Here is a 49,649-nt window from a genome sequence, read left to right as displayed (position 1 = left end):
GCGTTTCCGACTCTATCAGATCTTTCCGATCCGATTTCCTCGGTGCTTTCCAGGTTCCCGCTCTCGCGTTTCCCTTTCCGGCGACTCCGACTTTATCAGAAGTTTTGGGCCGGACTGACCGGCGGCCATTTCTGAATCATCGGGGGTGGCTTCTTCGAAATCGATGTCTCGAGAAGCAAGCAGAGACTAACTGCTGCCACCGGCACATGTCCAGTTCTAGGCAACTGTTCGAATCTACCTCCCCGCTGGTTCCGTGTCAACGGCTCCTGTGGGGCGAAGAGGAGACTAGCAGGTCAGCGGGGGTGTCCGCACATCAGGCGGCCGTCGGTAGCGTCGCGCTGCGCTCGGACTCGTCGACGTCGCCCGTGTCGCCGGCGCGTGCCGCGCGTCCGCCCAGGACATAGACGTACGCGAGGAACGCCAGTTCAGCGGCGATTCCGATGCCTATTCGGGCCCAGGTGGGAAGGCCGGACGGCGTGACGAAGCCTTCGATGGCTCCCGACACGAACAGGATCAACGCCAGGCCTATCGCCATCCCCACGGCGGCTCGCCCCTCCTCGGCGAGCGCTGTTCGGCGCGTCCGGGGGCCGGGATCGATCACGGTCCAGCCGAGCCGCAGCCCGGTGCCCGCGGCGACGAAGACGGCGGTCAGTTCGAGAAGGCCGTGCGGGAGGACGAGTCCAAGGAACGTGTCGAGGCGGCCGGCGGAGGACATGAGGCCGATGCCGACGCCGAGGTTGAGCATGTTCTGGAAGAGGATCCAGAGCACCGGTAGGCCCAGGAAGACGCCCAGGACCAGGCACATCGCGGCGGCCTGGGCGTTGTTCGTCCACACCTGGGCCGCGAAGGAGGCGGCGGGGTGGCTGGAGTAGTACGTCTCGTACTGGCCGCCGGGGCGGGTGAGGTCGCGCAGTTCGCTCGGCGCCGCGATGGACGACTGGACCTCGGGGTGCGCGCCGATCCACCACCCCAGGAGCGCCGCGACCAGGATGGACACGAGAGCCGTGGGGACCCACCAGTGACGCGAGCGGTAGACCGCCGCCGGGAAACCGTGCGTCAGGAAGCGGGTGACGTCGCGCCAGGATGCCCGGCGGGTGCCCGTCACCGCGCTGCGCGCGCGTGCCACCAGTTGGCTGAGGCGGCCGGTGAGCTGTGGGTCCGGGGCGCTGGACTGGATCAGGGAGAGGTGCGTGGCGGTGCGCTGGTACAGGGCGACGAGTTCGTCGGCCTCTGCTCCGTTCAGGCGGCGCTGGCGGCGCAGCAGGGCATCCAGCCTGTCCCACTCGGCGCGGTGGGCGGACACGAAGACGTCGAGGTCCATCGGGTTGGCTGCTCCTCGGCTGCTCGTCGTGGGGGTCAGCTGGTGGTACTGCGGCGCGATGTGACCTCAGCTTGGCAGACTGGCCGTTCTCGGGGCAGGCCAGGGGAAGGACAGCGGGCGTGAGTGAGCTAGTGACGGGTGAGGCGGTCGCGCTGGAGTTGCGTCCCGCCAAACTGCCGAGCCGGGCGCTGGCCGTGTTGCTCGACCTGGCGGTGGCTGTCGCCGTCTACGTCGTCGTGACGATCGGTCTGATCGCGTCGACGGCCACGCTGGACGACGCGGCGCAGGTCGCGGTCTCGATCGCCGCCTTCGTGCTGGTGCTGGTGGGCGGGCCGATCGCGGTGGAGACGCTGAGCCACGGCCGTTCGCTGGGGAAGCTGGCGTGCGGTTTGCGGGTGGTGCGTGACGACGGGGGCCCGATCCGGTTCCGGCACGCGCTGGTGCGCGGGGCTGTGGGGGTGGTCGAGATCCTGATGACGTTCGGGATCGTCGCGTGCATCGCCTCGCTGGTGTCGGCGCGGGGGCGTCGGCTGGGTGACGTGTTCGCGGGGACCCTTGTGGTCCGGGAGCGGATCCCGGTGGGGCACATGCCGTACGTGCCTCCTCCGCCGCCGTGGCTCGCGGGACGGTTCGCCGAGCTCGACCTGTCCGCCGTTCCGGACGGGTTGTGGCTGGCCGTCCGCCAGTACCTGACACGGATGCAGCAGCTGGATCCGCAGGTCGGCTGGGCCATGGCGGAGCGGCTGGCTTCCGATGTCGCCGCGCGTACGGGGACTCCGGCGCCGCAGGGCGTGCCGCCGGCCGCGTATCTGGCGGCGGTGGTGCAGGAGCGGCAGGCGCGGGAGGTCCGGCGGACATTCGGTGGTGGGGCGGCCGGTTTCGCGCAGCGGGGTGCCGGCACATACCCGACCGGTGCGCCGGGAGTGCCCGGACCCGCGATGCGAGCACCAGGCGCCGGGCCTCACGGAGCTCCCCCGCCCTACGCCGGGCCTCACGCTGCTCCCCCGCCCTACGCCGCTCCTCAGTCCTACGCCCCTCCCCAGCCGTACGCGCCGGCGGCTGCCGGGGGTCGGGACGTGTCTCCGCAGCAGACGCCGAGGCCGACGCAACCGGCCGCCGTTCCTGAGGCCCACCGGCCCGACCGGCCCGACCTCCGGGACGGGCACGATCGGAACGAGGAGGCAGGTCCTCCCGCGACGGGATTCGTGCCGCCCGCTTAGCGGCCGCGGGGCGGCGCGACGCGTCGGTCGTCGTGCGAACCGGCGGCCGCCTGGTGGACCGCCGCGTCGGGTGGACCCGGCGTCGTCAGGTGAACACCGACGGCGGGGTTTCGAGGTGCTCCAGCTCGATGCCGGGCGCCGCGAGGACCACGTCCCCCGCGATGTGCACGGCGTGCTGTTCCCCCGTGTCCAGGGCTGTGACCTGGTATTCGTCCACGATCAGAGGGCCGCTGTCAGTGGCGTGTGCTTCGCTTGCGATCAAGGCCCAGGACTGGTCGAGGGTGCGCGGGGCGAGGACGGGGTCGGTGAAGGCGACGAGGCGTACGCGGGTCGCCGAGGCGGAGGGGGTGAGGCGAAGGAGACGGGCGGTGGCGACGAGGAAGGCGGGAGACGTACCGGTGAATGCGTGTGCGGGCACGTTGCCTTCGGTGGCCTCCGCGCCGGTGGGGTCGGTGCGGACCCAGGTCACGCCGTCGAGGGCGGCGCCCCGGACCTGCCAGCCGGCGGCGTGGAGTTCGAGACGGATGGGCCGGCCGAGTTCGTCGAGGGCGAGGTCGACGGAACCGGTGACCTCGCTGTGGTGGGGGCCGGGCGCGTTGCCGCTGTCGGAGGGGGTGGTGCGTTGAGCGACGTAGCGCCAGCCGGAGGGGCCGGGCGCGCAGTGGAAGTGTTCTTCGGCGAGGGGGGTGTGGTCGTGCGGATCATGGAGCGAATATCGGCCGCGGGGCATGGGCGTTCAGGTCCTCATCGGGGACAGGCCCCCGCCGTGACGGCGAGGGCCTGCTGACATCCGTACGCCGAGCGGTGGTACCGCTGCTCGGCGGGGGTGCTCAGTAGCGGTAGTGGTCCGACTTGTACGGGCCCTCGACCTCGACACCGATGTACGAGGCCTGCTCGGGGCGCAGCGTCGTCAGCTTCACGCCGAGCGCGTCGAGGTGGAGGCGGGCGACCTTCTCGTCCAGGTGCTTGGGCAGCGTGTAGACGTCGGTCGGGTACGACTCCGGCTTGGTGAACAGCTCGATCTGGGCCAGGGTCTGGTCGGCGAACGAGTTGGACATCACGAAGGACGGGTGTCCGGTCGCGTTGCCCAGGTTCAGCAGGCGGCCCTCGGACAGCACGATGATGACCTTGCCGTCGGGGAACTTCCAGGTGTGGACCTGGGGCTTGACCTCGTCCTTGACGATGCCGTCGATCTTCGCGAGGCCGGCCATGTCGATCTCGTTGTCGAAGTGACCGATGTTGCCGACGATCGCCTGGTGCTTCATCTTGGCCATGTCCGCGGCCATGATGATGTCCTTGTTGCCCGTCGTGGTGACGAAGATGTCGGCCTTGTCGATGACCTCGTCGAGGGTCGTGACCTGGTAGCCGTCCATCGCCGCCTGCAGGGCGCAGATCGGGTCGATCTCGGTGATGATCACGCGGGCGCCCTGGCCGCGCAGGGACTCCGCGCAGCCCTTGCCCACGTCGCCGTAGCCGCAGACGACGGCGGTCTTGCCGCCGATCAGGGTGTCGGTGGCGCGGTTGATGCCGTCGATCAGGGAGTGGCGGCAGCCGTACTTGTTGTCGAACTTCGACTTGGTGACGGCGTCGTTCACGTTGATCGCCGGGAACAGCAGGGTGCCGTCGCGGTGCATCTCGTACAGGCGGTGGACGCCGGTCGTGGTCTCCTCGGTCACGCCGCGGATCTCCGAGGCGAGCTGGGTCCACTTCTGCGAGCCGTCGGTGATGGTGCGGTGCAGGAGTTCGAGGATGACGCGGTGCTCGTCGGACTCGGCGGTGTCGACCGAGGGGACCTTGCCGTCCTTCTCGTACTCGACGCCCTTGTGGACGAGGAGGGTGGCGTCACCACCGTCGTCGAGGATCATGTTCGGGCCGCCGGTGGGGCTGTTCGGCCAGCTCAGGGCCTGCTCGGTGCACCACCAGTACTCCTCCAGGGTCTCGCCCTTCCAGGCGAAGACCGGGACGCCCTGCGGGTTGTCGGGCGTGCCGTTCGGGCCGACGGCGATGGCCGCGGCGGCGTGGTCCTGGGTGGAGAAGATGTTGCAGGAGGCCCAGCGGACCTCGGCGCCGAGGGCGACCAGGGTCTCGATGAGGACGGCGGTCTGCACGGTCATGTGCAGGGAGCCGGTGACGCGGGCGCCGGCGAGGGGCTGCGCCTCGGCGTACTCCCGGCGGATCGACATCAGGCCGGGCATCTCGTGCTCGGCGAGGGTGATCTCCTTGCGGCCGAAGTCGGCCAGGGAGAGGTCGGCGACCTTGAAGTCCTGTCGGTTGTCGACAGTCGTCATTGCGAGCTGCTCCTCGGTGTCGGGGCGAGGTGGATAGGGCTGGTCTGCGCGCCGACGGGCACAGGGATGCCCGGCTGGACACGGGTGTGCCCGATGCGCGCAGCGCAGTCCGTCGGAGGCCCTCTCTCCCTCGGCCGGTCCGCGGTGGGACCGCCCGACCGCCATCAGCAGCGACGTCTGGCTCAGCCACAAAGCTACACCGGTGGGCGGGGCTCGCCCCAGTCCGCCTCCGGACGGACGGGGGCCTCGCGGGTACGGGTCCGGCCGGTGAGGGGAGGTGGACGAGGGACGTCCGCCCAGGGTGCGGGGGCGGTCGGTGGCTGCTCGTGGCGCCGCGACGGCTAGCCTCTGCGCGCGCGGAAATTCCGTGCGGGGTGGGGCTGGAGGGTGTCGCGGTGCGCAAGGGGCGAGGGCTGACGATCACGGCGTGGGTGTTGGGGCCATTGGGGCTGGTGTTGGTGCTCGGGTCGATTCTGGCCGCGCGTACGGCGTTCACGACGACTCAGGTGCGCAGCGACAGCATGGCGCCCACCTACACCGTGGGCGAGCGGCTCGTGTTCGAGCGGATCGACGGGAGCGAGGTGCGGCGTGGTGACGTGGTGCTGTTCCGGTCGCCGGAGCGCTACTCCTTCTCGGGCAACGTCCTGCAGCGCGTCATCGGGGTCGGCGGCGACCGGGTGGTGTGCTGTGACGGCGAGGGTGCGGACGAGCGGATCACGGTGAACGGGAAGCCGCTCGACGAGCCGTACGTCAAGGACGGGGTCGCGGACGGGACGCACCAGCGGTACGACGTGAAGGTGCCCGAAGGCCGGCTGTTCCTGCTCGGTGATCACCGCGTGAACTCGCGGGACTCGCGGTTCTTCCCGGACGACCACGGCGGGACGGTGCCGGTCGGTGCCGTCCAGGCCCGGGTGACCGAGGACCGGGCGTTGCCCCTGGCGCTCGCGGGGGCCGGGGTGCTCGGGGTGCCCGTCGCGCTGGCGGGCGTGGGCATCGGGATCGCGGCGTTCGTCGTACGGCGGCGGGCCCGGGCGGTGCCGCCCATGCCGCCGTGGGCCGTGTACGGCGGCCCGGGCGGCACGAGTGGTCCCGGCGGCATGAGTGGCCCGGGCGGCATGAGTGGCCCAGGCGGCATGAGCTGATCGGCCGGGGGACATCGCGAACAGAGATGTCGAAGAGACGCGGAGCCGGGAAGAGCCGGACGCGAACGGCCGCGGGGCCCGCCTGGAATCGCAGGCGGGCCCCGCGGCGTGCGAGCGTCCGGTGGCGCCGGCGCCGGGCGGGCCCGGCGCCGTGGGCGCGAAGGTCAGTGCTCGACCGGGTGGGCCGGGCCACCGGGCGTCGCCTCGGGGTCGGCGCCCTTCGCGGCCTCGGCCTCGCTGTAGATGTCCGGCTCCAGGTAGATCACCCGGGCGATCGGGACGGCGGTGCGGATACGGGCCTCGGCGGCGTCGATCGCGGAGGCGACCTGGGCCGCGGTGTCGTCGTGCTCGACGGCGATCTTCGCGGCGACCAGCAGCTCCTCGGGGCCGAGGTGGAGCGTGCGCATGTGGATGACGCCGGTGACCGTGCGGCCGTCGACGATCGCGGTCTCGATCTTCTTGACGTCCTCGACGCCCGCGGCCTCGCCGAGCAGGAGGGACTTGGTCTCGGCCGCGAGGACCAGGGCGATCAGGATGAGCAGGACACCGATGCAGACCGTGCCGATGCCGTCCCAGATGCCGTCGCCGGTGAGCAGGGCCAGGCCGACACCGCCGAGGGCGAGGACGAGACCGATGAGCGCGCCGAAGTCCTCAAGGAGGACCACCGGCAGCTCGGGAGCCTTGGCGCGGCGGACGAACTGCGCCCAGGACAGCCCGCCGCGCAGTTCGTTGGACTCCTTGATGGCCGTACGGAAGGAGAAGCCCTCCGCGATGATGGCGAACACCAGGACGCCCACCGGCCAGTACCAGTGCTCCAGCTCGTGCGGGTGCTTGATCTTCTCGTAGCCCTCGTAGACGGCGAACATGCCGCCGACCGAGAAGAGGACGATCGAGACGAGGAAGGCGTAGATGTAGCGCTCGCGGCCGTAGCCGAAGGGGTGCTGCGGGGTCGCCTCGCGCTGCGCCTTCTTGCCGCCTATGAGCAGAAGGGCCTGGTTGCCGGAGTCGGCGAGCGAGTGGACGCCCTCGGCGAGCATCGAGGACGAGCCGCTGAAGGCGAACGCCACGAACTTCGATGCCGCGATCGCGAGGTTGGCGCCGAGTGCCGCCACGATCGCTTTGGTGCCGCCTGAAGCGCTCATGTGCTCCTGCTGTCCCTTCGTACGCCGTCCGGGTCCCGGTCCGTACCCTCGTACCCCGGTCCGGGCTTTGCCCGCCCTTTGCGGTGGGCCATTGTTGCAGCCCGGTGCCACAGGGGTGCGGCTGGCCACCGTGACGAGGGGTCCAGGACACCGAGGATGCCCTGTCAGGCCACCACTGTCGCGCGGAAGACCGTGCCGTTCCCTGACACTTCGGCCTTTTCGCCGGCCGGGACGAAGACCGACTGTCCGGGGGCCAGCGCGATGTGGCCCGCGAGCGCGGTGCCCGCCGTGCAGAGGAGGATCTGCGGTGTGTCACGGGTGAGGTCGTGCGGGACGGCACCTTCCGCCAGGACGTACCGGGAGAGCCGGAACTCGTCGATGGGGGTCGCGTAGACCTCCTCGCCGTCCGGGGACGCCTCCGGGCGCAGGACGCCCGGGTCGGTCGCCTCGAAGCGGACGATGCGCAGGAGTTCGGGGACGTCGACGTGCTTGGGGGTGAGACCGCAGCGCAGGACGTTGTCGGAGTTGGCCATGATCTCGACGCCGAGGCCGTTCAGGTAGGCGTGCGGGACTCCCGCGCCGAGGAACAGGGCCTCACCCGGCTGCAGTTGCACGTAGTTGAGCAGCATGGCGGCGATGACGCCGGGGTCGCCCGGGTAGTGGTGGGCGAGGTCGGCGTACGGGGCGTAGGCGCCGCCGAGGCGGTCGCAGGCGGCAGCGGTCTCGGTGACGGTGTGGGCCATCTCGTCGGGGTCGGCGCTCAGCACCGCCGTCAGGACCTCGCGCAGCGCGGCGTCCTCCGGGTGCGCGTGCAGCAGGTCGACGTACGGCTTGAGGGAGTCGACGTCGAGTCCCGCGAGCAGGTCGGCGGCCTCGCCCGGGGCCCGGAAGCCGCACAGGCCGTCGAACTCGGTGAGGGCGCAGATCAGTTCGGGCTTGTGGTTGGCGTCCTTGTAGTTGCGGTGCGGTGCGTCGATCGGGACACCGCGGCTCTCCTCGTCCTCGAAGCCCTCCCTGGCCTGCTCCAGGTCGGGGTGCACCTGGAGGGAGAGGGGGGCGCCGGCGGCGAGGATCTTCAGCAGGAACGGCAGGCGGGGACCGAACTTGGCGACCGCGGCACGGCCGAGTTCCCGCTCGGGGTCCTCGCCGACGACCTCGTTGAGCGGGCCGCGCCCGGTGCGCGAGGGAGCACCGGGGTGGGCGCCCATCCACATCTCCGCCTGCGGTTCACCGGTCGGCTCCGCACCGAGCAGCCGCGCGATGGCGGTCGTCGAACCCCAGGCGTAGGGGCGGATGGTGTTGTCGAGGCGGTCCATACGAGTCTCCGCGGTTCCTTCCGGGTACGACGCGGATCCTGCCTCCGCGCACGGGGGTCGACGCCCGTCTCCGCGTACCGGGAGACACGAAGGGGCACGGCACCGGCTCCGCGTGGGCGGTGCCGGTGCCGGTCTCAGCGTACGAAGGTCTGTCCGCGTACGAGGATCAGGGCGTCGGAGACAAGATCATGCCCCCGAAGCGAGCGCCAGGTAAACGGCGGCGAAATCGGTGACGGCGATCAGTTCGGCGAGGGTCTCCAGTTCGTCGCCCTCCTCGGGTTCCAGTTCGCTGATCGCGGTGTCGTGGCTGAGGGCGAGCTCGCGGGCGGCGGGCGCCGCGCTGATGCCGCCGATCGGGCGGTCCCGGAGCAGCACCACGCGCGCGTGCAGGGCCTGGGCCTCCTCGACGCGGTCGCGGAAGAAGTCGTCCGGGTCGGCGCCGGCGGCGAGGGCTCCCGCGAGCAGCACGCTGTGCGAGGCGAGCGCCTCCGGGAGTTCGGCGGTGAGCGCGGGGCGGCCGGCCAGCTCGGCGAGGGCGGCGGTGAAGCGGCGTCCGGCCGGGCCCGCGGAGGCGCCCTCGGTCCAGATCACCGGGAGGGCCTCGGCCAGCTCGGCCGCGAGGGTCTTCGCGGGGTTGCTGTACGCGGCGATGGCCGGTCCGCAGCGCTCGGCGACGTGGTCGAGGCGGTCGGCGACCTTCTGCAGGGACTCCGGCGGGGCGGAGACCAGACCCGTGCGGTCGAGGAGCGAGAGCAGCGGGGTGAGCAGCGCCCACAGGACTCCGGGGGCGGAGGCCGCGAGGGGCTCGTCGTGTTCGTACGGGGCGGACGCCATCGGGACGAAGAGGCCGTGCGCGCCCGCGACCGCCTCGGTCAGCGGGGAGCCGGCGGGCGCCACCGCGGCCACGGTGCAGCCCCGCCGGTACGCCTGGTCGATCAGGAGTTCGAGACCTGGCTCGGTGCCGTCGGGTGTGGCGACGAGCAGGAGGTCGACCGGGCCCGCCCAGCCGGGCAGTTCCCAGCGCAGCGCGCCCGCGGCGGGGGCGACGCCGCTCGGGGTCAGCCGGGTGACGGGGCAGCTCGGGCCGCCGAGTGTGCCGAGCAGTTCGGCGACGCCGGTGGCGGCCAGGCCCGGACCGGCGATCAGGACGGCGCGCGGGCGGCCGTCCGGTTTGAGATCGGGGATCCCGGCCTCCGCGGCGTGCCGGACGGCGGTGCGCACCCGGGCACCGGCCTCGGCGGCGCCGCGCAGCAGCGCACGCCGGTCGGCGCGGGCGAGCGCTTCGGGGTCGTCGAGCAGCGATTCGTCGAGCATGGGGTCGGCAGCCTCCGATCACCGGGGGGTCGCTTGCGCGAGTGTCGCCGGATGGTCGCTTTCACGGGCGCGGTGTGGGCCGCGTGCCCGTACCCGTCAGGTGTCTTCTACCCGGACCGCGCCGGGTTGTCGCCTGTGTGTGCCTCGCGGGTGGCACCGCGGGCGCGGGCGCGGACGCCGCGCCTCCGGGCTCCCGCGAGGCGGCCGTGCTCGTGCCGGGCGGTCGCTCCGCTCACGCGGGGCGGCGGGCCTCGTCGACGAGGAGTACGGGGATGCCGTCCCGGACGGGGTAGGCCAGGCCGCAGTCCGCGCCCGTGCAGACCAGCTCGCTCTCCTGCTCCTTGAGCGGGGCGTGGCAGGCCGGGCAGGCGAGGATCTCCAGGAGGCCGGCTTCGAGCGGCATGGGGTGTCCTTCCGAACAGGTGGATGCGGCCTGGTCAGAGTACCGCTGCGCGGAGCCGTGCGCCGGGGCGCGGCACAGGCTCGCCGGGGTGTCCCGTCCGATGCCCCTCGCCTCCGGCCCCGGGTCCCCGGCCTCGCCCAGGTGCTCCCCCGGCCCCGCCCGGTCCTGCGGCCCCGCCCGGCTCCCCGGCGAGGTGCGGGCGAGGCACCGGGCCGACGAGGAGGCCGGGCCCGCGGGACGACGCGACAGGCCGGGGCCGACGGACCGACGCGCTGGGCCGGGCCGGGGCCGACGGACCGACGCGCTGGGCCGGGCCGGGGCCGACGGACCGACGCCGGCCCGGCGGGCCGAACGGGTCAGCCCCTGATGATCCCCAGGACCTCGTCGCGCACCTTCGTCATCGTCGCCTCGTCGCGCGCCTCCGCGTTCAGGCGCAGCAGCGGCTCGGTGTTGGAGGGGCGGACGTTGAACCACCAGTCGTCGGCGCTGACGGTCAGGCCGTCGAGTTCGTCCAGCCGGATGCCCTCGCCGCCCGCGTAGGCGGCCTTGACCGCGGCGAGGCGGGCGGCCTGGTCCTCGACCGTGGAGTTGATCTCTCCGGAGCCGACGTACCGGTCGTACTCCGCGACGAGCCGGGAGAGCGGGCCGTCCTGGCCGCCGAGCGCGGCGAGGACGTGCAGGGCGGCGAGCATGCCCGTGTCGGCGTTCCAGAAGTCGCGGAAGTAGTAGTGCGCGGAGTGCTCGCCGCCGAAGATCGCGCCGCTGCGGGCCATCTCGGCCTTGATGAAGGAGTGGCCGACGCGGGTGCGGACGGGGGTGCCGCCCTGCTCCCGCACGACCTCCGGCACCGACCAGGACGTGATGAGGTTGTGGATCACCGTGCCGCCGCCGTGCTTGGCGAGTTCGCGGGAGGCGACCAGGGCGGTGATGGCGGACGGGGACACCGGGTCGCCCTGCTCGTCGACCACGAAGCAGCGGTCCGCGTCGCCGTCGAAGGCGATGCCGAGGTCGGCGCCCTCCGCCCGGACGCGTGCCTGGAGGTCCACGATGTTCGCCGGGTCGAGCGGGTTCGCCTCGTGGTTGGGGAACGTGCCGTCCAGCTCGAAGTACATGGGGACCACGTCCAGGGGCAGGCCGGCGAAGACGGTCGGGACGGTGTGTCCGCCCATGCCGTTGCCCGCGTCGACGACGACCTTCAGGGGGCGGATGGAGGTCAGGTCGACGAGGGACCGCAGGTACGCCGCGTAGTCCTCCAACGTGTCGCGCCGCGTGATCGTGCCCGGCGTCGCGTCCCGGGCGGGGGCGCCCGAGTCGAGCCAGGACTCGACGAGTTGGCGGATCTCGGCCAGGCCGGTGTCCTGACCGACCGGCGCGGCGCCCGCACGGCACATCTTGATGCCGTTGTACTGGGCGGGGTTGTGGGAGGCGGTGAACATGGCTCCCGGCAGGCCGAACGCGCCGGAGGCGTAGTACAGCTGGTCGGTCGAGCACAGGCCGATCTCGGTCACGTCGGCGCCGCACGACGCGGCACCGCGCGCGAAGGCACCCGACAGACCGGGCGACGAGGGCCGCATGTCGTGCCCGATGACGACGGCGTCCGCTCCGGTCACCTGGACGAAGGCGGCTCCGAACAGCTCGGCCAGCGACTCGTCCCACTGGTCCGGGACCACCCCGCGTACGTCGTACGCCTTCACGAGCTGCGACAGATCAGCAGTCACGGCCAACCCTCCAGAAGTCCACTTCGGTCGCCCCAAACTACCCGTCCGGACCGGCCGTCCGCTGTGCGGTCGGTGAGCGGACGCGCATCGGTGACCTGCGGACCTGTGCCCGTCACCCGGGGGAAACCCGCTCGTTTCAAGAGGCCGGTTCCCGGCGCTCCCGAGGTGACGTCCCGCGACCGGAGCCGGTTCGCCGGGCGCGCGTCCGGGCGCGTCCCGGGGCGGGCGGCGGGATGACGCACGAGCGGAGGCGTCACGGCCCGGGGCGGGCGGCCGGACGGCGCACGAGGGACGGTGTCCCGGCCCGGGGCCGACACCCCGGGCCGGGACGCCGTCCGGCCGGGCTCAGGGGAGCATCCACTCCAGGACCGGTGAGCTCTGCCCGACCACGATGAGGCACATCACCAGCAGCAGCCCCACGCTCCACGGCAGCACCTTGCGCAGCAGGTCGCCCTCGCGGCCCGCGAGACCGACCGCCGCGCACGCGATGGTCAGGTTCTGCGGCGAGATCATCTTGCCGAGCACGCCGCCCGAACTGTTGGCGGCCGCGAGCAGTTCGGGCGACAGGCCGGACTCCCTGGCCGCGCTCACCTGAAGGGCGCCGAACAGGGCGTTCGCCGAGGTGTCCGAGCCGGACACGGCCACACCGAACCATCCCAGCACGGGTGACAGGAAGGCGAGGCCCGCACCGGCCGCGGCGACGAAGTGCCCGATGGTGGCGGCCTGTCCGGAGAGGTTCATGACGTAGGCGAGGGCGAGGACGGACGTCACGGTGAGGATCGCGAACCTCAACTCGTGGACCGTGGCCGCCCATTCCCTGACCGCCACGCGCGCGTGAACCCGCAGGACGAGTGCCGTGCACAGTCCGGCGAGGAGCACGAGCGTGCCGCCGGTCGACACGATCGGCCAGGTGAAGACGTTCCCGCCGACCGGATTGCCCTCCGGGTCGACGACGTTCAGGAAGGGCCAGTCGTACATCTGGGTCGCCCCCGCCAGCCAGTCCTTGACGGCGGGGATCTGCGCGACCGAGAAGACGGCCACGATCAGCGCGTACGGGGCGTAGGCGCGCACCACTTCGGGGCGCGGGTCGTGTTCGTCGAGGTCGGCGCTGCGTACGCCGGTCAGCACCGCGGCCCGGACGGGCTCGGCCGCGGGCCTGCGCGCCTGCGGCACCGCGACCAGGGCCGCCGCGCCCGCCAAGGAGGCACCGATGTCGGCGAGTTGCGCGGAGAGGTAGTTGGAGGCGGCGAACTGCGCGACGGCGAAGGCGACTCCGCACGCCAGGGCGGGCACCCAGGTCTCCCGGAGCCCCCGGCGTCCGTCGACCAGGCCGACGAGCACGAGGGGCACGACCAGGGCCAGCAGCGGGGTCTGACGGCCCACCACGGAGGCGACGGAGTCCAGCGGCAGGCCGGTGACCTGGGCGAGCGTGACGACCGGGGTCGCCATCGCGCCGAAGGCGACGGGGGCGGTGTTGGCGACGAGCGAGACGACCGCCGCGCGCACCGGGTCGAAGCCGAGGGCGACCAGCATCACCGAGCAGATCGCGACGGGGGCGCCGAAGCCCGCGAGCGCTTCGAGGAGTGCTCCGAAGCAGAAGGCGACGACGAGGGCCTGGATGCGCGGGTCGTCGGAGAGCCGCCCGAAGGAGCGGCGCAGGATGTCGAAGTGCCGGGTGCGGACGGTCATCCGGTACACCCAAAGGGCGTTGACGACGATCCACAGGATGGGGAAGAGGCCGAAGACGGCGCCCTGGGCGGCGCTGGAGAGCGTCTGGCCGACGGGCATGCCGTAGGCGAGCCAGGCGACGAGGAACGCCGCCAGGAGGCCGGTGAGGCCGGCCCAGTGCGCCTTGGTGCGGACACCGCCGAGCAGGACGAGCACGATGACGAGGGGCAGAGCGGCGACGAGGGCGGACAGGCCGAGCGAGTCGGCGACGGGCTCCAGTTGCTGGACGTACACGGGCACCTCCCCGAGTTCCGTGATGCGGAAAGCGATTTCTCACGGCAAACGGAATGGTCGTGTCCGCGACAACTTCACGTCAATGGGCGTGCACGGCTCAAAGTGATCGGTGCGCGGGAGGGTGCGGGGCGCTCAGTTGTCGGGCGAGCGCAGGATCCGCAGGTGGCCGCGGCGGGCGACCTCCATCGGGTCCGCGGAGCGGGCACTGCCGCCGGCCTCCGCGGCGCGCTGCTGCGGGCGGGCGGCCTCGCGCACGGCGTTGGCGAGCGCTTCCAGGTCGTCGCCGCTCGGACGGGCCGGACCGGAGGCGTCGGCCAGCCGGACGACCTCCCAGCCGCGCGGCGCTGTGAGGCGCTCGGAGTGCTCGGCGCACAGGTCGTAGCAGTGGGGCTCGGCGTAGGTGGCGAGCGGGCCGAGGACCGCGGTCGAGTCGGCGTAGACGTACGTCAGCGTCGCTACGGCGGGACGGCCGCAAGCGGTGCGCGAACAGCGACGTACAAGGCTCACGACGTTGGACGGTACCGCACTCTTGAGCGGGCCGCGACGACTCTCCCCCAGGTCACCCCACCGTGTCGTGCTGTGACACCGCCCACACGACCGTTCCGGTGCCCGACCCTGACCTGGGCGGACAGTCTGTTCCGAGAGGCCGAACAGACCTGAAACCGGTCACCACTTGACGCAAACCATGTCAATTGTCATGTGAGTGACGGTCCGGGAAGGATACGGAATCGAGCCCAAGCTTGGCTGGAATGGTCATCGAGCGACATCCGGAACGAACGCCGGACCTCGCGCCACCGGCTCTCCCGCCGAACGGCGGGCAGCCGCGTGGGGGCCGGGCGCGCGGGCCGCGCGGGGATTACTCTTCGTCAGTGATGGACAACCCCGTATCGCCCCGCGCCGCAGCACCCGGGCCCCGCCGTCGTGATCGCCACGGCAGGGGCATGCGCGGCCCGGTGGCGCCACCGCAGGTGCCACTCGCGGCGAGCCGCGCCGAGGTGTTCGCGGACCTGGTGCAGGACTCCGTGGAGCGGCTGGAGCGGCGCTGGCCGCAGCTCGCCGACATCGACTTCCTGGTCCTGGAGGTGCCCCGGCTGGAGGCGCCGGGCGAAGCCTGGAGCGACGAGGCGGTGCCGCTGGGCGGCACGATCCCGGCGCGTGAGGGCCGCCCCGCGCGCGTGGTCGTCTACCGCCGTCCGGTCGAGATCCGCACCAAGGGGCGCGACGAGCGCGCCGCCCTGGTGCACGAGGTCGTCGTGGAACAGGTCGCCGAACTGCTGGGGCTGACACCGGAGACGGTGGACCCGCGGTACGGCGAGGACTGATCACCCCCGCCGGATCCGCGAAGGGGACCCGGCGGGCAGGGCGCCGCCGCCTGATCGCCATGCCCCGGCGGGCAGGAAGCCGCCACCGGATTCCCAGAGCCTGGCGGACAGGTCACCGCCACCTGACCGCGGGCCCCGGGCCCGGGCGGGCAGGACGCCACCGCCCGATCCCCATGACCCGGCGGGCAGCACGCCGACGCCGGATTCCCAGGGATCCGGCGGGCCGGCGTACCGGTCGAGTCCCTTGAGGGACCCGGCCGGTCACTGCTTCAGCAGCGCGGAGAGGTCCTGCTCCGCCTCCGGCACCGACACCGTCCCGCGGTCGTCCGGGAGGGTCTGGACCGTGAAGCCGGGGACGCCGTCCTGGGTGGAGGCGAGCATCCGGGAGGCGTAGACGGGACCTCCGGAGATCCGCTCGACCGTGAGGGCGTACGTGCCCTTGAGGCCGCTCGGGACCGGCGCCGCCACGTTCTGTGTCGTGCCGCCCTTGATCGTGAACGTCTTGGACACGGCCGTGCCGCCCTCGCTGCCCGCGGACGCGGTGACCTTGACCTGGGCCTGACCGCCCGGGGCGGCCAGGGCGAGCGTGGTGCCCTTGGCGCTGTTGTCGGCGACGCTCGCGCGCGCGGAGACCGGGCCGGTGGCGGGGATGAACGCGGTCTCCTGCTGGTCGCCCTTGCCGCGCACGACCCGGAGGGCGGCGACGACCGGCACGGGCCGGTCGGTGGGCGTGAGCACCAGCGAACCCGCCTCGCCGCGGGTGACGTCGCCGAGGTCGACCGCCGCGGTCATGCCGGCCTTCACATGCACCGTCTCGTTGCCCGCGGGGGTGATCGCGCCCGAGGGGGAGGCGAGGCGCACCTTCAGGTCGGCGTCGGTGTCGCCCGGCACGAAGGCGACGAGCCGCACCGACGTGGCGTCCTTCGGGATGCCCGGCATGACCAGGCTGCCCGCGGGGTCGGTGGACGCCGCCAGCCAGTCGCCGCCGAGCTTGTCGTCCAGGGCCTGCACGGCGGCTCCGACACGGCCGCTGCGGACCTTCACGTGCACGGTGAGGTTGGTCTGCGGGGCGTCGGTCAGTGTGTTCAGCAGGATCGGCTCGCTGGAGTGCGGCTGGACCGTGATGCCGTCGCCCACCGTGGACTTGAGGGTGCCGTCCTTGCCGTACAGCTCGATGTCGACGACCGCGGCGGAGTCGTCGGGGTTGGTCAGGTGCACGTAGTCGGAGCGGTCCTCGGCGGTGCTGGCACCCGGGAACCAGAACTCGGTGTCCGGGGCCGTGCAGTTGGTGCCGAGCAGGCCGCGGCCGGTGCCCGCGGCGACCTCCGTGGTCTCCTGGACGGTCCAGCCCGGCGCGAACCTGCCCTCGGCCGTGCCGACCAGGGCGGGCGCGTCGGCACCCGAACTGTCGCCGGTGGACGGCTTGCCGGGATCCTTGGGCTGCACGACGGGCTTGCCGGCCTTCTTGCCGTCCTTCTTGCCGCCGCTCGCGTCCGCCGACTGCTCGCTCGCGACCTGGAGTTCGGCCTTGCCGCCGGCGCTCGTGCCCTTCGAGACCGGCGTGAAAGACGTGTACGCCGTGTCCGCGATGTCCGAGGTGCTCGGCTGCGGGCAGAGCAGGCTGGTGCGCTGCACGGGCAGCCGTGCGGCCGCCTTGGCGGTGTCCTCGCCGGCCGCGCCCGGAGCGCTGAGTGCGGCGAATCCGGTGACGGCGGCGAGCGCGCCGGCGCCTGCGATCAGGGACAGGGTGGTGCGGTTCACTGCTGGCTCCCGTCGGGGCGCTCACTGTCGGTGCCGTGCGGCGGCTGCGGGGGCATCGGGGGCTGCGCCGGGTCGTAGGCCGGGTCGTAACCCTGGCCCGCCGCGTCGTAGCCCTGGGCGTACGTCTGGTCGTACGACGCCGTGCCCCCGTAGGCGTACGGGTCGTACTGGCCGCCCTGGTAAGGGTCGGCCTGGTACGTCTGGTCGTAGCCGCCCGCCGTGTACTGCTGTCCGCCTTCGTACTGCTCGCCGCCGGAGGTGCCGTACTCGGCGCCCGCGTAGCTCGGTGTGTCCCATTCGCCGTACGCGTGCTGCTGCGGGACGGCGGCGGCCGGAGCCTCCTCGTCCAGGGGCGCGGGGGCGTCGGAGTCCCGGGCGGCCTGCTCGGCCTCGGCCTCCGCCTGGGCGCGCAGCCGCCGGGCGCGGCGGCCGTCGCCCGTGGTGTCCTGGACCGGGACCGGCTGCTCCTCGGGAAGGTCGTCGTCGACGTCGCGCCGCCGGCCGGGCAGGGCGAGCACCACGAGGACGACGGCGAGCGTGCCCTGCGCCCACAGCCAGGCGGTGTGGCCGATCGGGGCGTCGAAGGTGATGTCCAACCGGCCGCCGTTCGGGGGCAGTTGGAAGCCCTGGGCCCAGCCGTCGACCGTGGTGCGGGTGAGCGGCCTGCCGTCCAGGGTCGCCACCCAGCCCTCGTCGGCCGAGTCGGCGAGACGCAGCACGCGGCCGTCGGGACCGGCGGGGATCGTGGTGTGCACCTCGACGGGTCCGGCGGCGATGGACAGCGAGTCGCCGGACTCGGGGACGATCGCCGCGCGTGAGACCTGCTGGTCCACCCGCCACAGGGCGCTGCCGTCCTGCTGGCTGAGCCGGGTCAGGCCGGGGGTGGCGTCCAGGACGCGGCTCACCTCACGGGGCGCGCCCTTGCGGACGAGGACGTAGCGCACGGCGAAACCGCCGAGCTCGTCGGCCTGGTCGGCGCCGGAGCCCGCCACGAGGTTCGCGACGACCTTGTCGAGCCTCTTGTTGTCGCCGCCCGCCTCCGCGAGTTCGGCGTCGCCGAGGCGCGCGCCGGAGCCGCGGACGAGCATGTAGCCGACGTCGGCGGCGGACCGGCTGTCGAGGACGAGGGTGCGGGCCTGGTCGCGGGTGCCGCTCTCCTCGGCGACGAACGCGGGGACCTGTACCGGGTCGCGGCGCTCCAGGGGGCCGTCGGCGCCCCGGATCATCCAGCCCGCGGCGACGAGCAGGGGGCCGGCCGCGCAGGCGAAGGCGATGAGCGCGGCGACCGGCTGACGCCAGCCGAAGCTCTGCTCGGCCACGCGTGCGCGCGCCCCGTCGGCGCCGAGCACGGCGGCGACCAGCAGCGCGAGGCCGTAGACCAGGGTCGCGGGACCCGCCCAGGTGGAGCCGTTCGACAGGACGGCGAAGACGAGGGCCACCAGGGCCACGGCCCAGGCCGTCCAGATGCCCGCCTGGCGCTCGGTGCGCATCAGGGCGCCCAGCGCGGCCAGCACGATGCCGAAGAGCATCAGCCCGCTGACGGTCCCGGGGCCGCCCGGGCTGGCGCCGAGCAGGTCGAGCGCGGAGGCCGCGCCGTCGCCGTACTCGAGGCCGGCCTGGTCGAAGAAGCCGAAGGGGAGCAGCGTCAGCGACCAGGGGGCGAGGATCAGCAGCGGGGTGCCGAGCTGGGCCAGGAAACGCAGTCCGTAGGCGGTGATCTCGCCGCGGCGCACCACCAGGAGCGCGAGGCCGAGGACCAGCGCGACGGGCCACACGATCGGTGTGAACGCCGTGGTCACGGTGAGCAGCAACGCGTACGCCCAGGTGGCGCGCCAGCTGCCGCGGGCTCCCGAGGCGTGCGCCAGACCGCTCGCGGCGATGCCCGCGCGGGCGATGAGGGGCAGCAGGATCGAGAGGACGGCGGTGCCGATGCGCCCGCCCGCGAGCGCGCCGGTGGCGGCGGGCAGGAAGGCGTAGGCGACGGACGCCCAGGCACGCAGCAGACGGGATTCGACGAGGGGCCGCGAGGCGAAGTACGCGGCGAAGCCGGCCAGCGGCACGGACGCCACCAGCAGCACGGTGACCGCGAGGCCGGTGGAGCCGAGCATCAGCGACGCCAGCATGGCGACGACGGCGAGGTACGGCGGCGCGGACTGGGTGCCGCCGGCGCCCACCGGATGCCAGCCGTCGAGGTAGCGCGACCACAGCTCCGAGGAGTCCGCCGGGGCCGGGAGCAGCGCGCCGCCGGAGAGCGCACCGCCGCCGAGCAGTTCACGGCAGGCCAGCAGCGAGACGAACAGCAGCACCAGGAAGAGCATCGGGCCGGGATTGCGGGCGATGCGCTTGAGGCGGGCGAACTGCTCGATCTCCAGGAAGTCGGCGTCGTCGCCGCCGGGTCCGGACTCGACCGCGCTGCCGTGCCGGCCGGCGCCGGCCGTGGCCTCGGCGTCGGAGCGGCCCACCAGATTGCTCGCGACCTGTTCGACGGTGGCCCGCACGGTCGCGCCGGGCGGCGGGAACAGCGCCCGCAGCTCCCCCTTGTCGACCTGTGGGCGGCCACGCCTGCGGCGGCCCGCGGCGACCCGCTCCGGGCGCAGCAGGACGCTCAGCAGACCGCGGATCTCGTCGACGGCCTGTCCGGGGACCTTGCCGACGAGATACGCCACCGTGCGCAGCAGGGTGCCGAGGACCAGCCGGATCAGGACCCAGGGCAGCTGCGCGGTGCGGGCGTTGACCAGGAGGGTGTAGACGGCGCCCGCCTTGTCGACCTTGTGCGGGGACGCGGAGGTGCGGCCCGCGCAGTCGACGGTGCGGCGCTCGCGGGAGGCGGCCTCGGCGTGCCGTACGACCGCTTCCGGGGCGACGAGGACGCGGTGGCCGGCGGCCTGGGCACGCCAGCACAGGTCCACGTCGTCGCGCATCAGGGGCAGTCGGCGGTCGAAGCCGCCGAGCTCCTCGAAGACGTCGCGCCGGATCAGCATGCCCGCGCTGGACACGGACAGCACGGGGTGGACGTGGTCGTGCTGGCCCTGGTCCTGCTCGCGGCGGTCCAGACCCGTCCAGCGGCGACCGGAGTTGGCGATGGTGACGCCGACCTCGAGGAGCTGACGGCGGTCGTACCAGCCGCGGAGCTTGGGGCCGACGACGGCGACGTCCCTGCCGAGCTCGTGCTCGTCCTCCACGACACGCAGCAGCCGGGCCAGGGCGTCCGGCTCGGGGGCGCTGTCGTCGTGCAGCAGCCACAGCCACTGCTCGGGCTCGCCGTGCGGCAGGTCCGGCAGGTCGTAGGCGTCGTCGCGCCAGGTGCGCGTGACGGGGTCCCAGCCGCTGGGGCGCTTCAGATAGGGCAGATCCTCGGGGGTGAGGACCTGGGCGGTGCGCGAGGCCTCCTCCACGGCCTGGCCGAAACCGGTGCGCCGGGCGAGGTGCAGCACCCGGTCCGCGCCGAGCGCTTCGGTGAGCAGCTGGGCGGAGTCGTCCGCGCTGCCGGTGTCGGCCGCCACCGCGTTCTGCACGGGGCGCTCCTGGCCGAGCAGCCCGGCGAGCACCTTGGGCAGCCAGCGGGCGCCGTCGTGGGAGACGACCACCGCGGTCACCACGTGGCGCGGGAACTCTGGTGTGGCAGCGGCGTCTTGATGGGCTGCCGAATGGCTGTGCACGGACATCGAGGTACGGGCCCCGGTTCGATGGACTGCGGTGGACGTCTGTGTCCGGCGGGGACAGCGGGACGTCTCGGACGAGGGCCCACACTAACGGCTGGGCAACACAGCGGCCCGCCGCCTGTGGATAACCCACCTGCGACGGGCCGTTCGTTACGTAGGAGTGTGTGCCGTTTGGTCGGGGGCACACGCGCGCGTGCACTGCGTTCTCCCGGAGGGCCGCTCCCGGCGGTCCGCCTCCGGGGGACTCTCAGACGGCCGCCTTCTTCAGGCGGCGCCGCTCCCGCTCGGACAGACCGCCCCAGATGCCGAACCGCTCGTCGTTGGCGAGTGCGTATTCGAGGCACTCGGAGCGGACCTCACAGGCGAGGCAGACCTTCTTGGCCTCGCGGGTGGAGCCGCCCTTCTCGGGAAAGAAGGACTCGGGGTCGGTCTGGGCGCACAGCGCGCGCTCCTGCCAGCCGAGTTCCTCGTCCGCGTCGTCGACCAGCAGTTGCTGCACCAGCTCGGTCATGTGCGCCCCTCGTCTGTCTTTCGCGTCCCCGTGCTGCTGTCGTTACCGATTTCGGCTGAACGACACGAGTGAAATTACAAGTGTGCCGATCCGGGCCAGTCAAGCCGAGATCTGCTATTGGGCCCCTTATTCACTCTGCGGAACCAAGGCTATGCGGAAAGTGTTCAAATCGGCATAAACCCTGACAGCCCAAGGGGTCCAGGCCGGACGTCCCACCCCTCACCGGGAAGGACGACCAGGAGTTCGATCTCGTTCCGACACGGACTCCGAAGCGAACCGGATCACATTTGGATCACGGGGTCGCAGCGAGGTTTGTGCGCCCGGTTGTGCGCCATGTGTCCCGGGCGACTCCTGAACAAACCTTTCGCCTGCCAGGTGAACCGGATGAGGTGAAACATCTCCCACATCTTGGACATCAAGTTGACAGTGAAGGTGTGAACCGGTGTCCTTGAGGGCATGCTCGCGAACTTGGCGCTCACCTCGACCCGCACCGCCGGGTCCCACGGTGCTGCCCGCGCTCGCTGTAGCTGTTGCTGTTGCTGTTGCAGCTGTTGAGCCCTACCGCGCTCCGGCTGCCTCGCCGCCACTGAGGCGAATCCTCCGCCCCTCCCGGGGGGCACGCCCGCACCAGGGCATCCCTCCCGTCCGTGAACCGGGCGGACACGGTCAGCGACACCCCAGCACTCTCCCGCCGAGGAACCACCGCATCCATGAACAGCGACAGCGACCTGCAGATCGCCGGCGACATCCTCGAAGTACCCCACCTCCTCCAGCCGCCGCGCGAGCACCCCGCCACGGTGGCCGAGTTCGTCGGTCTCGCCCGCTCGATCGCCGCCGACCGCTCCCGGTGGGAGCACCTCGTCCGGTTCGACGCGACGTCGCGCTGGTACCACCGGCTGCACACCGGGCCCGGATACGAGGTGTGGCTGCTGTCCTGGGTGCCCGGGCAGGGCAGCGGACTGCACGACCACGGTCCCTCGTCCGGCGTACTGACCGTCCTGGAAGGCGCGTTGACCGAGCGCACCGACCGCGGAGCGCGCGCGCTGGAGTCCGGCGCGCAGCGGGTGTTCGCCCCCGGTTACGTCCACGAGGTCGTCAACGACTCGCTCGAACCGGCCGTGAGCCTGCACATCTACTACCCGGGCCTCACCGAGATGCCGATGCGCCCCCGGGCCGAGCAGCGCGCGGCCGGCGCGACCCCCAACGCCCGCTGCGCCGTGGCCGAGGTCTCGTGACGGCCGTGGCCGAGGTCTCGTAACCGCCCTGACGCGTTGTCGTACCCGCCTGCCAGACTGAACCCCATGCGCATTGTGGTTCTGGCAGGCGGTATCGGTGGTGCCCGGTTCCTGCGTGGTCTCCAGCGGGCCGTGCCGGACGCGGACATCACGGTCATCGGCAACACCGGCGACGACATCCACCTCTTCGGGCTGAAGGTCTGCCCGGACCTCGACACGGTGATGTACACGCTCGGCGGCGGCATCAACGAGGAACAGGGCTGGGGTCGCGCCGAGGAGACCTTCCACCTGAAGGAGGAGCTCGCGGCGTACGGCGTCGGACCCGACTGGTTCGGACTCGGCGACCGCGACTTCGCGACGCACATCGTACGGACGCAGATGCTGGGCGCGGGCTATCCGCTCAGCGCCGTCACCGAGGCGCTGTGCGACCGCTGGAAGCCGGGCGTCCGCCTCATCCCCATGTCCGACGACCGCGTCGAGACCCATGTCGCCGTCACCCTCCCCGCGGACGACCCCACCGGCCCCGGCGAGCGCAAGGTCGTCCATTTCCAGGAGTACTGGGTGCGCCTGCGGGCCTCCGTGCCGGCCGAGGCGATCGTGCCCGTCGGCGCCGAGCAGGCCAAGCCGGCGCCCGGGGTGCTCGAAGCCCTGGCCGAGGCGGACGTCGTCCTCTTCCCCCCGTCCAACCCCGTCGTCTCGATCGGCACGATCCTCGCTGTGCCCGGCATCCGCGAGGCCATCGCCGACGCGGGCGTCCCCGTCGTCGGCCTCTCCCCCATCGTCGGGGACGCGCCCGTGCGCGGGATGGCCGACAAGGTGCTCGCCGCGGTGGGTGTCGAGTCCACGGCCGCGGCGGTCGCCGAGCACTACGGCTCGGGGCTCCTCGACGGCTGGCTCGTCGACACCGTCGACGCGTCCGCCGTGGAGCGCGTGGAGTCGGCCGGCATCCGCTGCCGGGCCGTGCCGCTGATGATGTCCGACCTCGAAGCGACGGCACGGATGGCGCGCGAGGCGCTGGCCCTGGCCGAGGAGGTACGGACGTCATGACCGCGGAGCTGCCCCCGAAGGAGGGATCCGTGGCGGGCGCGGGCCCGGCGGACACCACCGCGCGCGGTGTCGCCGGCTACCGGGTCTGGGCGCTGGAAGGGCTGCCCGAGGTGCGTGAGGGCGACGACCTCGCGAAGCTCGTCGCCGCGGCGGAGCCCGGCCTCGTCGACGGGGACGTACTCCTCGTCACCTCGAAGATCGTCTCCAAGGCGGAGGGGCGGATCGTCGTCGCCGACGACCGCGAGGCCGCCATCGACGCCGAGACCGTCCGCGTCGTCGCGCGGCGCGGCGCCCTGCGCATCGTCGAGAACCGACAGGGCCTCGTGATGGCCGCCGCCGGCGTCGACGCGTCCAACACGTCCGCCGGGACCGTGCTGCTGCTGCCCGAGGACCCCGACGCGTCGGCGCGGGCCGTCCGGGACGGACTGCGGGACGCCCTCGGCGTCCGGGTCGGCGTCGTCATCACCGACACCTTCGGGCGGCCCTGGCGCACCGGGGTCACCGACGTCGCCATCGGCGCCGCGGGCATCCAGGTGCTGGACGACCTGCGCGGCGGCACGGACGCGCACGGCAATCCGCTCAGCGCGACCGTCGTCGCCACCGCCGACGAACTCGCCGCGGCCGGCGACCTGGTCAAGGGCAAGGCCGCCGGGCTGCCCGTCGCGGTCCTGCGCGGGCTTCCGCACGTGACCGCCGAGGACGACGGCGAGGGCACGCGCGCGCTGGTGCGCGGCGCGCACGACGACATGTTCCGGCTGGGCACCTCGGAGGCGGTACGGGAGGCGGTGACCCAGCGGCGCACCGTGCGGGCCTTCACCGACGAACCCGTCGACCCCGGAGCCGTACGGCGCGCCGTCGCCGCCGCCGTGACCGCGCCGGCACCGCACCACACCACCCCCTGGCGGTTCGTCCTCCTGGAGTCCGAGGAGTCCCGTACGCGACTGCTCGACGCCATGCGGGACGCGTGGATCGCGGACCTGCGGCGCGACGGCAAGAGCGAGGAGTCCATCGCCAAACGGGTGCGGCGCGGGGACGTCCTGCGCAACGCGCCGTACCTCGTGGTGCCGTGCCTGGTGATGGACGGCTCCCACACGTACGGCGACGCGCGCCGCGACGGGGCCGAGCGCGAGATGTTCGTGGTCGCCACCGGCGCCGGTGTGCAGAACTTCCTGGTCGCGCTGGCCGGGGAGCGGCTCGGGTCCGCCTGGGTGTCGTCGACGATGTTCTGCCGGGACGTCGTACGGGAGGTGCTGGGACTGCCGCAGGGCTGGGACCCCATGGGCGCCGTGGCCGTCGGGCACGCGGCGGAGGAGCCGAAGGCCCGGCCGGCGCGGGAGGCGGACGCGTTCGTCGTGGTGCGCTGAGACCCGCCGCGGGGAACGCCGGGTGCCGTCCGCGCGCAGCGCCTACCCTCATAGGGCGCCCCTCGTCCCCGTGACCCCCGGGGCCCCGCACAGGACCCGACTAGGACCTCATCCGTGGCTGGACGTTTCACCCCTCGGCCGACGCGTACGACGGTGCGCGGCGGACACGTCGGCGTACCCCACGGCATGCCCCGGCAGACCGCCGGGCCCGTGCGCAGCCGGACCTGGGCGCCGCCCGGACCGCTCGACCTCGGGCTCGTGCTCGGGCCGCTGCGGCGCGGGCCCGCCGATCCGACGTTCCGGGCGACGCCCGACGGCTCCGTGTGGCGGGCCACTCTCACACCCGCCGGGCCGGGGACGCTCCGGGTCTCCCTGCGTGGCACGGTGGCGCGGGGCGAGGCGTGGGGGCCGGGGGCCGAATGGCTGCTCGACCGGCTCCCCGACCTGCTCGGCGCCTCCGACGACCCCGACGCGTTCGAACCACGACACCGGCTGCTCGCCCACACCCGGCACCGGCGGCCGGGACTGCGGCTGACGCGCACGGGACTCGTGATGGAGTCGCTGATCCCGTCCGTGCTCGAACAGAAGGTCACCACCGACGAGGCGTACCGGGCCTGGCGGCTGCTCGTACGCAAGTACGGGGAACCGGCGCCGGGGCCCGCGCCGGAGCGGATGTACGTCATGCCCGCGCCGCGGACCTGGGCGTTGATCCCCTCCTGGGAATGGCATCGCGCCGGGGTGGACAACAAGAGGGCCTCGACGATCCTGCGGGCCGTGCGGGTCGCGGCGCGGCTGGAGGAGGCGGTGTCCTTCGAGCCGGTGCGCGCGCAGGAGCGGCTGGAGCTGGTGTCCGGGATCGGGCCGTGGACCTCCGCGGAGGTCGTGCAGCGCAGTCATGGCGCGGCGGACTCCGTGACCGTGGGGGATCTTCATCTGCCGGGCATCGTGGGGTACGCGCTGGCCGGGGACCGGGATGCGGACGATGCGGTGATGCTGTCGCTGCTCGAACCGTACGCGGGGCAGCGGCATCGGGCCGCTCGGTTCATTCTGTTGTCGGGGCGGGTGCCGGCGCGGCGCGTGCCGAAGATGCCCAAGTGGGACATCGGGCGGCTCTAGTTCGCGCGGGGGTCGCGGCCGGTGGGGGGCGCTCGTCCGGCGGGCTCTCCCGTCCGGGGACTCCCTGGTCCGGCGGGCTCTCCCGTCCGGGGACTCTCCGGTCCGGCGGGCTCTCCCGTCCCTGGGCTCTCCGGTCCGGCGGGGCTCTCCCGTCCAGGGCCGTGGCTGCGGCTCGGGGCGGTTTTCGCCCCCTCCGCCCCTGCCCGTCCCTTGTTCCGGGGCTCCGCCCCGTACCCCGCCTGGGGGCTCTGCCCCCTGGACCCCCGCTCCTCAAACGCCGGAGGGGCTGATTGTTGCCCCCTGCTTCACTCCGCCAGAGGGCTGATTGTCGCCCCCCCGCTTCACTCCGCCGGAGGGGCTGATTGTCAGCCCCGCTTCACTCCGCGGGAGTGCACCCCTGATGGTCGCCCCGGTGGGGCCGAGTCCGGGCTCGGCCCCTTGAGGGTGCGGGGGCTACTGGTCCGAGGAGAAGCGGAGCGAGGACGCGGGGATGTGGGCGTCGCACCAGACGCGTACGCCCTGGCGGAGTTCGTTGTCGGGGCCCACCACCGCGCCGTCGCCGATGACGGCGTCGGTGAGGACGGTGCGTTCGCCGATGCGGGCGCGGGCTCCGACGAGGGAGTCGGTGATGATCGCGCCGGGCTCGACGACGGCGCCGGACAGGATCGTGCTGCCCGTGATCCGGGCCCCCTCGCCGATGTACGCGTCGGCGCCGACCACCGTCCCGCCGGTGAGTTTGGCGTCGGGGGCGACCGTGGCCGTCGGCAGGACCAGGCGGTCGCCGCAGCGGCCGGGGACGGCCGGGGACGGGGCGCGGCCGAGGACGAGGTCCGCCGAGCCGCGCACGAAGGCCTGCGGGGTGCCCAGGTCGAGCCAGTACGTGGAGTCCACCATGCCCTGGAGGTGGGCGCCGGTGGCCAGGAGCTCGGGGAACGTCTCGCGTTCCACGGAGACGGGCCGGCCCTCCGGGATCGTGTCGATGACCGAGCGGCGGAAGACGTACGCCCCCGCGTTGACCTGGTCGGTGACGATCTCCTCGGGCGTCTGGGGCTTCTCGAGGAAGGCGGTGACGCGGCCGGTGGCGTCCGTGGGGACCAGGCCGTACGCCCGCGGGTCGGTCACCCGCGTCAGGTGCAGGGAGACGTCCGCGCCGGTCGTCTCGTGCGTGCGCACCAGGGCGGAGATGTCCAGGCCGGTGAGGATGTCGCCGTTGAAGATCAGCACCGGGTCGCCGGGGGCCGAGTGGAGGCGCGAGGCGACGTTGCGGATGGCGCCGCCCGTACCGAGCGGCTCGACCTCCGTGACGTATTCGATGTGGAGACCCAGCGCCGAACCGTCGCCGAAGTACGGCTCGAACACCTCGGCCAGGTAGGAGGTGGCCAGGACGATGTGGTCGACACCGGCCGCTCTCGCCCGCGCCAGCTGGTGTGTGAGGAAGGGGACCCCGGCCGCCGGAACCATCGGCTTGGGGGTGTGCACCGTGAGCGGCCGCAGCCGGGTGCCTTTGCCGCCGACCAGGAGGATCGCTTCTGTCACCTGTCGTCTCTGCTTCCTGCCGGGACCGGCCGAACTGTGTTTCGGCCGGCCAGTGTATGCAGACCGTTGGATGGCGCCTTCGATGGCGGTGCGGTGACCTTCGATGGCCCGGTACGACGTCAGGTGACCTCTGCCGCGCCCGGTGCTGCCCCCTGGGCCGTCCCGGGGTCGTCGCGGCTCCTCAAGAATGCTTACCGCCCCTGGTAACGGGCCGCCGCCTTTCTGGCCGAGCCGAGCTTGCCGTAGAGCTTCTGTCCGGGGCAGTCCGTGGCGAACCCGTCACGATGGCCGGAGATCACGTTCAGTCGTACGTTCTTTCCTTTTCGGTAGAGATTGCCACCACCCGACTTCAGGTATGTCTTGCCACGCGGATTGGCTCCGAAGAGGCCGAGCTTCCACGCCGTCAGCTTCGCGATGCCGGTGACCGCGGCGGCGGGCGGCTTGGAGCTGTCGAAACTGCCGATCACGGCGATGCCCATGCTGTTGCTGTTGAACCCGAGAGTGTGCGCGCCCATGACGGCCTTCGTCACGCCCCCGGCCCGGCCCTCGTAGATGTTTCCGCACTTGTCGACGAGGAAGTTGTAGCCGATGTCCCGCCAGCCACTGCTCTTGACGTGGTAGCGGTAGATACTGCGGATGACCGAAGGGGCTTGGGAGCAGCTGTAGTTGTTGCCGGACGCCGTGTGGTGCACGAAGGCCGCCTTGACCTTCTTGGTGTAGACGAAGCCGCTCTCGCGCAGGCTCTCGTCGGCGCCCCAGCCGCGCCGGGTGACGATGTGCGGGCGGGCACCGACGTACGGCTTCGCGCGCTGCTCGTCCGGGTGCGCGGCGCTGTACTCGAGTTCGGTCCGGCTCTTGGAGAGCGCGGGGATCTCGGTGGCGCCCAGCGGCGCGACGTCGGCGTTGGCGACGGACGTGGCGAAGCTCTCCCCCGACTGCAGGCCGGTGCGGGCGATCGAGTCGTCCTCGGGAGCGTCGGGGGCCGGTTCGCCGAGCGTGTTCGCTCCCGCGCGCAGGCCGTCCTGGACCCCGTCCGCGGGGCCGGCGCCGGGGTCGACGAGTTCGAGGTGCAGGCCCTTGGGGAGCGGGGACTCCCCGGGGGTCGTCGTCCGGTCGTCGCTCTGGGCCTCGACACGCACCTCGACGCCGTCCGAGTCACCCACCCACAACGGCGCCGTGGAGCCGTGCATCCGTGCCGACTCACCCTCGGCGGTGTCCGGATCGGGGCCGTGCGTGTTGTGCGTCTCGACGTCCTGCCAGCCGGACCAGTGACCCGTGCCGGTGGCACGGGTGCGTACCTGGACACGGCCGTGCAGCTCACTGCTCGGGTCGTCCCAGATGACGCCGACCAGCGAGAACGGGCGTACGTCGCGACGGGTGAGCCCCTGCGCGTGAGCGGCGGAGCGGGTGCCGGTGAGCGGCACGAGCGGGAGGGACCGGGTGCTGCCGGGTACGGCGGCCTCGGACGTCCCCGCCGACGGCCCGGCCTGTGCCGGGGTGGGCAGGGCGAGCGGAAGGGCGAGTGCGGCCGCGCATGTGACGCCGACCGAGGAAGCAAGGAATCCACGCATGCCCTTGATCCTGGACAAAGTCATATATATCTGTCCATCGGTGATGTGACGGGCCGTCGGACCCACGCTCCCCCGAACCGGTGAAGCGGCAGGGCCGCCCGACGCGCAGCCCCCGCGTACGCTTGCGCGCGTGAACGCCACCGACCGCACCCCCGCCGACCTGCTGCGATCCGCGCTCGCCGCGGACCCCGCGCGCCCCCTGGTGACCTTCTACGACGACGCCACGGGCGAACGTGTCGAACTGTCCGTGGCCACCTTCGCCAATTGGGTGGCCAAGACCGCCAATCTGCTCCAGGACGAGCTGTCCGCCGCGCCCGGCGACCGGGTCGCGCTGCTGCTGCCGGCCCACTGGCAGACGGCCGTGTGGCTGCTCGCCTGCTCGTCCGTGGGCGTCATCGCGGACGTGGCGGGCGACCCGGCCGCGGCCGACCACGTCGTCGCCGGACCGGGACGGTTCGAGGCGGGGCTGGCCTGCTCCGGCGATCGCATCGCCCTCTCGCTCGCACCGCTGGGCCGCCGCTTCCCGATCCCGCCCGCCGGGTACGCCGACTACGCCGTGGAGGTGCCCACCCAGGGCGACCGCTTCCAGCCGTACGCGCCGGTGGACCCGGAGGAGCCCGCGCTGATCGTCGCCGGGGCCGAGTACACGGGTGCCGAGGTCGTCGAGCGGGCCCGAGCCGACGCCCCGGGGCTCGACCTGACGGGGCCCGGCTCCCGGATCCTGTCGGCACTGCCGTACGACACCTGGGAGGGCCTCAGCGCCGGGCTGTACGCGGCGCTGTCGACCGGCGGCTCCGTGGTGCTGTGCCGCCATCTGGAGCAGCTCGGCGAGGACGCGCTGGCCAAGCGGATCGAGAGTGAACGGGTGACGGCGACCGCGCGCTGAGGACACCCCGGCGAGGGGCGGGCGCCGGCCGCCGCACGCCTGGGCGCGTCCCCCATTCGGCCTATCAGCGGGACCCCCCGCCCCCCGGGCCGGGACATGGTCGTAGGAGCAGTTCGAACACGACGCTCGACACGTTCGTACGCCATGACTCGACACGCTCGCACGCCTGAGGGGTGGACCCAGCCGTGAACGACAGCGCAGGGACGCCCTCCGGACCGGAGGGGCAGGATCCGGAGGGGTCGCCCACCGGACGCGGAGCAGGACCGGGGCTGGGCGCGTCGCCCACCGGGACCGGTGTCATACGCCGCCGGCGGCGCTGGCTGCGCTGCACGGCGATCGGCGTCGCCGTCGTGGTGCTCGGCGCCGTCGGGGCGGGCTGGGCGGCGTACGAGAAGCTGAACGCGAACATCACCCCGGACGAGGCCGCCGCCGCCGAGCTCGCCCGGTACGAGAAGGAGCGGCCCACCGCGCTGGTGCGGGACGCTCAGAACATCCTGCTGATCGGTTCGGACTCGCGCTCGGGCGACGGGAACGGGAAATACGGCCGGGACTCCGGGACCGAGCGGTCGGACACCACGATCCTGCTGCATCTCGCGGCGGACCGGCGCAGCGCGACGGCGGTCTCGCTGCCCCGCGACCTGATGGTGGACGTGCCGAGCTGCCGGCGACCTGACGGCACCCGCACCCAGCCCATGTTCGCGATGTTCAACTACGCCTTCGAGGTGGGCGGTTCGGCGTGCACGATCCGCACCGTCGAGAAGCTCACGGACATCCGCATCGACCACCACATGGTCATCGACTTCCACGGCTTCAAGGACATGGTCGACGCCGTCGACGGCGTCGAGGTGTGCCTGAAGGACCCCATCACCGACAAGGACGCCAAGCTGAAGCTGCCCGCCGGCAAGGTCGAGCTCGACGGCGAACAGGCCCTCGGATACGTGCGCGCCCGCAAGAGCATCGGCAACGGCAGCGACACCGACCGCATGGACCGTCAGCAGCGCTTCCTCGGCGCGCTCGTCAACAAGGTGCGCAGCAATGACGTCCTGCTCAATCCCGCGAAGCTTTACCCCGTCCTCGACGCGGCCACCTCGTCGCTCACGACGGACCCCGACCTCGCGAGCCTGCGGGGGCTGTACGACCTGGTCCGGGGCATGCGCAACATCCCCACGGAACACATGCAGTTCCTGACGGTGCCGCGGACGTCGTACTCCGGCAACGCCAATCGCGACCAACTCGTGCAGCCCGCGGCGCGGGAGCTCTTCAGCCGGCTGCGCTCGGACACCCCCGTGGAGGTCTCGAAGGACCTGCCCGAGGACTCCGCCCAACTTGCAGGGAAAAAGGGCGTGAAGACCACTTCGTCCCAAACCTCCTGCTCCTGCCCCGCGTCCGATGACAATGCGGAGTCGGACGGCGACGACAAGTCGCCGGGAATCCCGGCGGGCGACTCCACCGGCAGCCCGAAACCCGTGCCGACTTTCCGGGGGAACACCGCGGCGGAGGACGCCTGCGGGTAAAGCGCACACCAAGCCGGGGAACTGTTGCGCTAAGAAGTCTCTGAGAAATAGGGCGGATTGCCCGCTTGTAGGGAAGTTGAATTTGTCACGGCCGTCGCTCCACGCTGAACTGGGCGGATAGTGTGAGCGATCCGGTGCACCCGGCCACGAGGTCCGTCCTGGGGGTCGCGCACTGCTTGACCAGACCCGAGCGCCTTTTGAGGGGGGAAGGCGCCGCGTGGCCCCGACGGAGGATTCAGACAACCGTGGACGCGCAAGGCCGTGGGCGGGCGGACAACATCGACCCCGCAGACCAGTGGGTACTCAACCCGAACACCGGCGAATACGAACTGCGACTGAGCCCTTCCGCACCGCAGTCGGGAGTGCCCCGGCCGCGGAGGGGATCTCCTTCGGGAGCGCGCTCCCGCACCGCACCGGGGCGTGACCGTGAGGCGCCGGGCCGGTCCCGTGAGGCGCCGGGCACCGACGTGCCCGGCCCGCGGCGGCGGCGTGCGGAGCCCCCGGAGCCCGCTCCGGGCCGCCGGCGTTCACGCACGCAGCGCAAGCCGAAGAAGTCGAAGGCGAAGAAGATACTGCTGTGGACCGGCGGCACCATGGCCTTCGTGCTGGTGGGTGTCTCGGCCGCCGCCTACGCCTACCTCAAGCACCTCGAGGGCAACGTCAACACGACGGACATCGGCAGCTCGGGCAAGAGCGGCTTCAGCAAGGACGACGCCTTCAACATCCTGATCATCGGTACGGACAAGCGCACCGGTAAGGGCAACGAGGGCTACGGCGACAAGAACAGCGTCGGTCACGCCGACACCAACATCCTGCTGCACGTCTCCAAGGACCGGACGAACGCGACCGCGATGAGCATTCCGCGCGACCTCATCGTCGACGTCCCGGAGTGCAAGTCCAAGCAGCCGGACGGCACCGAGAAGATCATCCAGGGCACCGACGACGTCCGCTTCAACACGAGCCTCGGACAGTCCGGGCGCAACCCGGGCTGCACGATGGACACGGTCAAGGCGGTCACCGGCATCACCGTCGACCACTTCATGATGGCCGACTTCAACGCGGTGAAGACGCTGACCACCGCGGTCGGCGGCGTCGACGTGTGCCTGGCCAAGGACGTCAACGACCCCGACTCGCACCTCAAGCTCCCCAAGGGCGAGCACAAGATCCAGGGCGAGCAGGCGCTGGCCTTCGTGCGCACCCGGCACAGCTTCGGCAACCAGGGCGACCTGGACCGCATCAAGGTGCAGCAGCAGTTCCTGGGCTCCCTGATGCGCAAGATGAGCTCCAGCGACACCCTCACCAGCCCCACCAAGCTGGTCAAGCTGGCCGAGGCCGCCACCAAGGCGCTGACCGTGGACACCGGCATCGGCAAGGTGAGCACGCTCAAGGACATGGCACTGGAGCTGAAGAAGGTGCCGACGAAGAACATCACGTTCACCACGGTGCCGGTGCTCGACAACCCCGCCGACGGTGTCGTCCACAAGACGGTGATCGTGAACCCGACGACGGGTCCCGAGGTCTTCGACGCCATCAAGAACGACGTGTCGTTCACCGCGGTGAAGCAGAAGCAGAAGAAGGAGAAGGCCTCGGTGGCCGCCCGTCTCAAGGGCTCCCGGTCCGCCGCCGCCGACATCCGCGTCGACATCTACAACGGCGGTGCCGCCGCCGGCTCCGCACAGGAAACTCTTAACTGGCTGCAGAATGATAAGGGCGTGCTCAAGGCCAGCCAGCTCGGAAACGCAGGTGAAACACTGAGCAGGACGACCCTGGAGTACTCTCCCGACCAGGCCGACCAGGCACGCAAACTGGCGGATCTCATGGGGTTGCCCGCTTCCGCGATGAAGCCGGGCAAGAGCGAGAAGAACTCACAGGGTCTGCCCGCGATCGTGCTGACCCTGGGCAAGGACTTCAAGGGTGCCGGGGTGCCGATGACGGCTCCGACGAAGGCGCCCGAGGTGGACAAGTCCACCGCGGACAAGACGGTGTGCGCCAGCTGATGACCTAACGGGTCCGTCAAGCGTCTAACAGGACGCGAGACGTGTGCGACCGGACGTGAGAAGTGCCCCGCCGGGCCCGGGAAGTGCCCGGTGGGACAGGGGGAACGTCCGGACGGGCACGGGACGGACCCGTTTGTCAGGCGCAGGGTGGGGAGGGGCAGGGAGATGGCGCAGAGCAGTGTGCGTGGGGAGGGAACACGACCACGCGTCCGGCGAGCCGGCGAACCCGGCTGGGACGACAGTCTGTACGAGGAGAACGGCGAGCGCGTTCAGCCGGCCGGCGACAAGGGGAGTCGTACGGCCGACGACAGGGCACCGCGGACGCAGGGCAGACACGGCGGCGGTGGCGGCCGCCGGCACGGGGGCGGGGGGCGCCCGCGACGCCGACGCCGCATACTGCGCTGGTCGGCGACGGTCCTGGCGCTGCTGATACTCGGCACGGCCGGCGCCGGTTACCTCTACTACCGGCACCTGAACGGCAACATCAAGAAGGACGACCTCAACATCGGCGACGAGAAGGACCGCGCCGCCAAGTCCAAGCCGAACGCGGCGGGCCAGACGCCGCTGAACATCCTCTTGATCGGTTCGGACGGCCGGAACTCCAAAGAGGACCAGAAGCTCGGCGGGGCGAAGGACACCTTCAACTCGGCGCCGCGCGCCGACGTCCAGATGCTGCTGCACCTGTCGGCGGACCGCACCAACATGTCGGTCGTGAGCATGCCCCGCGACACGCTGCTGCAGATCCCCGAGTGCACCGATCCCGACACCGACAAGACGTATCCCGCGAGCACGTCACTCACGATGACGAACGACTCCCTGGGCCGCGGGGGTCCCGGCTGCACGGTCGCCACGTGGGAGAAGCTGACCGACATCCACATCGACCACTTCATCATGGTCGACTTCTCGGGCGTGGTCTCGATGGCCGACGCGATCGGCGGCGTCCCCGTCTGCGTGGACGCCAGCATCTACTCGCACACCTCCAACGGCCACGGCTCCGGGCTGAAGCTGAAGAAGGGCACCACGTCCGTCAAGGGCAAGCAGGCCCTCCAGTGGCTGCGCACGCGGTACGGCTTCGAGGACGGCACGGACATCGCCCGCACCAAGGCGCAGCACCAGTACATGAACTCGATGGTGCGCCAGCTGCGCGAGAACGCCACGCTGAACAACCCGGGCAAGCTGAAGGACCTCGCGGAGACCGCCACCAAGGCTCTGACCGTCGACAACGGCCTGGGCACGGTGACCAAGCTCTACGACCTCAGCAAGGAGCTGAAGAAGGTCCCGACCGGCCGCATCAACATGACGACCATGCCGTGGGTGTACGCCCCCGGCAACGTCCGTGTGCTGCCCAAGGCCAACGACGCGGACAAGGTCTGGCGGCTGCTGCGCGAGGACATCCCGCTGGACGGCGCCGGGAAGAAGAAGGCCAAGGAGCGGACGTCGAAGGACCCGGCCGCGGCAGACGACCAGATCGCGGTGCAGGTGCAGAACGGCACCCGCACCGCCACGCTGGCGCCGGTCGGCGGGCGGGCGAGCACGGTGGCCGGACTGCTCGTCGGCAAGGGGTTCACGCAGACGACCGCCGACCGGACGACGGCGACCGCCGAGGAGACCACGCTGATCCGCTTCCCGAGCGCCGACCTGGAGGGTGACGCCCTGCGCCTCGCCAAGGCCCTCGGCGTCCCGTCGAAGGCGGTGGAGAAGTCCGCGGACGTCTCCGGGGTCACGCTGGTCGTCGGGGCGGACTGGCGGGACGGTTCGACCTACAAGGCCCCGAAGGACGACGACTCGATGCCGTCCTCGGCGAAGCTCGACAAGGGGTCGGACACGGAGGCCTGCATGCACGTCGATCCCGCCTACAGCTGGTAGCGGCGCGGTCGCACGGTCCCCTACGAGTCGGGCCCCTCTCGCAACCGAGAGGGGCCCGACTCGCTTTCGCGCAGGCTCAGTCGGAGCCGGCGGACTGTTCGGCGGAGGACTTGGCCACGGCGCCGAGCACCGCCGGGCGACGGGACGCGATGACCTTCTTGGCCAGCGCCTTCGGGCTGGTGAGGAAGCCCCAGCCCCACGACATGTGCATGGTGGCGAGGGCGACGGGGATCTGCGCCCGGGCCTTCAGCGGGAGGCCCTTGCCGGCCGGCAGCGAGCCGAGCGTGATGGCCGCGAGATAGCCGGCGGGGACGACGAGGCCCCAGGGGGTCAGTGCCGCGCCCACGACCAGGCCCGCCGCTATGGCGCACACCGCGGTCGGCGGCGCGAGGTAGCGCAGGTTGATGGAGCCCTCGTGGTAGCGCGCGACGACGTGCCGCCAGCGCCCGTAGTCCTTGTACTGCTTGGCGAGCGCCTTCACGGAGGGCCGCGGCCGGTAGGACACGCGCAGCTCGGGCGAGAACCAGATGAGGCCGCCCGCCTCCCGGATCCGGAAGTTCAGCTCCCAGTCCTGGGCGCGGATGAACTCCTCGTTGTAGCCGCCCTGCTGCTCCAGCGCCTCACGCCGGAAGACGCCGAGATACACGGTCTCGGCGGGAGCGGCGTCGCCGCCCGTGTGGAAGGCGGCGTTCCCGACACCGATCTTCGAGGTCATCGCGGCGGCGACCGCGTGCTCCCAGTCGTTCTCGCCCTCGGCGTGCATGATGCCGCCGACGTTCTGCGCGCCGGTCTCCTCCAGGAGGCGCACGGCGGTCGCTATGTAGTTCTGCGACAGGATGCCGTGGCCGTCGACGCGCACCACGACGGGGTGCCGTGACGCCTTGATCGCGGCGTTCAGGGCGGCGGGGGTACGACCGGTCGGGTTCGGCACGGTGTGCACCCGCGGATCGTCGCGCACCAGCTCGGCGGCGATCTCGTCCGTCCGGTCCGTGGAGGGACCGAGGGCGATCACGACCTCCATCTCGCCGTCGTACTGCTGCGCCAGGATCGCTTGGACGGCCCCGCGCAGATGCCGCTCCTCGTTGAGGACGGGCATGATCACAGAAACGGCGGGGGACCGCACGTCAGACTTCTCGCTCATCGGACGTCACGTTACCGCGAATGGGGGACACGGGCGCGCGCCGCCCGGCCTAAGGCGCGGGCCGCAGATCGTATCGGCCTACGGTGCTCACGGATCCCCACGCCCAGGGCCTGCCGGAGGTGTCCCCCTTGCCCACGCCGCGCCGCTCCCCCGCCCGCCCGCAGCGCCACCCGCAGCCGCCCCGCGCGCGTAGGCCGGACGTGCGGTCCTCCGGACGGCCCCCGGTGCGGCGCAGGAAGCCGCGCTGGGCCATGCGGATGGCGACGACCCTGTCCGTGGTGCTCCTCGCCTCGGCGGGCATCGGGCACGCGGTGGTCACCAGCCTGGACGAGGACATCGCCCGGGTCGACCCCTTCCGGGACATGAAGAACCGGCCCGAGGCGGGCCACGGCATGAACGTGCTGCTGGTCGGCACCGACGGCCGGGACAAGATCACCGAGTCGGAGCGGCGCACGTACCGGCTCGGCGGCGCGCCGTGCCACTGCACGGACACGATCATGATCGTGCACATCTCGGAGGACCGGGAGCGGGCCAGCGTGGTCAGCCTGCCGCGCGACTCCTACGCCGAGACGCCGGAGCACACCGACGAGACCACCGGCAAGCGGCACGGGCCGCACCCGCTCAAGCTCAACGCGGCGTACGCGGAGGGCGGCCCGAACCTGACCGTGCGCACGGTCGAGAACATGACCCACGTGAAGATCGACCACTATCTGGAGGTCGACTTCACCAGCTTCATGAAGACGGTGGACGTGCTGGGCGGCGTCCGGGTCTGCACCACGCAGCCGCTGAAGGACTCGTACACGGGTCTCGACCTGGCGGCGGGCTCGCACCTGCTGAACGGCGGACAGGCGCTCCAGTACGTACGGTCCCGCCATGTCGACGGAGCGTCGGACCTGGGCCGGATGCAGCGCCAGCAGCGCTTCCTGGCGGCGCTGGTCGAGCAGACCACGTCGTCCGGGGTGCTGATGAATCCGATGAAGTTCCGCGACGTGACCCGGGCCGTGCTCGGCTCGGTCCGCGCGGACAAGGGCTTCGGCACGGACGAGCTGCTCGACCTCGGCCGGGCCATGCGCAACTTCTCCCCCTCTTCGTCCGAGTTCACCACCGTGCCGATCGGGCAGATGGGATACGTCGTCAAGGGCATCGGCTCGACGCTGAAGTGGGACGGCGCGAAGTCGCGGAAGCTGTTCACGGCGCTGCGCGACGACAAGCCGCTCGCGGCGCCCCGGCCGCACCGGTCCGAGGCACGGCGGGTCGACGTGTCGCCTCAGCAGATCCAGGTCCAGGTGGAGAACGGGACGGGCACGGCGGGCCTCGGCAAGCGCGTCGACAGCGCGCTCGCGTCCACCGGGTTCCGCACCACACGCCGGCCCACCAACGCCGCGGACCGGACCGCCCGGCGCACCGTCGTCTCCTACGACCCTCGCTGGGACCGCTCGGCGAAGTCGCTGGCGGCCGCGCTGCCCGGTGCCGAGCTGCGCGAGGTCAAGGGGCAGGGCGCGGTGCTGAAGGTGACCGCCGGGTCGGACTTCGAGAAGGTGAAGCGAGTGCGGGCGGACGATCCGTACCAGGGCGAGTTCGGGGCGACGACGGGCGACCAGGTGGTGTGTCCGTGACCCCTGCGCGCGGCGCCGTCCCGGATCCGGCGGGCCGGAGAGCAGACCGCAGGGCGGCCGGCTCCGTAGGAAGAGTGGGGACGGTCAGTCGCCGAGGCCCTCGGCGGCCCGCTTCTCACGGAGCTCCATGATCGCCCGGCGGCGGGCGAGCCGGTGGGTGCGGCGGATCTGCGCCTCCTGGTAGCGCCGCTCGTCGCGCTCGGTCTCCGGGAGCACCGGGGGCACCCGCCGCGGCTTGCCGTCCGCGTCGACGGCGGCGAACACGAGATAGGCCGAGCCGACCTGCTGGGGTGGCGTGGACTCGTTCCAACGCTCGGCGAGGACGCGGACGCCCACCTCCATCGAGGTACGACCGGTCCAGTTCACCTGAGCCTTCACATGGACGAGGTCACCCACGCGGACGGGCTCCAGGAAGGCCATCTCGTCCATGGAGGCGGTGACGGCGGGCCCGCCGGAGTGCCGCCCGGCCACCGCGCCCGCCGCGTCGTCGACGAGCTTCATGATCACGCCACCGTGCACCGTTCCCAGAAGGTTGGTGTCGTTGTGGGTCATGATGTGGCTGAGGGTGGTCCGCGACGCGGATGTCGGCTTGCCCGGAATATCGGATTCCGGGTTGGCGGCCTGGTTCGTCATGGCGTCCACCTTATGCCGCGCCACGCAAGGGGTTGCTTTGCATCAGCTCTGCAACAGGCGTGACCCAGATCTCCCCCGTCTCTTGTAAGACACACCGTGCGGCCCTGCACACTGGTCCGCATGAACGATTGGCCCGACGCGTGGTCCGACGAGAACCGCGGCAACCGCTACGGACGCGGCAGCGCAGGCGCTCAGCCCGAGAGCGCCCGCGTCATGCGGCAGGTCCGGCGCGGCCCCGCCGCCCCGTCCTACGGTGTGCCCCAGCAGCCGACGTATGTCGACGGGCAGGGGTACGACGACGGGTACGACGGAGGCCGTCACGACGACGGCTATGACTCCGGCTACAACTCGGGCCAGGTCTACGGGAGCCCCGGCGGCCCGCAGGGCCCCGGCCCGGGCGGGCCCGGCAGGCCCGCGCCGAACTGGCGACGCCGGATCAAGTGGACCGCGATCACGCTGGTCACGCTGCTGATCGTGGTCTCCGTCGGCACGTACTTCTGGGCCGACTCCAAGCTCCACCGTGACGTGGATCTCTCGAAGGTCATCGACCGGCCCGAGGCCGGCGAGGGCACGAACTACCTGATCGTCGGCTCCGACAGCCGCGCCGGCATGACCTCGGAGCAGAAGAAGAAGCTGCACACCGGGTCCGCCGAGGGCAAGCGCACGGACTCGATGATGATCCTGCACACCGGTGACAACGGGTCCACGCTGGTCTCCCTGCCGCGCGACTCCAACGTGGAGATACCGACCTACAAGGGCTCCGACTCCGGCAAGACCTACCAGGGCACCGGCCGGCAGACGAAGCTGAACGCCGCGTACGCGGAGGACGGCCCGGAGCTGCTCGTCCGCACCGTCGAGTACAACACCGGCCTGCACATCGACCACTACGTGGAGATCGGCTTCGCGGGCTTCGCGAACATCGTCGACGCGGTCGGCGGTGTCGAGATGAACCTCGACAAGGGCTTCAAGGACAAGTACTCCGGCGCCGACTTCCAGGCGGGCAAGCAGACCCTCAACGGCGAGCAGGCCCTCGCCTTCGTCCGCACCCGGCACGCCTTCGCGGCGTCGGACCTGGAGCGTACGAAGAACCAGCAGAAGTTCCTGTCGGCCCTGGCCCACCAGGTCGCGACACCGTCGACGGTCCTGAACCCGTTCAAGCTGTACCCGACCATGAGCGCGGGCCTCGACAGCCTCACCGTCGACAAGGACATGAGCCTGTGGGACCTGGCCGACATGTTCTGGGCGATGAAGGGCGTCACCGGCGGTGACGGCAAGTCCATGAACATGCCGATCTCCGGCTCGGCGAACGGCAACCTCGTCTGGGACAAGGCGAAGGTGAAGACGCTGGTGAACGAGCTGAAGAACGACGAGAAGGTCACGGTCTCGGGGAACTGAGCCGGTCCCCGGCCGCTGCTCGCACAGGCACCGACACGCCACCGGGCCCCGCCGATCCGTTCGGCGGGGCCCAGCCGTGTCCGGGGTCCCTACGGCCCCGCGGGGCCGGGGTGAGTGACCGGGTGGACGGGCGAGGTCACATCGTGGCGCCCGCCATGCTGCGGCACATCTGCGCGCAGCGGCGACAGGACTCGGCGCAGCGCATCATCTGCGGGTCGTCCGGCATGGCCATACACGCCTCGGCGCACATCTCGCACGCCTTGGCGCACATCGCGCACATCTCGGCCGACATGGGCGAGCGGCGCATCATCATGTCCGCGCACATCCGGGTCATCTCGGAGCAGTCCATGAGCGCGCGCATGATCTGCATCTGGGCCTGGCCGCCCATCTGCATGCAGGAGCTCATGGTCTCCTCGCAGATGCCGTGGCAGGCCATGCAGGCCTGCACGCAGTCCTGCATCTCCTTGCTCATGGCCGTCATCGTTCCGGGCTGGTTCATGGTCATGGCTCTGCTCCTGGGCGTGATGGGGCCCGGGGCGGGCCCCGTTCCCTACCGTGGTACGCCCGGTGGACACCTCGCGCCATCGGGCGGACGCGAACGGTCCGCCCCGCATGCCGCGCCCGCGGGACGGCGAAAGCCCCCGGAAGCATCCGGGGGCTTTCGTCGGCGATACGCCGTCCGGCTGTCGGCGACGGCCTCGCGCTACGGAAGGTTGCGGGCCATCACGATGCGCTGGACCTGGTTGGTGCCCTCGTAGATCTGGGTGATCTTGGCGTCGCGCATCATGCGCTCGACCGGGTAGTCACGGGTGTAGCCGTAGCCGCCGAGCAGCTGGACGGCGTCCGTGGTGACCTCCATGGCGACGTCCGAGGCGAAGCACTTGGCGGCCGCACCCAGGTAGGTGAGGTCGGCGTCGCCGCGCTCGGAGGCCGCGGCGGCCTGGTAGGTGAGGGCGCGGGCGGCCGAGATCTTCATGGCCATGTCGGCCAGCATGAACTGGATGCCCTGGAAGTCGGCGATCGGCTTGCCGAACTGCTTGCGCTCCTGGACGTAGCCCTTGGCGTAGTCGAGGGCGCCCTGCGCGATGCCGAGGGCCTGCGCCGCGATCGTGATGCGGGTGTGGTCCAGCGTCTTCATCGCGGTGGCGAAGCCGGTGCCCTCCTCGCCGATCATGCGGTCGGCGGGGATGCGCACGTTGTCCAGGTAGACCTCGCGCGTCGGGCTGCCCTTGATGCCGAGCTTCTTCTCCGGGGCGCCGAAGGAGACACCCTCGTCGGACTTCTCGACGACGAACGCGGAGATGCCCTTCGAGCGCTTCGTCGGGTCGGTCACCGCCATGACCGTGTAGTACTCGGAGACGCCCGCGTTGGTGATCCAGCGCTTCACGCCGTTGAGGACGTAGAAGTCGCCGTCGCGGACGGCCTTCGTCTTCATGCCGGCCGCGTCCGAACCCGCGTCGGGCTCGGAGAGGCAGTACGAGAACATGCCCTCGCCCTTGGCGAGCGGCGCCATGTACTTCTTCTTCAGCTCCTCGGAGCCGGAGATGATGACGGGCAGCGAGCCGAGCTTGTTCACCGCGGGGATCAGCGAGGAGCTCGCGCAGACGCGGGCCACCTCCTCGATCACGATGACCGTGGCGAGCGCGTCGGCGCCGGCGCCGCCGTACTCCTCCGGGACGTGCACGGCGTGCAGGTCGTTCGCGACCAGGGCGTCGAGCGCCTCCTGCGGGAAACGGGCCTCCTCGTCCACCGCTGCGGCGAACGGCGCGATCTTCGCCTCGGCCAGCGAACGGATCGCGTCCCGGAGCATGTCGTGCTCCTCGGACGGGCGGTACAGGTCGAAATCAGCCGATCCGGCCAAGGTCTCTCACGCTCCAAGGGACGCTGTGATGGTGGCGCTAACTACCGTTAAGTAACCCAAATTTTAGAGCTCCGCCCACGCGAGTGATACGTGAGCTTGGCGACAGGGGGAAAGTGCCCGTGAAAGCGCCCTCCCAAGCCCCGACTATGCTCGGGCGCGCACCTACGCCGCACACTCCAGGAGCACCCATGGCCCTCAAGATCACCGTGATCGGAACCGGCTATCTCGGCGCCACGCACGCCGCGGCCATGGCCGAGCTCGGTTTCGAGGTCCTCGGGCTCGACGTGGTGCCCGAGAAGATCGAGATGCTCCAGCGGGGCGAGGTCCCGATGTACGAGCCGGGGCTCGAGGAGCTGCTGCGCAAGCACGTCGCGGGCATCGAGGGGTCCACCGGACGGCTGCGGTTCACGATGGACTGGGCCGAGGTCGGGGAGTTCGGCGACGTCCACTTCGTCTGTGTGAACACGCCTCAGAAGCACGGCGAGTACGCCTGTGACATGTCGTACGTCGACGCGGCCTTCGAGTCGCTCGCGCCGCACCTGCACGGCCCGGCCCTCGTCGTCGGCAAGTCCACGGTGCCCGTCGGCTCGGCGGACCGGCTGGCCGCCCGGCTCGCGGAGCTCGCGCCGGCCGGCGAGGACGCCGAGCTCGCCTGGAACCCGGAGTTCCTGCGGGAGGGCTTCGCGGTGCAGGACACGCTGCACCCCGACCGGATCGTGGTGGGCGTGCGCAGCGACCGGGCGGAGAAGCTGCTGCGCGAGGTGTACACGACGCCGGTCGCCGAGGGCTCGCCGTTCGTGGTGACCGACTTCCCGACGGCCGAGTTGGTGAAGACGTCCGCGAACTCCTTCCTCGCCACCAAGATCTCCTTCATCAACGCCATGGCCGAGGTCTGCGAGGCCGCCGGCGGCGACGTCGCCAGGCTGGCCGAGGCGATCGGGCACGACGAGCGGATCGGGAAGAAGTTCCTGCGGGCGGGGATCGGCTTCGGCGGCGGCTGCCTGCCCAAGGACATCCGCGCCTTCATGGCACGGGCCGGCGAGCTGGGTGCCGACCAGGCGCTGACCTTCCTGCGCGAGATCGACTCCATCAACATGCGGCGCCGCGGGCAGATGGTCGAGATGGCCCGGGAGGCGCTGGGCGGCGGTTCCTTCCTCGGCAAGCGGGTCGCCGTGCTCGGCGCGACCTTCAAGCCGGACTCGGACGACGTGCGCGACTCGCCCGCCCTGAACGTCGCCGGGCAGATCCACCTCCAGGGCGGCCAGGTCACCGTCTACGACCCGAAGGGCATGGAGAACGCGCGGCGCCTCTTCCCGACGCTGGGGTACGCCGACACCGCCGTCGAGGCCGTGCGTGGCGCCGACGTCGTGCTGCACCTGACGGAATGGCGCGAGTTCCGCGACCTGGACCCGGCGGAGCTCGGCGAGGCCGTCGCGGCCCGGGTGCTGCTGGACGGGCGCAACGCGCTCGACCCCGAGGTGTGGCGCCGTGCCGGGTGGACGTACCGGGCGATGGGCCGCCCGACCGCCTGAGACAGCCGGAGCGGCGCGCCGGAGGACGGCGGGCCGGAGAAGGGGTGACGCCGGTCCGGCCGAGGCTCAGTCGGCCGGACCGGCGTCAGTCGCATTCTGCACCACTTCGCCGTCCCCCGAGCGGCGACCGCCCGACTCGCCGCCGCGGCGGGCTACTTGGCGCGGTACCGCCGCATCTTCGCGCGCGCCCCGCACACCGACATCGAGCACCAGCGCCCACGGCCGGCGGGGCTGCGGTCGTAGTACGCGAAGTGGCACTCGGGCAGTTCGCAGGCCTTGAGGCGGAGCCAGGTGCCCTCGGTGAGCGCCTCCCCCACCGCCGCCGCCACGCGGGACAGCAGCGGCCCCGCGTCGGCCGGGGCGAGGGCGGCCGAGCCGTCCCGTTCGTCGACCGCCACGTACAGCGGCGCCCGCGCCAGCAGTTCGCCCAGAGGCGTCACCGCGCGGTGCGGCGGGTGTCCGGCGTGCGCCAGACACACGGCCCGCAGCGACTCGCGCAGCTCCCGCGCGCCGGCCACGTCCCGCTCCGTGACGCCGAACGCGGCACGTCCGTCGGCCGTGTCGAGCAGATCGGCGCCCGACCCCAGGTCCACGGTGTTCACCAGCGCCTCCACGAGGGCCAGCCCTCCGGGCGCGGGCGCCCTCTCACTCATCGTCGCGTCCTCATGCTTGCGACGTTACCTCCAATGCGGGAGTATCCAGTAACCGTCGTTACCGCTTGAGGCGTTCTACAGGTAACACACCCCTCGGCGGTCCACGAGCAACCGATCCCCCTGGGAGGAAGTCAATGGCTCTCGCCAAGCTGGGCGCCGTCGTCCTGGACTGTCCCGACCCCCGCACGCTCGCCGGGTTCTACGCCGAGGTGCTGGGCGGCACGGTCCAGGGCGAAGGCGACTGGATCGACCTGGAGGCGCCCGGCGGACGGGCGCTGGCGTTCCAGGCCGCGCCCGGACACGTACCGCCGAAGTGGCCCGCGCCCGACGCCTCGCAGCAGTTCCACCTCGACCTGGCCGTGGAGGACCTGGACGCGGCCGAGAAGGGCGTGCTGGCGCTCGGCGCGACTCCGCTCGACGCGGAGGACCGTTCGCGCACCTGGCGCGTGTACGCCGACCCGGCCGGACACCCGTTCTGCCTCTGCGCCTGCTGACCGGGCCCCGGCGGGGAAGGCGTCAGCCGTCCAGTTCCGCGATCCTCGCCGAGGACGGCTCGCGGCGCTGCTGGGCGGCGCGGGCCGTGAAGTCCGCGCTGCGCAGCACCCGCTGGACGTTCCCCCAGGTGAGCAGGGCGAGGTCGGACGCGGACCAGCCGCGGGAGATCAGCTCCGCGATCAGCCGTGGATAGCAGGACGCGTCGGACAGGTCCTGCGGATGGGCGGCCCCCGAGTCGTACGTCCCCGAAAGGCCGACGCACTCCGCGCCCGCGAGGACGCGGATGTGGTCGAGGTGGTCGGCGACGTCACGCACGGACGGCCCCGCCTGTTCGGCCGTCAGCGGGACGAGGCACAGGCCCTTGGCGGCGCCCAGCTCGATGAGGACGTCGTCCGGCAGGTTGACCGGGTGGGGCCGCAGCGCGCGGGCCGCGGAACGGGTGAAGACCACCGGGGCCTTGGAGACCGCCAGAGCACGGCCGGTCGTGGCGTCCGAGGTGCCGGAGAGGTCGGCCAGCACGCCGAGCCGGTTCATCTCCCGCAGCACCTCCTCGCCGAACCGGGTCAGACCCGCCTCGCTCGCCCAGGAGGCGCCGGCGAGCGTGAGCACCCGCAGGCCGAGGGTGTGCAGCGCGCGCAGGATGCCGAGCGAATCGCCTAGCGCGCCAGCTCCGGCGGGTCCGAGCACGACGGCGACACGGCCGCAGTTGCGGGCGTCGGTCAGACCGGAGGCGCTGTACGTCATGCGCAGGCCCTCGGGATGCGCCCGCACCACCGCCTTCACCAGGTCCAGCTGCTCCAGGGTCGCGCCCACGGCGCGGTCCCCGGCGAGCCCCTCCGGCAGGTGCAGCGAACAGAACACGGCACCGACGTGCCCCGCCCGCATCCGGGGCACGTCGGTGTCCACGGAGGTCTCGCCGAGTTCCAGGTCGTACCAGGGAAGGTGTCGCAGCACCCAGGGCAGACCGCTGTAGCCGTCGGCGACGGGGTGGGCGGCGAGGAAGGCGTGGGCCCGCTCCAGCGGGTCGCCCCCCGCCGTGCCGGCCGGCCCGGGCGTTCCGAGGAGCGCCGGCTCCGACTCCGGCCAGACGGCCGGCGGGTCGAGCTCGCCCACCTCGGAGGTGAGGTGCAGTTCGTCCTGCAGTTCTGCCATGACGGCCTCCGCTGGGTGGACGGTGATCGCAGTACCGTCACCGTTGCACGGAGCCCGGGGGGCTTCCTGGTGGGTGGAGCGTTCGGGGGTACGCCCCCGGGGCGGCTCCGCCCGCCGTAGGTCCTACGGGTGCGCCCGCGGGCACACCCGTAGGTGGTACGTCAGCCGTCCAGCTGCTCCAGCGTCGCGTTCGACGGGCCGCGCCGCGCCTTCAGGTCGCGGGCCACGTCCTCGGCCGCGCCCAGCACGCGCACCGAGTTCTGCCACGTCAGTTTGGCCAGATCGGCGGACGACCAGCCGCGGTCGAGCAGTTCGGCGACCAGGTTCGGGTAGCCGGACACGTCGTCGAGGCCGTGCGGGGTGAAGGCCGTGCCGTCGTAGTCGCCGCCGATGCCGAGGTGGTCGATGCCGGCGACCTCGCGCATGTGGTCGAGATGGTCGGCGACCGTCGCCACCGTCGCGACGGGGCGCGGGTTGCTCTCCTCGAACACGCGGTGGATCTTCATGCCCTCGGCGGTCGTGTCCAGGTGGTGGAAGCCGTGGGCCCGCATGTTCTCGTCGGCCGCGGCCGTCCAGTCGACCGCAGCCTGGAGGACGAACTTCGGCACGAACGTCACCATCGCCACACCGCCGTTGGCGGGCAGCCGCTCCAGGACGTCGTCCGGGATGTTGCGCGGGTGGTCGCACACCGCGCGCGCCGAGGAGTGGGAGAAGACGACCGGCGCGACCGACGTGTCCAGCGCGTCGCGCATCGTCGTCGCCGCCACGTGCGAGAGGTCGACGAGCATGCCCTCGCGGTTCATCTCGCGCACGACCTCGCGGCCGAAGGCCGACAGGCCGCCCACGGTGGGCACGTCCGTCGCCGAGTCCGCCCACGCGATGTTGTCGTTGTGGGTGAGGGTCATGTAGCGGACGCCCAGGGCGTACAGGCCCCGCAGCACGGCGAGCGAGTTGTCGATGGAGTGCCCGCCCTCCGCGCCCATCAGCGAGGCGATGCGGCCCTCGGCGCGCGCCGCCTCCATGTCGGCGGCGGTCAGCGCGGCCCGCAGGTCCGCCGGATGACGGTCGATCAGCTGCCGTACGCAGTCGATCTGTTCCAGCGTCGCGGTGACGGCGCCCGGGAGGTCGGAGCGGACGTACACCGACCAGTACTGCGCGCCGACACCGCCGGCGCGCAGCCGGGCCAGGTCGGTGTGCAGGTGTGCGCTCTGGTCGGCGGCGATGTCCCGGGCGCCCAGGTCGTAGCGGACCTGTTCGCGCAGCGCCCACGGGAGGTCGTTGTGCCCGTCGACGACCGGGAACTCGGCGAGCAGTTCACGGGCCCGGTCGAGGGACGGGGACGGGGCGGAACCGGTGGACACGGACGAGGACGTCATCCGCGTCACTTCCCGAAGCCGAAGCCGCTGTTCGCGCCCTCGACCTTGGTCCGCAGCCGCTTGCCCTTCTCCGTCGCCTGGTCGTTCAGCTCCTGCTGGAACTCCCGCATGCGGCCGAGGAGCTCCTCGTCGTGCGCGGCGAGCATCCGGGCCGCCAGCAGACCCGCGTTGCGCGCGCCCGCCACCGAGACGGTCGCCACCGGCACGCCCGCCGGCATCTGCACGATCGACAGGAGCGAGTCCATGCCGTCCAGGTACTTCAGCGGCACGGGCACCCCGATCACCGGGAGCGGGGTGACCGACGCGAGCATCCCGGGCAGATGGGCGGCACCGCCCGCACCCGCGATGATCGCCTTGAGCCCGCGCTCCGCGGCCTGCTCGCCGTACGTGATCATCTCGCGCGGCATGCGGTGCGCCGAGACGACGTCCACCTCGTACGGGATCTCGAACTCGTCGAGGGCCTGTGCGGCGGCCTCCATGACGGGCCAGTCGGAGTCCGACCCCATGACGATGCCTACAACGGGGCTCATTCGGTGATCGTGCCTCTCAGGTAGCCGGCTGCGTGCCGGGCGCGCTCAAGGACGTCGTCCAGGTCGTCGCCGTAGGTGTTGACGTGACCGACCTTACGGCCGGGCTTCACGTCCTTGCCGTACATGTGGATCTTGAGCTGGGGGTCGCGGGCCATGCAGTGCAGATACGCGGAGTACATGTCCGGGTAGTCGCCGCCGAGGACGTTGACCATCACGGTCCACGGGGCGCGCGGGCGCGGATCGCCCAGCGGCAGGTCGAGGACCGCGCGGACGTGGTTGGCGAACTGGGAGGTGATCGCGCCGTCCTGGGTCCAGTGGCCGGAGTTGTGCGGGCGCATCGCCAGTTCGTTGACGAGGATGCGGCCGTCGCGCGTCTGGAACAGCTCGACGGCGAGGTGGCCGACGACGCCCAGTTCCTTGGCGATGCTCAGGGCCATCTCCTCGGCCTTGAGCGCGAGCGCCTCGTCGAGGTCCGGCGCGGGCGCGATCACCGTGTCACACACGCCGCCGACCTGCTGGGACTCGACCACCGGATAGGCGACCGCCTGGCCGTGCGGGGACCGCACGACGTTCGCCGCCAGCTCCCGTACGTAGTCGACCTTCTCCTCGGCGAGCACGGGGACACCCGCGCGGAACGGGTCCTCGGCCTCCGCCACGGAGTCCACGACCCACACGCCCTTGCCGTCGTAACCGCCGCGGACCGTCTTGAGGACGACGGGGAAGCCGTCGCCCTCCGCCGCGAACGCGGCGACGTCCGCGGGATCGCTCACGATGCGGTGCCGCGGGCACGGCACTCCGATCGCGTCGAGCCTCGCGCGCATCACACCCTTGTCCTGGGCGTGCACGAGCGCGTCGGGCCCCGGGCGGACGGGGATGCCGTCCGCCTCCAGAGCACGCAGGTGCTCGGTGGGTACGTGCTCGTGATCGAAGGTGATCACGTCACAGCCCCGCGCGAAGTCACGCAGCGTGTCGAGGTCGCGATAGTCGCCGACGACGACATCGCCGACGACCTGCGCCGCGGAGTCCTGAGGGGTGTCACTGAGGAGCTTGAACTTGATGCCGAGCGGGATGCCCGCCTCGTGTGTCATACGAGCGAGCTGACCGCCGCCGACCATGCCGACTACCGGGAACGTCACCCTCCAAGAGTATCGGCCGCGCCACCGTGGCCGGTTTCCGCGCCCGTACGCGACCGTTTCCCCGGTGCCGGACGCGACTTTTCTTACCTGTGAGCCCTTGCACAGGCATCGCGGAAGAGGGCTGGATAGCATGGCTGAGTTGACATACTCGACCGTCGTAACCGACGACGTATCCACCGACGGGGGCTGGCGACACCATGGGCAGTGCTTCTACGGGGTCTCGTCCGGGGCCCCGCAGCGCGGTTCACCGCCGGTTCGACCTGCTGATGCGCGAGGTCGCCAAGTTCGGTGCGGTCGGCGGCGCGGGGTTGCTCGTCAATCTGCTGGTGTTCAACCTCGTACGCCATCTCACCGGGCTCCAGGTCGTGCGGGCCAGCGTCATCGCCACCGTCGTCTCCATCGTCTTCAACTACATCGGGTTCCGGTACTTCACCTACCGTGACCGCGACAAGAGCGGACGCACCAAGGAGCTGACGCTCTTCCTGCTGTTCAGCGCGGTCGGCCTGGTCATCGAGAACGGCGTGCTCTACGCCGCGACGTACGGCTTCGGCTGGGACAGCCCGCTGCAGAGCAACGTCTTCAAGTTCCTCGGCATCGGCGTCGCGACGCTGTTCCGCTTCTGGTCGTACCGCACCTGGGTGTTCCGGGCGCTGCCCGCCCGGGAGACCGTGGCCAGCGCGGAGGCGCTCCTCGACGCGCAGCCGGCGCGGACGCGGGCGCGCGCCGACATCTGACCCCCCGCCCTCACGGGCACGTCAGCGGACCGTCTGCTCCGGTTCGTCGAGCGAGGGGCGCTTCAGCGGGGTGCGGGACAGGAACAGGCCGAAGACCGGGGGCTGCGCCTGGAGCATCTCCAGACGTCCGCCGTCCGCCTCCGCGAGGTCCCGGGCGACGGCGAGGCCGATACCCGTGGAG

The 49,649-nt window shown here is 71.8% G+C and carries 41 protein-coding genes (1 of these 41 cut by a window edge); 16 read left to right on the top strand and 25 right to left on the bottom strand.

The annotated features are described in order from the left end of the window. Positions 1–313: 313 nt before the first annotated feature. Entirely contained in the window at positions 314–1,321 is a 1,008-nt protein-coding gene (locus tag ABEB03_RS42065) for a stage II sporulation protein M (RefSeq protein ID WP_345658340.1), read from the bottom strand. A 119-nt stretch (positions 1,322–1,440) separates the two neighbouring features. On the opposite strand from ABEB03_RS42065, the gene ABEB03_RS42060 reads away from it, so the two are divergent. Then, complete coding sequence (locus ABEB03_RS42060; RefSeq protein ID WP_345658339.1) at positions 1,441–2,541, top strand: RDD family protein; 1,101 nt, start codon at positions 1,441–1,443, stop codon at positions 2,539–2,541. A gap of 85 nt (positions 2,542–2,626) precedes the next feature. On the opposite strand, the gene ABEB03_RS42055 is transcribed toward ABEB03_RS42060, so the two are convergent. Both ABEB03_RS42055 and ahcY read right to left on the bottom strand, forming a co-directional pair. Then, positions 2,627–3,271 carry a hypothetical protein gene (locus ABEB03_RS42055; RefSeq protein ID WP_345658338.1) on the bottom strand — a complete coding sequence of 215 codons (645 nt, stop codon included), beginning with the start codon at positions 3,269–3,271 and terminating at the stop codon, positions 2,627–2,629. Between the two features lie 100 nt (positions 3,272–3,371). Beyond that, positions 3,372–4,829 (bottom strand): adenosylhomocysteinase, encoded by a 1,458-nt coding sequence (gene ahcY / locus ABEB03_RS42050; protein ID WP_345658337.1) that lies wholly within the window; start codon positions 4,827–4,829, stop codon positions 3,372–3,374. 395 nt (positions 4,830–5,224) lie between these two features. Between ahcY and lepB the strand changes: the two genes are divergently transcribed. After that, on the top strand, positions 5,225–5,971 hold the full coding sequence (lepB, locus tag ABEB03_RS42045) for a signal peptidase I (RefSeq protein ID WP_345658336.1): 747 nt from the start codon (positions 5,225–5,227) through the stop codon (positions 5,969–5,971). Between the two features lie 164 nt (positions 5,972–6,135). Here lepB and ABEB03_RS42040 read toward each other — a convergent pair whose 3' ends face one another. The 7 genes from ABEB03_RS42040 to ABEB03_RS42010 form a co-directional block, all read right to left on the bottom strand. Next, positions 6,136–7,113 carry a cation diffusion facilitator family transporter gene (locus ABEB03_RS42040; protein WP_345658335.1) on the bottom strand — a complete coding sequence of 326 codons (978 nt, stop codon included), beginning with the start codon at positions 7,111–7,113 and terminating at the stop codon, positions 6,136–6,138. 164 nt (positions 7,114–7,277) lie between these two features. After that, complete coding sequence (gene manA, locus ABEB03_RS42035; protein WP_345658334.1) at positions 7,278–8,429, bottom strand: mannose-6-phosphate isomerase, class I; 1,152 nt, start codon at positions 8,427–8,429, stop codon at positions 7,278–7,280. 186 nt (positions 8,430–8,615) lie between these two features. Further along, positions 8,616–9,743 carry an SIS domain-containing protein gene (locus tag ABEB03_RS42030; RefSeq protein WP_345658333.1) on the bottom strand — a complete coding sequence of 376 codons (1,128 nt, stop codon included), beginning with the start codon at positions 9,741–9,743 and terminating at the stop codon, positions 8,616–8,618. Between the two features lie 232 nt (positions 9,744–9,975). After that, a complete protein-coding gene (locus ABEB03_RS42025) occupies positions 9,976–10,146 on the bottom strand; it encodes a Trm112 family protein (protein WP_095934758.1) in 171 nt (56 codons plus the stop codon). A 356-nt stretch (positions 10,147–10,502) separates the two neighbouring features. Beyond that, positions 10,503–11,864: a phosphomannomutase/phosphoglucomutase gene (locus ABEB03_RS42020; protein WP_345658331.1), complete on the bottom strand. Its 1,362-nt coding sequence runs from the start codon at positions 11,862–11,864 to the stop codon at positions 10,503–10,505. A gap of 345 nt (positions 11,865–12,209) precedes the next feature. Beyond that, entirely contained in the window at positions 12,210–13,826 is a 1,617-nt protein-coding gene (locus tag ABEB03_RS42015) for an L-lactate permease (RefSeq protein ID WP_345658330.1), read from the bottom strand. Between the two features lie 132 nt (positions 13,827–13,958). Then, entirely contained in the window at positions 13,959–14,384 is a 426-nt protein-coding gene (locus tag ABEB03_RS42010; RefSeq protein WP_095934768.1) for a DUF3499 domain-containing protein, read from the bottom strand. Between the two features lie 314 nt (positions 14,385–14,698). On the opposite strand from ABEB03_RS42010, the gene ABEB03_RS42005 reads away from it, so the two are divergent. Then, positions 14,699–15,148, top strand: a complete 450-nt coding sequence (locus tag ABEB03_RS42005) for a metallopeptidase family protein (protein ID WP_345658329.1) — start codon at positions 14,699–14,701, stop codon at positions 15,146–15,148. A gap of 261 nt (positions 15,149–15,409) precedes the next feature. Here the strand turns inward: ABEB03_RS42005 and ABEB03_RS42000 are convergent, their stop codons facing one another. The 3 genes from ABEB03_RS42000 to ABEB03_RS41990 form a co-directional block, all read right to left on the bottom strand. Further along, positions 15,410–16,909: a DUF5719 family protein gene (locus tag ABEB03_RS42000; RefSeq protein WP_095934769.1), complete on the bottom strand. Its 1,500-nt coding sequence runs from the start codon at positions 16,907–16,909 to the stop codon at positions 15,410–15,412. Then, positions 16,906–20,574: a glycosyltransferase gene (locus ABEB03_RS41995; RefSeq protein ID WP_345658328.1), complete on the bottom strand. Its 3,669-nt coding sequence runs from the start codon at positions 20,572–20,574 to the stop codon at positions 16,906–16,908. The genes ABEB03_RS42000 and ABEB03_RS41995 overlap by 4 nt, the downstream gene beginning before the upstream one ends. 244 nt (positions 20,575–20,818) lie before the next feature. Next, entirely contained in the window at positions 20,819–21,082 is a 264-nt protein-coding gene (locus tag ABEB03_RS41990; RefSeq protein ID WP_003975777.1) for a WhiB family transcriptional regulator, read from the bottom strand. Positions 21,083–21,792: 710 nt separating this feature from the next. Here ABEB03_RS41990 and ABEB03_RS41985 point away from each other — a divergent pair. From ABEB03_RS41985 to ABEB03_RS41970, 4 genes are all read left to right on the top strand, one after another. Continuing rightward, positions 21,793–22,317 carry a cysteine dioxygenase gene (locus tag ABEB03_RS41985; protein WP_345658327.1) on the top strand — a complete coding sequence of 175 codons (525 nt, stop codon included), beginning with the start codon at positions 21,793–21,795 and terminating at the stop codon, positions 22,315–22,317. A gap of 66 nt (positions 22,318–22,383) precedes the next feature. Continuing rightward, positions 22,384–23,364: a 2-phospho-L-lactate transferase gene (gene cofD / locus ABEB03_RS41980; RefSeq protein WP_345658326.1), complete on the top strand. Its 981-nt coding sequence runs from the start codon at positions 22,384–22,386 to the stop codon at positions 23,362–23,364. Then, entirely contained in the window at positions 23,361–24,728 is a 1,368-nt protein-coding gene (locus ABEB03_RS41975; protein ID WP_345658324.1) for a coenzyme F420-0:L-glutamate ligase, read from the top strand. The genes cofD and ABEB03_RS41975 overlap by 4 nt, the downstream gene beginning before the upstream one ends. A gap of 114 nt (positions 24,729–24,842) precedes the next feature. Then, a complete protein-coding gene (locus tag ABEB03_RS41970; protein ID WP_345658323.1) occupies positions 24,843–25,844 on the top strand; it encodes a DNA-3-methyladenine glycosylase family protein in 1,002 nt (333 codons plus the stop codon). 453 nt (positions 25,845–26,297) lie between these two features. Here the strand turns inward: ABEB03_RS41970 and manB are convergent, their stop codons facing one another. Both manB and ABEB03_RS41960 read right to left on the bottom strand, forming a co-directional pair. Then, a complete protein-coding gene (gene manB / locus ABEB03_RS41965) occupies positions 26,298–27,380 on the bottom strand; it encodes a mannose-1-phosphate guanylyltransferase (RefSeq protein WP_345658322.1) in 1,083 nt (360 codons plus the stop codon). Positions 27,381–27,571: 191 nt separating this feature from the next. Then, the gene (locus ABEB03_RS41960; RefSeq protein WP_345658321.1) at positions 27,572–28,951 is read right to left on the bottom strand and encodes a peptidoglycan recognition protein family protein; all 1,380 of its coding nucleotides are present in this window, start codon (positions 28,949–28,951) and stop codon (positions 27,572–27,574) included. Between the two features lie 130 nt (positions 28,952–29,081). Here ABEB03_RS41960 and ABEB03_RS41955 point away from each other — a divergent pair, with 130 nt between their 5' ends. From ABEB03_RS41955 to ABEB03_RS41940, 4 genes are all read left to right on the top strand, one after another. Continuing rightward, positions 29,082–29,837 (top strand): TIGR03089 family protein, encoded by a 756-nt coding sequence (locus ABEB03_RS41955; RefSeq protein ID WP_345658320.1) that lies wholly within the window; start codon positions 29,082–29,084, stop codon positions 29,835–29,837. Between the two features lie 185 nt (positions 29,838–30,022). Next, positions 30,023–31,351: an LCP family protein gene (locus ABEB03_RS41950; RefSeq protein ID WP_425589377.1), complete on the top strand. Its 1,329-nt coding sequence runs from the start codon at positions 30,023–30,025 to the stop codon at positions 31,349–31,351. Positions 31,352–31,596: 245 nt separating this feature from the next. Beyond that, positions 31,597–33,348, top strand: coding sequence for an LCP family protein (locus tag ABEB03_RS41945; protein ID WP_345658319.1), 1,752 nt, complete (start codon positions 31,597–31,599; stop codon positions 33,346–33,348). Between the two features lie 165 nt (positions 33,349–33,513). Beyond that, positions 33,514–35,214: an LCP family protein gene (locus tag ABEB03_RS41940; protein ID WP_345658318.1), complete on the top strand. Its 1,701-nt coding sequence runs from the start codon at positions 33,514–33,516 to the stop codon at positions 35,212–35,214. 76 nt (positions 35,215–35,290) lie between these two features. On the opposite strand, the gene ABEB03_RS41935 is transcribed toward ABEB03_RS41940, so the two are convergent. Next, entirely contained in the window at positions 35,291–36,355 is a 1,065-nt protein-coding gene (locus ABEB03_RS41935) for a glycosyltransferase family 2 protein (RefSeq protein WP_345658317.1), read from the bottom strand. 128 nt (positions 36,356–36,483) lie between these two features. Between ABEB03_RS41935 and ABEB03_RS41930 the strand changes: the two genes are divergently transcribed. Continuing rightward, entirely contained in the window at positions 36,484–37,971 is a 1,488-nt protein-coding gene (locus ABEB03_RS41930) for an LCP family protein (RefSeq protein ID WP_459115358.1), read from the top strand. An 84-nt stretch (positions 37,972–38,055) separates the two neighbouring features. Here ABEB03_RS41930 and ABEB03_RS41925 read toward each other — a convergent pair whose 3' ends face one another. Then, on the bottom strand, positions 38,056–38,604 hold the full coding sequence (locus tag ABEB03_RS41925; protein WP_345658315.1) for an acyl-CoA thioesterase: 549 nt from the start codon (positions 38,602–38,604) through the stop codon (positions 38,056–38,058). Positions 38,605–38,724: 120 nt separating this feature from the next. Here ABEB03_RS41925 and ABEB03_RS41920 point away from each other — a divergent pair, with 120 nt between their 5' ends. Continuing rightward, positions 38,725–39,999, top strand: a complete 1,275-nt coding sequence (locus tag ABEB03_RS41920) for an LCP family protein (RefSeq protein ID WP_345658314.1) — start codon at positions 38,725–38,727, stop codon at positions 39,997–39,999. A gap of 136 nt (positions 40,000–40,135) precedes the next feature. On the opposite strand, the gene ABEB03_RS41915 is transcribed toward ABEB03_RS41920, so the two are convergent. After that, complete coding sequence (locus ABEB03_RS41915) at positions 40,136–40,504, bottom strand: four-helix bundle copper-binding protein (RefSeq protein WP_345658313.1); 369 nt, start codon at positions 40,502–40,504, stop codon at positions 40,136–40,138. A 198-nt stretch (positions 40,505–40,702) separates the two neighbouring features. Then, positions 40,703–41,860, bottom strand: a complete 1,158-nt coding sequence (locus ABEB03_RS41910; protein ID WP_345658312.1) for an acyl-CoA dehydrogenase family protein — start codon at positions 41,858–41,860, stop codon at positions 40,703–40,705. A gap of 188 nt (positions 41,861–42,048) precedes the next feature. Between ABEB03_RS41910 and ABEB03_RS41905 the strand changes: the two genes are divergently transcribed. Next, the gene (locus tag ABEB03_RS41905) at positions 42,049–43,392 is read left to right on the top strand and encodes a UDP-glucose dehydrogenase family protein (RefSeq protein WP_345658311.1); all 1,344 of its coding nucleotides are present in this window, start codon (positions 42,049–42,051) and stop codon (positions 43,390–43,392) included. A 152-nt stretch (positions 43,393–43,544) separates the two neighbouring features. Here the strand turns inward: ABEB03_RS41905 and ABEB03_RS41900 are convergent, their stop codons facing one another. Beyond that, a complete protein-coding gene (locus tag ABEB03_RS41900; RefSeq protein WP_345658310.1) occupies positions 43,545–44,045 on the bottom strand; it encodes a CGNR zinc finger domain-containing protein in 501 nt (166 codons plus the stop codon). A 134-nt stretch (positions 44,046–44,179) separates the two neighbouring features. Between ABEB03_RS41900 and ABEB03_RS41895 the strand changes: the two genes are divergently transcribed. Continuing rightward, a complete protein-coding gene (locus ABEB03_RS41895; protein ID WP_345658309.1) occupies positions 44,180–44,539 on the top strand; it encodes a VOC family protein in 360 nt (119 codons plus the stop codon). 22 nt (positions 44,540–44,561) lie between these two features. Here the strand turns inward: ABEB03_RS41895 and ABEB03_RS41890 are convergent, their stop codons facing one another. The 4 genes from ABEB03_RS41890 to ABEB03_RS41875 form a co-directional block, all read right to left on the bottom strand. Continuing rightward, on the bottom strand, positions 44,562–45,692 hold the full coding sequence (locus tag ABEB03_RS41890; protein ID WP_345658308.1) for a dipeptidase: 1,131 nt from the start codon (positions 45,690–45,692) through the stop codon (positions 44,562–44,564). A 161-nt stretch (positions 45,693–45,853) separates the two neighbouring features. Continuing rightward, positions 45,854–47,068: a dipeptidase gene (locus tag ABEB03_RS41885; protein WP_345658307.1), complete on the bottom strand. Its 1,215-nt coding sequence runs from the start codon at positions 47,066–47,068 to the stop codon at positions 45,854–45,856. Positions 47,069–47,073: 5 nt separating this feature from the next. Beyond that, positions 47,074–47,598 carry a 5-(carboxyamino)imidazole ribonucleotide mutase gene (purE, locus tag ABEB03_RS41880; RefSeq protein ID WP_078629328.1) on the bottom strand — a complete coding sequence of 175 codons (525 nt, stop codon included), beginning with the start codon at positions 47,596–47,598 and terminating at the stop codon, positions 47,074–47,076. After that, complete coding sequence (locus tag ABEB03_RS41875) at positions 47,595–48,734, bottom strand: 5-(carboxyamino)imidazole ribonucleotide synthase (protein WP_345658306.1); 1,140 nt, start codon at positions 48,732–48,734, stop codon at positions 47,595–47,597. The genes purE and ABEB03_RS41875 overlap by 4 nt, the downstream gene beginning before the upstream one ends. Positions 48,735–48,931: 197 nt before the next feature. Here ABEB03_RS41875 and ABEB03_RS41870 point away from each other — a divergent pair, with 197 nt between their 5' ends. Beyond that, positions 48,932–49,468 (top strand): GtrA family protein, encoded by a 537-nt coding sequence (locus ABEB03_RS41870; protein WP_345658305.1) that lies wholly within the window; start codon positions 48,932–48,934, stop codon positions 49,466–49,468. Between the two features lie 21 nt (positions 49,469–49,489). Here ABEB03_RS41870 and ABEB03_RS41865 read toward each other — a convergent pair whose 3' ends face one another. Next, a protein-coding gene (locus ABEB03_RS41865) for an ATP-binding protein (RefSeq protein WP_345658304.1) crosses the window boundary here: on the bottom strand, positions 49,490–49,649 show its final stretch. 1,115 nt of this gene lie beyond the right edge of the window; 160 of the gene's 1,275 nt are visible here — the last part of the coding sequence; its start codon lies beyond the right edge, outside the window — the gene reads right to left on this strand; it ends in the stop codon at positions 49,490–49,492.

Source organism: Streptomyces siamensis (assembly GCF_039543605.1).
Classification (GTDB): Bacteria; Actinomycetota; Actinomycetes; order Streptomycetales; family Streptomycetaceae; genus Streptomyces; species Streptomyces siamensis.
Note: the sequence above shows the minus strand (reverse complement) of the source record. Positions and strands in the feature narration are given on the sequence as shown.

Bases quoted from the DNA above. Each gene is read 5' to 3' on its own strand.
- ABEB03_RS42030 (WP_345658333.1), bottom strand. From the start codon at position 9,743: ATGCTCGACGAATCGCTGCTCGACGACCCCGAAGCGCTCGCCCGCGCC.
- ABEB03_RS42055 (WP_345658338.1), bottom strand. From the start codon at position 3,271: ATGCCCCGCGGCCGATATTCGCTCCATGATCCGCACGACCACACCCCC.
- ABEB03_RS42025 (WP_095934758.1), bottom strand. From the start codon at position 10,146: ATGCCGCTCGAAGCCGGCCTCCTGGAGATCCTCGCCTGCCCGGCCTGC.
- ABEB03_RS41885 (WP_345658307.1), bottom strand. From the start codon at position 47,068: ATGACGTCCTCGTCCGTGTCCACCGGTTCCGCCCCGTCCCCGTCCCTC.
- ABEB03_RS41995 (WP_345658328.1), bottom strand. From the start codon at position 20,574: ATGTCCGTGCACAGCCATTCGGCAGCCCATCAAGACGCCGCTGCCACA.
- ABEB03_RS41890 (WP_345658308.1), bottom strand. From the start codon at position 45,692: ATGGCAGAACTGCAGGACGAACTGCACCTCACCTCCGAGGTGGGCGAG.
- purE (WP_078629328.1), bottom strand. From the start codon at position 47,598: ATGAGCCCCGTTGTAGGCATCGTCATGGGGTCGGACTCCGACTGGCCC.
- ABEB03_RS42005 (WP_345658329.1), top strand. From the start codon at position 14,699: ATGGACAACCCCGTATCGCCCCGCGCCGCAGCACCCGGGCCCCGCCGT.
- ABEB03_RS41905 (WP_345658311.1), top strand. From the start codon at position 42,049: ATGGCCCTCAAGATCACCGTGATCGGAACCGGCTATCTCGGCGCCACG.
- ABEB03_RS41925 (WP_345658315.1), bottom strand. From the start codon at position 38,604: ATGACGAACCAGGCCGCCAACCCGGAATCCGATATTCCGGGCAAGCCG.
- ABEB03_RS41985 (WP_345658327.1), top strand. From the start codon at position 21,793: ATGAACAGCGACAGCGACCTGCAGATCGCCGGCGACATCCTCGAAGTA.
- ABEB03_RS41940 (WP_345658318.1), top strand. From the start codon at position 33,514: ATGGCGCAGAGCAGTGTGCGTGGGGAGGGAACACGACCACGCGTCCGG.
- manA (WP_345658334.1), bottom strand. From the start codon at position 8,429: ATGGACCGCCTCGACAACACCATCCGCCCCTACGCCTGGGGTTCGACG.
- ABEB03_RS41915 (WP_345658313.1), bottom strand. From the start codon at position 40,504: ATGACCATGAACCAGCCCGGAACGATGACGGCCATGAGCAAGGAGATG.
- ABEB03_RS41990 (WP_003975777.1), bottom strand. From the start codon at position 21,082: ATGACCGAGCTGGTGCAGCAACTGCTGGTCGACGACGCGGACGAGGAA.
- ABEB03_RS41935 (WP_345658317.1), bottom strand. From the start codon at position 36,355: ATGAGCGAGAAGTCTGACGTGCGGTCCCCCGCCGTTTCTGTGATCATG.
- ABEB03_RS41895 (WP_345658309.1), top strand. From the start codon at position 44,180: ATGGCTCTCGCCAAGCTGGGCGCCGTCGTCCTGGACTGTCCCGACCCC.
- ABEB03_RS41870 (WP_345658305.1), top strand. From the start codon at position 48,932: ATGGGCAGTGCTTCTACGGGGTCTCGTCCGGGGCCCCGCAGCGCGGTT.
- ahcY (WP_345658337.1), bottom strand. From the start codon at position 4,829: ATGACGACTGTCGACAACCGACAGGACTTCAAGGTCGCCGACCTCTCC.
- ABEB03_RS41900 (WP_345658310.1), bottom strand. From the start codon at position 44,045: ATGAGTGAGAGGGCGCCCGCGCCCGGAGGGCTGGCCCTCGTGGAGGCG.
- ABEB03_RS41960 (WP_345658321.1), bottom strand. From the start codon at position 28,951: ATGCGTGGATTCCTTGCTTCCTCGGTCGGCGTCACATGCGCGGCCGCA.
- ABEB03_RS42065 (WP_345658340.1), bottom strand. From the start codon at position 1,321: ATGGACCTCGACGTCTTCGTGTCCGCCCACCGCGCCGAGTGGGACAGG.
- cofD (WP_345658326.1), top strand. From the start codon at position 22,384: ATGCGCATTGTGGTTCTGGCAGGCGGTATCGGTGGTGCCCGGTTCCTG.
- ABEB03_RS41920 (WP_345658314.1), top strand. From the start codon at position 38,725: ATGAACGATTGGCCCGACGCGTGGTCCGACGAGAACCGCGGCAACCGC.
- ABEB03_RS41975 (WP_345658324.1), top strand. From the start codon at position 23,361: ATGACCGCGGAGCTGCCCCCGAAGGAGGGATCCGTGGCGGGCGCGGGC.
- ABEB03_RS42040 (WP_345658335.1), bottom strand. From the start codon at position 7,113: ATGAGCGCTTCAGGCGGCACCAAAGCGATCGTGGCGGCACTCGGCGCC.